The sequence below is a fragment of the Porphyrobacter sp. HT-58-2 genome (genome assembly GCF_002952215.1).
In the GTDB taxonomy this organism is placed as follows: Bacteria; Pseudomonadota; Alphaproteobacteria; order Sphingomonadales; family Sphingomonadaceae; genus Erythrobacter.
Genome location: NZ_CP022600.1, coordinates 616,922 through 672,442 on the forward strand (window position 1 = coordinate 616,922; position 55,521 = coordinate 672,442).

General features: G+C 65.3%; 56 protein-coding genes (2 of these 56 only partly in view). 19 read left to right on the forward strand and 37 right to left on the reverse strand.

Annotated elements, in window-relative coordinates; translation table 11 throughout:
- Positions 1-124 carry the 3' portion of a hypothetical protein gene (locus tag CHX26_RS03055; RefSeq protein ID WP_104941100.1) on the forward strand. 821 nt of this gene lie to the left of the window's left edge, so 124 of the gene's 945 nt are visible here — the last part of the coding sequence; the start codon falls outside the window, past its left edge; its stop codon occupies positions 122-124.
- 6 nt (positions 125-130) lie between these two features.
- Here CHX26_RS03055 and CHX26_RS03060 read toward each other — a convergent pair whose 3' ends face one another.
- From CHX26_RS03060 to CHX26_RS03120, 13 genes are all read right to left on the reverse strand, one after another.
- Positions 131-601, reverse strand: a complete 471-nt coding sequence (locus CHX26_RS03060) for a hypothetical protein (RefSeq protein ID WP_199797839.1) — start codon at positions 599-601, stop codon at positions 131-133.
- A gap of 4 nt (positions 602-605) precedes the next feature.
- Positions 606-971: a HesB/IscA family protein gene (locus tag CHX26_RS03065; protein WP_104941101.1), complete on the reverse strand. Its 366-nt coding sequence runs from the start codon at positions 969-971 to the stop codon at positions 606-608.
- The gene (locus CHX26_RS03070; protein ID WP_104941102.1) at positions 971-1,372 is read right to left on the reverse strand and encodes an SUF system Fe-S cluster assembly protein; all 402 of its coding nucleotides are present in this window, start codon (positions 1,370-1,372) and stop codon (positions 971-973) included. The genes CHX26_RS03065 and CHX26_RS03070 overlap by 1 nt, the downstream gene beginning before the upstream one ends.
- A 69-nt stretch (positions 1,373-1,441) precedes the next feature.
- Positions 1,442-2,668, reverse strand: coding sequence for an aminotransferase class V-fold PLP-dependent enzyme (locus CHX26_RS03075; RefSeq protein WP_104941103.1), 1,227 nt, complete (start codon positions 2,666-2,668; stop codon positions 1,442-1,444).
- Positions 2,665-3,435 carry a SufD family Fe-S cluster assembly protein gene (locus CHX26_RS03080; protein ID WP_104941104.1) on the reverse strand — a complete coding sequence of 257 codons (771 nt, stop codon included), beginning with the start codon at positions 3,433-3,435 and terminating at the stop codon, positions 2,665-2,667. The genes CHX26_RS03075 and CHX26_RS03080 overlap by 4 nt, the downstream gene beginning before the upstream one ends.
- On the reverse strand, positions 3,432-4,175 hold the full coding sequence (gene sufC / locus CHX26_RS03085; protein WP_104941105.1) for a Fe-S cluster assembly ATPase SufC: 744 nt from the start codon (positions 4,173-4,175) through the stop codon (positions 3,432-3,434). Before sufC ends, CHX26_RS03080 begins: the two co-directional genes overlap by 4 nt.
- A 3-nt stretch (positions 4,176-4,178) precedes the next feature.
- Positions 4,179-4,730 carry a DUF559 domain-containing protein gene (locus CHX26_RS03090; protein WP_104941106.1) on the reverse strand — a complete coding sequence of 184 codons (552 nt, stop codon included), beginning with the start codon at positions 4,728-4,730 and terminating at the stop codon, positions 4,179-4,181.
- Entirely contained in the window at positions 4,727-5,110 is a 384-nt protein-coding gene (locus CHX26_RS03095; protein ID WP_104941107.1) for a hypothetical protein, read from the reverse strand. The genes CHX26_RS03090 and CHX26_RS03095 overlap by 4 nt, the downstream gene beginning before the upstream one ends.
- Positions 5,107-6,588, reverse strand: a complete 1,482-nt coding sequence (gene sufB / locus CHX26_RS03100; protein WP_104941108.1) for a Fe-S cluster assembly protein SufB — start codon at positions 6,586-6,588, stop codon at positions 5,107-5,109. The genes CHX26_RS03095 and sufB overlap by 4 nt, the downstream gene beginning before the upstream one ends.
- Positions 6,585-7,019, reverse strand: a complete 435-nt coding sequence (locus CHX26_RS03105; protein WP_104941109.1) for an SUF system Fe-S cluster assembly regulator — start codon at positions 7,017-7,019, stop codon at positions 6,585-6,587. The genes sufB and CHX26_RS03105 overlap by 4 nt, the downstream gene beginning before the upstream one ends.
- A gap of 96 nt (positions 7,020-7,115) precedes the next feature.
- Complete coding sequence (locus CHX26_RS03110; protein ID WP_104941110.1) at positions 7,116-7,979, reverse strand: helix-turn-helix domain-containing protein; 864 nt, start codon at positions 7,977-7,979, stop codon at positions 7,116-7,118.
- Between the two features lie 48 nt (positions 7,980-8,027).
- Positions 8,028-9,842, reverse strand: coding sequence for a DUF885 domain-containing protein (locus CHX26_RS03115; protein ID WP_104943221.1), 1,815 nt, complete (start codon positions 9,840-9,842; stop codon positions 8,028-8,030).
- 91 nt (positions 9,843-9,933) lie between these two features.
- Positions 9,934-10,854, reverse strand: a complete 921-nt coding sequence (locus CHX26_RS03120; RefSeq protein WP_104941111.1) for a helix-turn-helix domain-containing protein — start codon at positions 10,852-10,854, stop codon at positions 9,934-9,936.
- A 306-nt stretch (positions 10,855-11,160) separates the two neighbouring features.
- On the opposite strand from CHX26_RS03120, the gene CHX26_RS03125 reads away from it, so the two are divergent.
- From CHX26_RS03125 to CHX26_RS03135, 3 genes are all read left to right on the forward strand, one after another.
- Entirely contained in the window at positions 11,161-12,201 is a 1,041-nt protein-coding gene (locus CHX26_RS03125) for a quinone-dependent dihydroorotate dehydrogenase (RefSeq protein WP_104941112.1), read from the forward strand.
- Positions 12,202-12,211: 10 nt separating this feature from the next.
- Complete coding sequence (gene ggt / locus CHX26_RS03130; protein ID WP_104941113.1) at positions 12,212-13,939, forward strand: gamma-glutamyltransferase; 1,728 nt, start codon at positions 12,212-12,214, stop codon at positions 13,937-13,939.
- Positions 13,940-14,181: 242 nt separating this feature from the next.
- Entirely contained in the window at positions 14,182-15,933 is a 1,752-nt protein-coding gene (locus CHX26_RS03135; protein WP_104943222.1) for an AMP-dependent synthetase/ligase, read from the forward strand.
- A gap of 21 nt (positions 15,934-15,954) precedes the next feature.
- Here CHX26_RS03135 and CHX26_RS15555 read toward each other — a convergent pair whose 3' ends face one another.
- Together CHX26_RS15555 and CHX26_RS03140 are read right to left on the reverse strand one after the other, a co-directional pair.
- Positions 15,955-16,137, reverse strand: a complete 183-nt coding sequence (locus CHX26_RS15555; RefSeq protein WP_146107635.1) for a hypothetical protein — start codon at positions 16,135-16,137, stop codon at positions 15,955-15,957.
- Positions 16,138-16,224: 87 nt separating this feature from the next.
- Positions 16,225-16,431 carry a hypothetical protein gene (locus CHX26_RS03140; RefSeq protein WP_104941114.1) on the reverse strand — a complete coding sequence of 69 codons (207 nt, stop codon included), beginning with the start codon at positions 16,429-16,431 and terminating at the stop codon, positions 16,225-16,227.
- A 330-nt stretch (positions 16,432-16,761) separates the two neighbouring features.
- Here CHX26_RS03140 and CHX26_RS03145 point away from each other — a divergent pair, with 330 nt between their 5' ends.
- On the forward strand, positions 16,762-17,874 hold the full coding sequence (locus tag CHX26_RS03145; RefSeq protein ID WP_172449663.1) for a phytanoyl-CoA dioxygenase family protein: 1,113 nt from the start codon (positions 16,762-16,764) through the stop codon (positions 17,872-17,874).
- 22 nt (positions 17,875-17,896) lie between these two features.
- Here the strand turns inward: CHX26_RS03145 and phbB are convergent, their stop codons facing one another.
- Both phbB and CHX26_RS03155 read right to left on the reverse strand, forming a co-directional pair.
- Entirely contained in the window at positions 17,897-18,619 is a 723-nt protein-coding gene (gene phbB / locus CHX26_RS03150; protein ID WP_104941116.1) for an acetoacetyl-CoA reductase, read from the reverse strand.
- Positions 18,620-18,869: 250 nt separating this feature from the next.
- The gene (locus CHX26_RS03155; RefSeq protein WP_104941117.1) at positions 18,870-19,634 is read right to left on the reverse strand and encodes a hypothetical protein; all 765 of its coding nucleotides are present in this window, start codon (positions 19,632-19,634) and stop codon (positions 18,870-18,872) included.
- 314 nt (positions 19,635-19,948) lie between these two features.
- Between CHX26_RS03155 and CHX26_RS03160 the strand changes: the two genes are divergently transcribed.
- The 5 genes from CHX26_RS03160 to CHX26_RS16030 all read left to right on the forward strand — a co-directional run bounded on the left by CHX26_RS03160 (position 19,949) and on the right by CHX26_RS16030 (position 26,109).
- The gene (locus tag CHX26_RS03160; RefSeq protein ID WP_104941118.1) at positions 19,949-20,458 is read left to right on the forward strand and encodes a DUF3576 domain-containing protein; all 510 of its coding nucleotides are present in this window, start codon (positions 19,949-19,951) and stop codon (positions 20,456-20,458) included.
- A 29-nt stretch (positions 20,459-20,487) separates the two neighbouring features.
- Positions 20,488-23,007, forward strand: coding sequence for a leucine--tRNA ligase (gene leuS, locus CHX26_RS03165; protein ID WP_104941119.1), 2,520 nt, complete (start codon positions 20,488-20,490; stop codon positions 23,005-23,007).
- Positions 23,007-23,507: an LPS assembly lipoprotein LptE gene (gene lptE, locus CHX26_RS03170; protein ID WP_104941120.1), complete on the forward strand. Its 501-nt coding sequence runs from the start codon at positions 23,007-23,009 to the stop codon at positions 23,505-23,507. The genes leuS and lptE overlap by 1 nt, the downstream gene beginning before the upstream one ends.
- A complete protein-coding gene (gene holA / locus CHX26_RS03175) occupies positions 23,504-24,574 on the forward strand; it encodes a DNA polymerase III subunit delta (RefSeq protein WP_172449664.1) in 1,071 nt (356 codons plus the stop codon). The genes lptE and holA overlap by 4 nt, the downstream gene beginning before the upstream one ends.
- Before the next feature lie 131 nt (positions 24,575-24,705).
- Positions 24,706-26,109, forward strand: coding sequence for a sugar transferase (locus tag CHX26_RS16030; protein WP_233997249.1), 1,404 nt, complete (start codon positions 24,706-24,708; stop codon positions 26,107-26,109).
- Here CHX26_RS16030 and CHX26_RS03185 read toward each other — a convergent pair.
- From CHX26_RS03185 to CHX26_RS03195, 3 genes are read right to left on the reverse strand one after another with little or no spacing between them, the layout of a single operon-like run.
- Positions 26,103-26,693 (reverse strand): LptA/OstA family protein, encoded by a 591-nt coding sequence (locus CHX26_RS03185; protein ID WP_104941121.1) that lies wholly within the window; start codon positions 26,691-26,693, stop codon positions 26,103-26,105. The genes CHX26_RS16030 and CHX26_RS03185 overlap by 7 nt on opposite strands.
- The gene (gene lptC / locus CHX26_RS03190) at positions 26,690-27,361 is read right to left on the reverse strand and encodes an LPS export ABC transporter periplasmic protein LptC (protein WP_104941122.1); all 672 of its coding nucleotides are present in this window, start codon (positions 27,359-27,361) and stop codon (positions 26,690-26,692) included. Before lptC ends, CHX26_RS03185 begins: the two co-directional genes overlap by 4 nt.
- Positions 27,362-27,386: 25 nt before the next feature.
- Complete coding sequence (locus tag CHX26_RS03195) at positions 27,387-28,007, reverse strand: ribonuclease D (RefSeq protein WP_104941123.1); 621 nt, start codon at positions 28,005-28,007, stop codon at positions 27,387-27,389.
- A gap of 79 nt (positions 28,008-28,086) precedes the next feature.
- Here CHX26_RS03195 and ung point away from each other — a divergent pair, with 79 nt between their 5' ends.
- Complete coding sequence (gene ung / locus CHX26_RS03200) at positions 28,087-28,770, forward strand: uracil-DNA glycosylase (RefSeq protein WP_104941124.1); 684 nt, start codon at positions 28,087-28,089, stop codon at positions 28,768-28,770.
- Positions 28,771-28,852: 82 nt separating this feature from the next.
- Here ung and CHX26_RS03205 read toward each other — a convergent pair whose 3' ends face one another.
- Positions 28,853-30,091, reverse strand: a complete 1,239-nt coding sequence (locus CHX26_RS03205) for a polyhydroxyalkanoate depolymerase (RefSeq protein ID WP_104941125.1) — start codon at positions 30,089-30,091, stop codon at positions 28,853-28,855.
- Positions 30,092-30,271: 180 nt separating this feature from the next.
- Between CHX26_RS03205 and CHX26_RS03210 the strand changes: the two genes are divergently transcribed.
- From CHX26_RS03210 to CHX26_RS03225, 4 genes are all read left to right on the forward strand, one after another.
- The gene (locus CHX26_RS03210) at positions 30,272-32,125 is read left to right on the forward strand and encodes an ABC transporter transmembrane domain-containing protein (protein WP_104941126.1); all 1,854 of its coding nucleotides are present in this window, start codon (positions 30,272-30,274) and stop codon (positions 32,123-32,125) included.
- Between the two features lie 143 nt (positions 32,126-32,268).
- Positions 32,269-34,458 carry a M13 family metallopeptidase gene (locus CHX26_RS03215; RefSeq protein WP_104941127.1) on the forward strand — a complete coding sequence of 730 codons (2,190 nt, stop codon included), beginning with the start codon at positions 32,269-32,271 and terminating at the stop codon, positions 34,456-34,458.
- An 81-nt stretch (positions 34,459-34,539) separates the two neighbouring features.
- On the forward strand, positions 34,540-35,343 hold the full coding sequence (locus tag CHX26_RS03220; RefSeq protein WP_104941128.1) for an undecaprenyl-diphosphate phosphatase: 804 nt from the start codon (positions 34,540-34,542) through the stop codon (positions 35,341-35,343).
- Between the two features lie 85 nt (positions 35,344-35,428).
- Positions 35,429-35,686 carry a hypothetical protein gene (locus tag CHX26_RS03225; protein WP_104941129.1) on the forward strand — a complete coding sequence of 86 codons (258 nt, stop codon included), beginning with the start codon at positions 35,429-35,431 and terminating at the stop codon, positions 35,684-35,686.
- 135 nt (positions 35,687-35,821) lie between these two features.
- Here CHX26_RS03225 and phhA read toward each other — a convergent pair whose 3' ends face one another.
- Complete coding sequence (gene phhA, locus CHX26_RS03230; RefSeq protein ID WP_104943225.1) at positions 35,822-36,712, reverse strand: phenylalanine 4-monooxygenase; 891 nt, start codon at positions 36,710-36,712, stop codon at positions 35,822-35,824.
- Between the two features lie 107 nt (positions 36,713-36,819).
- On the opposite strand from phhA, the gene ppk2 reads away from it, so the two are divergent.
- Entirely contained in the window at positions 36,820-37,593 is a 774-nt protein-coding gene (ppk2, locus tag CHX26_RS03235; protein ID WP_104941130.1) for a polyphosphate kinase 2, read from the forward strand.
- A gap of 106 nt (positions 37,594-37,699) precedes the next feature.
- Here the strand turns inward: ppk2 and CHX26_RS03240 are convergent, their stop codons facing one another.
- From CHX26_RS03240 to CHX26_RS03265, 6 genes are all read right to left on the reverse strand, one after another.
- Entirely contained in the window at positions 37,700-38,548 is an 849-nt protein-coding gene (locus tag CHX26_RS03240; protein WP_104941131.1) for an FAS1-like dehydratase domain-containing protein, read from the reverse strand.
- Entirely contained in the window at positions 38,545-39,771 is a 1,227-nt protein-coding gene (locus CHX26_RS03245; protein ID WP_104941132.1) for an acetyl-CoA C-acetyltransferase, read from the reverse strand. The genes CHX26_RS03240 and CHX26_RS03245 overlap by 4 nt, the downstream gene beginning before the upstream one ends.
- Before the next feature lie 92 nt (positions 39,772-39,863).
- A complete protein-coding gene (locus CHX26_RS03250; RefSeq protein WP_104941133.1) occupies positions 39,864-41,087 on the reverse strand; it encodes a CoA transferase in 1,224 nt (407 codons plus the stop codon).
- Positions 41,080-42,282 carry an acyl-CoA dehydrogenase family protein gene (locus tag CHX26_RS03255; RefSeq protein ID WP_104941134.1) on the reverse strand — a complete coding sequence of 401 codons (1,203 nt, stop codon included), beginning with the start codon at positions 42,280-42,282 and terminating at the stop codon, positions 41,080-41,082. The genes CHX26_RS03250 and CHX26_RS03255 overlap by 8 nt, the downstream gene beginning before the upstream one ends.
- A gap of 42 nt (positions 42,283-42,324) precedes the next feature.
- Positions 42,325-42,582: a hypothetical protein gene (locus tag CHX26_RS03260; protein ID WP_104941135.1), complete on the reverse strand. Its 258-nt coding sequence runs from the start codon at positions 42,580-42,582 to the stop codon at positions 42,325-42,327.
- 8 nt (positions 42,583-42,590) lie between these two features.
- Positions 42,591-42,869: a hypothetical protein gene (locus tag CHX26_RS03265; protein ID WP_104941136.1), complete on the reverse strand. Its 279-nt coding sequence runs from the start codon at positions 42,867-42,869 to the stop codon at positions 42,591-42,593.
- 110 nt (positions 42,870-42,979) lie between these two features.
- On the opposite strand from CHX26_RS03265, the gene CHX26_RS03270 reads away from it, so the two are divergent.
- Positions 42,980-43,933: a right-handed parallel beta-helix repeat-containing protein gene (locus tag CHX26_RS03270; RefSeq protein ID WP_104941137.1), complete on the forward strand. Its 954-nt coding sequence runs from the start codon at positions 42,980-42,982 to the stop codon at positions 43,931-43,933.
- Here CHX26_RS03270 and ribA read toward each other — a convergent pair.
- Entirely contained in the window at positions 43,930-44,961 is a 1,032-nt protein-coding gene (gene ribA, locus CHX26_RS03275) for a GTP cyclohydrolase II (RefSeq protein WP_104941138.1), read from the reverse strand. The two genes, CHX26_RS03270 and ribA, sit on opposite strands and share 4 nt — an antisense overlap.
- 35 nt (positions 44,962-44,996) lie before the next feature.
- Positions 44,997-45,785 carry an exodeoxyribonuclease III gene (locus tag CHX26_RS03280; protein WP_104941139.1) on the reverse strand — a complete coding sequence of 263 codons (789 nt, stop codon included), beginning with the start codon at positions 45,783-45,785 and terminating at the stop codon, positions 44,997-44,999.
- Positions 45,786-45,910: 125 nt separating this feature from the next.
- Here CHX26_RS03280 and CHX26_RS03285 point away from each other — a divergent pair, with 125 nt between their 5' ends.
- Positions 45,911-47,332, forward strand: coding sequence for an alkaline phosphatase (locus CHX26_RS03285; RefSeq protein ID WP_104941140.1), 1,422 nt, complete (start codon positions 45,911-45,913; stop codon positions 47,330-47,332).
- A gap of 360 nt (positions 47,333-47,692) precedes the next feature.
- Here CHX26_RS03285 and CHX26_RS03290 read toward each other — a convergent pair whose 3' ends face one another.
- The 5 genes from CHX26_RS03290 to pabB form a co-directional block, all read right to left on the reverse strand.
- Positions 47,693-48,364, reverse strand: coding sequence for a LolA family protein (locus CHX26_RS03290; RefSeq protein WP_233997251.1), 672 nt, complete (start codon positions 48,362-48,364; stop codon positions 47,693-47,695).
- 81 nt (positions 48,365-48,445) lie between these two features.
- On the reverse strand, positions 48,446-48,613 hold the full coding sequence (rpmG, locus tag CHX26_RS03295; RefSeq protein ID WP_017664380.1) for a 50S ribosomal protein L33: 168 nt from the start codon (positions 48,611-48,613) through the stop codon (positions 48,446-48,448).
- Between the two features lie 249 nt (positions 48,614-48,862).
- Entirely contained in the window at positions 48,863-49,285 is a 423-nt protein-coding gene (gene arfB, locus CHX26_RS03300; RefSeq protein ID WP_104941141.1) for an alternative ribosome rescue aminoacyl-tRNA hydrolase ArfB, read from the reverse strand.
- Positions 49,278-49,940: an RluA family pseudouridine synthase gene (locus CHX26_RS03305; RefSeq protein WP_104941142.1), complete on the reverse strand. Its 663-nt coding sequence runs from the start codon at positions 49,938-49,940 to the stop codon at positions 49,278-49,280. The genes arfB and CHX26_RS03305 overlap by 8 nt, the downstream gene beginning before the upstream one ends.
- 42 nt (positions 49,941-49,982) lie before the next feature.
- Positions 49,983-51,794 (reverse strand): aminodeoxychorismate synthase component I, encoded by a 1,812-nt coding sequence (gene pabB, locus CHX26_RS03310; protein ID WP_104941143.1) that lies wholly within the window; start codon positions 51,792-51,794, stop codon positions 49,983-49,985.
- Between the two features lie 99 nt (positions 51,795-51,893).
- Between pabB and CHX26_RS03315 the strand changes: the two genes are divergently transcribed.
- Entirely contained in the window at positions 51,894-53,432 is a 1,539-nt protein-coding gene (locus CHX26_RS03315) for a helicase HerA-like domain-containing protein (RefSeq protein ID WP_104941144.1), read from the forward strand.
- A gap of 112 nt (positions 53,433-53,544) precedes the next feature.
- Here the strand turns inward: CHX26_RS03315 and CHX26_RS03320 are convergent, their stop codons facing one another.
- Both CHX26_RS03320 and CHX26_RS03325 read right to left on the reverse strand, forming a co-directional pair.
- Positions 53,545-53,934 carry a VOC family protein gene (locus CHX26_RS03320; protein WP_104941145.1) on the reverse strand — a complete coding sequence of 130 codons (390 nt, stop codon included), beginning with the start codon at positions 53,932-53,934 and terminating at the stop codon, positions 53,545-53,547.
- 237 nt (positions 53,935-54,171) lie between these two features.
- On the reverse strand, positions 54,172-55,521 hold the 3' portion of the coding sequence (locus CHX26_RS03325) for an aminopeptidase P family protein (RefSeq protein ID WP_104941146.1). Its footprint extends 459 nt past the window's final position; 1,350 of the gene's 1,809 nt are visible here — the last part of the coding sequence; the start codon falls outside the window, past its right edge; the stop codon is at positions 54,172-54,174.

The following is a 55,521-nucleotide window of genomic DNA, read 5'->3' on the forward strand; positions in this document are numbered from 1 at the left end:
GGCTGCCGAGGGCGAGAAAATCACCGACCATGAGAGCGAATGGCTCGAAGCGATGATCGCTGCCGATGGCGAAGTTGACGAGCTGGAAAGTCGCCTGATCGCGCGGTTGGCGTCCGGGGACTGAGAGGCCTCAACCCTTCAGCGCGGCGAACCCGGTGCGGGCCAGCTTGCGCCAACGGCGTTGGCGATGGGCGTAGAATAGCCGCGCGAAACCGGCAATCAGCGGGGTGAGCGGTCCTGCCTCGATGGTGACACGATCAGTATAGGTGGTGGTGCTGTTTACGCCGGGAGAAATCTCGATCCAGTGGTCCCAGCGGCTGATCAGCGGGCCATAGCCATTGTCCCGGACGAAACGGGTGTCACCCTGCGGCTCAGGCGCGCTTATGACCACTGCCTGCCAGCCGATCGGAAGCACCCCGAACAGCCACATCCAAGCGCGATACTCGCCCGGTTCCCAGACCGCGGGGAAGGCCTTGCCGCCCTTGGGCGTGAAGCGGATCAGCGGCGCGGCGATGTGCTGCAGCAGGGCCGATGTCTTGACCTTTGCCCAGGCTTCATCAGGTGTGCAGGAGAGCGAAGTGGTCAGAACGACCTGTGCCACGCGCTCAGACCATGAAACTTTCGCCGCAGCCGCAAGCGCCCTTGGCATTGGGGTTCTCGAACACGAAACCGGCGGTGAAATCGTCCTCTACCCAATCCATCACCGACCCGATCAGATAGAGCACGCTCGCGCCGTCGATGTAGAACACGCCGCCGGGGGTCACGATCTTCTCGTCGAACTTCGCTTCGGTAGTGACGTAGTCGACCGAATAGGCGAGGCCCGAACAGCCCCGGCGCGGGGTCGACAGCTTGACGCCGATCGCATCGGCGGGGGCCTTGGCCATCAGTTCCGCGATGCGCGCTTCCGCGGCGGCTGTCAGGGTGACGGCGGCCTTTGGCGCGGGGCGGGTGGCGGTCGTGGTCTCGGTCATCACAGCATTCCCAACTCGAGCCGCGCTTCATCGGACATCTTGTGCGGCCCCCATGGCGGGTCCCATACCAGAACAACCTCGGCATCGCGAATCCCCGGCACCGAAGTGACGCGCAGCTCGACTTCGCCCGGCATGGTCTCGGCCACCGGACAATGCGGGGTGGTGAGAGTCATGGTGACGGTGGCATCGGCATTGTCATCCACCTCGACCCCGTAGATCAGGCCGAGATCGTAGATGTTGACCGGGATTTCCGGGTCATAGATCTCGCGCAGCGCCTCGATCACCGCGGCCTGCAAGTCGCTGCCGTCCCCGCCAACAGCATCGGACGCGGGTTTGGCGGCGAGGAAGCCGTCGAGATAATCGCGGGTGCGCCCTTGGTCCTGGGGCGCATCGGTGTCCACGGCGTCCTCGACGCGGGCGCGGGGGGCGGGGGCTTGCTGGCGGCTGTATCGGCTGAGCTGTCCATCATCTCATCCTTTTCCAAAAATCTTGCGGGTGCGGGCAATCCCGGCGAGCAGCGCGTCTACGTCAGCCTCGGTCGAATAGAGCCCGAAGCTGGCGCGTGCGGTGGCCGGAACGCCGAGGTGGTCCATCAGCGGCTGGGCGCAGTGGTGCCCGGCGCGGATCGCGACATTGCTCTCGTCGAGGATCGTGCCGAGGTCGTGGGGGTGAATGTCGTCAATGGCGAAGCTGACGATCCCGGCGCTGTCCTCGGGGCCGAACAGGGTCACATCATTCATGCTTCCGAGTTCGCGCCGTAGCCGGGCGACAAGTGCCTGTTCATGCGCATGGATGCGCTCCGGCCCGATGGCGCTGACATAGTCGGCGGCAGCTGCAAAGGCGATTGCCTCGGTGATCGCGGGCGTGCCGGCCTCGAACCGCTGCGGGCCGACGGCATAGGTGGTGCGTTCAAACGTCACGCGGTCGATCATCGCCCCGCCGCCCTGATAGGGGGGCATGTCGGCGAGCAGTTCCTTCCGCGCCCACAGCGCGCCGATCCCGGTCGGGCCGTAGAGCTTGTGGGCGCTGAACACGTAGAAATCGCAAGCCAGTGCGGCGACATTCACGCCCATGTGCGGCGCAGACTGGCACCCGTCGAGCAGCAGCTTCGCACCGTGCCTTTTCGCCATCGCAGCGGCGCGGGGCGCATCGAGCAAGGCGCCGGTGACATTGGAGACATGGCCCAGCGCGACCAGCTTGTGGGCCTCGGTCAGCATGGCTTCGGCGGCGTCCAAATCGATGCGGTGATCGTCGGTCAGCGGGCAGACGTCGATCTGCGCGCCAGTTTCGGCGGCGACCATCTGCCACGGCACGATGTTGGAATGGTGCTCGAGCTGCGAGAGCAGGATGCGGTCGCCCGCCTTCAGGTTCGCCCGCCCCCAGGTCTGCGCGACGAGATTGATCGCTTCCGTCGCGCCGCGGGTGAACACGACCTCGTCCTCGTGCCCGCCGATGAACCGGGCGATGGTCCGTCGCGCCGCCTCATAGGCGAGCGTCATCTCCGCCGAGCGGGCATAGACCCCGCGGTGGACGGTCGCGTAATCCTCGCCCAGCGCGCGGGCCATGGCCTCGATCACGGCGCGCGGCTTCTGGGCGGTGGCGGCGGTGTCGAGGTAGTGCCACGGCTTGCCGTCCGCCGTGACCATGCCGGGGAAATCGGCGCGAAGGTCGCGGGTGATGGTGGCAGGAGCGTTCACAGCCCCGCCCCCTCCAGCGCCGCCAGCGCGGCTTCGAGCAGGCGCTCGCGGGCCGCCTCGTCCTCCAGCGCGACAAAGGCATCGCCGATAAAGGCCTGCACCAGCAACCGCTGCGCGGTGGCCGGATCAACCCCGCGCGCCATCATGTAGAAGCGCGCGCCCTCGTCGAGTTCGCCCACCGTCGCGCCGTGAGCGCATTTCACGTCGTCGGCGAAGATTTCGAGCTGCGGGACGGCATTGGCGCTCGCCCCGGCCTCGAGCAGCAGGCCCTTGAAGTCCTGCGCGGCGTCGGTCTTCTGCGAATGGCGCGCGACCTTGATCTCGCCGAGGAAATTACCGGTTGCGCCCGCCCAGTGGACCGCGCGCACCGTCTGGTTGCTGGTCGTTTCGGGAACGTCGTGGAAGGTCGTCGTCACGAATTCGCGGACCGCCTTGCCGCCGCCAATTGTGATGCCTCCCAATTCGAAATGCGCGCCGCTGCCGAGAAGCGCCACTTCCACAGCCACGCGCGTATAGTCCGACCCGCGATTGACCACGAACAGCTCCGCCCGGCCGCCCTTGCCGACGGTGATCCGGATATTGTGCAATTCGGGTGCATCGCTGCCCACGACCAGACATTCCCGCCATGTCTCGCCGTCTCCGATCGTGACATCGCGCCACTGGTCAAGCGCCGCCACGCCAAGCCGCGCAACCGCGTCCATATCGGCATAGCGCCACGCCTCATCGCGGCGGGTGGGCAGGGTCAAGGTTGCGGCTTCACCCGTCATGCCATCACCGAGTCATAGCCCTCGGCCTCCAGCCGCAGCGCCAGTTCCGGCCCGCCGGTCTCGACGATCCGGCCGCCGGCGAGGATGCTGACCTTGTCGGGCGCGACCACATCGAGCAGGCGCTGGTAGTGGGTGATCAGCAGCACCGCCTTGTCGGGCGCGCGCATGATCGCGTTGATGCCGTTGCCGACGATCCGCAGCGCGTCGATATCGAGGCCGCTATCCGTCTCGTCCAGCACCGCGAAGGCCGGGTCGAGGATGCCCATCTGCACCATCTCGGCGCGCTTTTTCTCACCGCCCGAGAAGCCGACATTCACCTGCCGCTTGAGCATTTCCATGTCCATCTTGAGCAGCGCAGCCTTGTCCTTGGCGAGCTTCAGGAACTCGCCACCCGACAGCGGTTCTTCCCCACGCGCCTTGCGCTGCGCGTTCAGCGCCTCGCGCAGGAACTGGACGTTGGAGACGCCGGGGATCTCGACCGGATACTGGAAGCCGAGGAACAGCCCGGCGGCGGCGCGCTCGTGCGGTTCCAGCGCGAGCAGATCCTGCCCCCGGAAGGTCACGCTGCCCTCGGTGACCTCGTAGCCCGGCTTGCCGCCGAGCACGTGGGCGAGGGTCGATTTGCCCGCGCCGTTGGGGCCCATGATCGCGTGGACCTCGCCCGCGGGGATGGAGAGGGTCAGGCCCTTGAGGATCGGCTTCTCGCCGACGGAGGCGTGGAGGTTGGTGATTTCGAGCATCGTTCAGTCTTTCCTGGGGGCGCGCTTCGGCTTGTCACCGTCATTGCTGCGCTTGGGTCGGTCGTAGGTCTGTTTGGGATTGGCCGCCTTGTGCGCGCGGGCGGCCTCTTTCTTGCCGGCGATGCGCTCGCGCATCACCTGCGTGAGCTGCTTCAGCACCGCGTCGATGTTTTCGAGGATGTCCTTGGCCGCGATGCGCATCACCTTGATGCCGACGCTTTCGAGGCTCTTGTCGCGCCGTTTTGCGAGGGCATCGTTCTGCCCCTCCTCGTCAATCGCGAGCGCGAGGCCGAGGTTGTGACAGTTGAAATCGACAATCGCGCTGCCGACCACCGCGTGGCGCTTGAAGGTGTAGCGGCCCATGTCGGCGGCGGCGAACTTCGCGGCGAGCGCCTTGTGCGCCTCGGAAGAATGGCGGCGGAGTTCACGCGCCTGCTCGTGCAGCGCATCGAGCCGCTTCTCCGAAATCTCCCACCCGCGGCCCTTCTTCTTGAGCGCGGGGGCTTCGGCGGTGGCGGCCTCGGGGTTGAGGGCGAGGGTTTTCCGGGTGGTCATGCGGTCTTCACTTTCGTCATCGTGCGCCGTTGAGCCCGCTTGGACCAACCCAAGTCTTTCATGTCCTGAAGAAGGAATGCTCCCTCCCGATATTGTCCTGACTCTAATAGCCGTCTTGCTTCACAGCCCATTGCGTGAAGCCGATCGTGCATTTCATCGCCGATCTGTGGCTTGACGAGTTCAAGGCTACCGAACAAAATCTCAAACCGCCCTTCAAAGCTCCTGGTCAGGCGCTGCCAGTCTTCCATTTTTTTGAGTTCTTGCTCGTGCCATTCGGGGTCGGACAACTCGACCATCGCGAAAACATGGTCCTTGAGATGTGCAATCTCATGGAGAAAGTAAGTCTCAATACGCAAATGGCGCGGAGTTTCTTGACTCACCCCACGCTCCCCTCAAGCGAAATCGCCAGCAGCTTCTGCGCTTCGACCGCAAACTCCATCGGCAGCTCTTTCAGCACGTCCTTGGCAAAGCCGTTGACGATCAGCGCCACGGCTTCCTCTTCGCCGAGGCCGCGCTGCATCGCGTAGAACAGCTGTTCGTCGCTGATCTTGGAGGTGGTCGCCTCGTGCTCGATCTGTGCCGACGGGTTCTTCACCTCGATATAGGGCACGGTGTGCGCGCCGCATTGATCGCCCAGGAGCAGGCTGTCGCACTGGGTGAAGTTGCGCACGCCGCTCGCGGTCGGGCCGACGCGCACCAACCCGCGATAGGTGTTGTTCGACTTGCCCGCCGAAATCCCCTTGGAGATGATCGTCGAGCGGCTGTTCTTGCCGTTGTGGATCATCTTGGTGCCGGTGTCGGCCTGCTGGAAATTGTTGGTGACCGCGACCGAGTAGAACTCGCCCACAGAATCCTCGCCGTTGAGGACGCAGGAGGGATATTTCCACGTCACCGCCGAGCCGGTTTCGACCTGCGTCCACGAGACCTTCGAACGGTCCCCCTGGCACAGCGCGCGCTTGGTGACGAAGTTGTAGATGCCGCCCTTGCCCTCGGCATTGCCGGGATACCAGTTCTGCACCGTGGAATATTTGATCTCGGCATCGTCCAGCGCGACCAGTTCCACCACGGCGGCGTGGAGCTGGTTTTCATCGCGCATCGGCGCGGTGCAGCCTTCGAGGTAGCTGACGTAAGCGCCCTTGTCGGCCACGATCAGCGTGCGTTCGAACTGGCCGGTGTTTTCGGCGTTGATGCGGAAATAGGTCGACAGCTCCATCGGGCAGCGCACGCCTTCGGGCACATAGACAAAGGTGCCGTCGGAGAAGACCGCGCAGTTCAATGCCGCGAAGTAGTTGTCGCGCACCGGCACGACCTTGCCGAGCCACTGCTTGACCAGTTCCGGATATTCGCGGATCGCCTCGGAGATCGAGAGGAAGATCACGCCCGCGCGCTTCAATTCCTCGCGGAAAGTGGTGGCGACGGAGACGCTATCGAACACCGCGTCCACCGCGACCTTGCGCGCGCCTTCGACCCCGGCGAGCACTTCCTGCTCCGCCACGGGAATGCCGAGCTTGTCGTAGACCGCCTTGATCTCGGGATCGAGTTCATCGAGGCTGGCGATGGTCGCCTTCTTCTTGGGCGCGGCGTAGTAATAGGCGTCCTGATAGTCGATCGGCGGATAGCCGACCTTGGCCCAGTCGGGTTCCTCCATCGTCTGCCACAGGCGGAAGGCCTTCAGCCGCCATTCGAGCATCCATTCGGGCTCGTTCTTCTTGGCGCTGATGAAGCGGACGGTGTCTTCGGACAGGCCCTTGGGCGCGAATTCGGTGTCGATGTCCGCCGACCAGCCATGCTCGTAATCGGCGACCTTGGCGGCGGCTTCGCGGGCTTCGCGGTCCTGGATTTCGATCTCTTCGCTCATGCCAGATGGTCCTCAGCGGGGGTGGGGGCCACAATCGGCCCGCGCAATTGGGCAAGGGTGATGCCCGCCAGCGCGCCGCGTAGCGCGGTGTTGATGATCGGCCAGTGCGGCTTCATGTTGCACCCGGCCTCGTAATCGCACGGGGCATGGTCGATGCAGGCGGTAAGCGCGATGCGGCCTTCGATCGCCTCGACAATGTCCGCGACCGTGATCGCCGCCGCCGGACGGCCAAGCTGCAGGCCGCCATGCGCCCCGCGCACGCTCCGCAGCAGGCCAGCGGCGGTCAGTTTGGAGACCAGCTTCTGCACCGTCGGCACCGGCAGGCCCGTCTCGGTCGCCAGCTCCGCCGCACTCACCCGTCCGCTGCCGCAATGGAGCGCGGCTTGGCACATCGTGATGACGGCGTAATCGGCAAGGTTCGACAGGCGCATTGCGAACGGTTCTCAATTCGGACGGAATCAGTCCGATTTGCAATTAGGAGCAATCCATTCGGATTTCAACCGCAAAGGCGTTCGCTTCCCGCGCGCTCAATCCTCCGGCTGGTTCAGCACCACCCCGGCATCGCCGTGCGCGGACGGAAGCAGCAGCCCGGTCGCCAGTGATTGCTTGCGAAACTGGCTCGGCGTGCGCCCGGTGTAACGGCGAATGTCGCGGATCAAGTGCGCCTGATCGAAATAGGTCGCCATCAGCTGGTCATAGAACTCTTCGCTGAGACCGGGCTGCGTCAGCAGCATCGCCGCCCGGTGCGCGCGAAACCGCTTGAGCACCTGTGCCGGAGCGACGCCGAAAAAGCGCCGACAGATGCGCTGAAGTTGTCGCGGAGAGACGTCGACGCTGGCATAGAGATCACTCACAGCCGGATCGAAGCCGCTGGCGAGCCAGCGCAAGATCGCCTCGACCAGTTCGACATGATCATCCTTTGGGGTGAAAGGGCCTTCGGCGATCACAGCGCCGAGATAATGGCACAAATCCTCCGGCGCGATGTGGCCTCTCTCGCAGGCAGCCGCAGCGGCCTCCAGCGTGGCGAGCTGGTCGGGCGTGAGGATGGTTGCCGAAGGCACAAGCTGATCATGCACAACATCAGCTGGCAAGTTCGACAGTCTTTGCCATGCCACGTGCGTCAGCGAGGCCCCCACCTGCAGCGCCGGGCCTTCGATGACGCAACTTGCGCTGCGCATCTGTGGGGCGTTGATGAACACGGTGGAGGATTGCGCTGTGCTGCCCTCGGCAAAGGTGAAGGTCGCGCGGCCGCGAACCATGATCAAAAGCTGCGCCGAATAGGCCGGAACCGGCTCCTCGATCAGTCCTTCGCCTGTTTCAATGATGTAGAACGTGTTGACGATCCCGGCGTAGTCCGCCGCTGGTGCAATAGTCTTGCTGTGGAACTGCAACCAAACTTCCCCGGCACACGGGGCCCCCTGTTGTTTTTTGGCGCGACCCTATTGCTGGCGTCGGGCAGCGATCCATTGCCCGACATTCTCCTCCATGATCGACAGCGGCACCGGGCCGTTCTTCAGGATGACATCGTGAAATTCGCGGATATCGAATTTGGTTCCCAGTTCCGTGCGCGCCTTTTCACGCAGCTCCATGATCTTCAGCTTGCCGATCATGTAGGCGGTCGCCTGGCCGGGGTAGACGATGTAACGTTCGATCGCCTTTTCGATGTCGCCCGGCGGATTGGGGGTGTTGTCGGCGAGCCACTGCATCGCCTCCTCGCGGCTCCAGCGTTTGTGGTGGAGGCCGGTGTCGACCACCAGACGCCCGGCGCGCCACAGTTCCATGCCGAGCCGCCCGAAATCGGAATAGGGATCAGTATAGAAGCCCATGTCCTTGCCCAGTTCCTCGGTATAGAGGCCCCAGCCTTCGGAATAGGCCGTCACCCCGCCGAACCGCCGGAACGGGGGCAGATCGCCCAGCTGCGTCTGGATCGACAGCTGCAGGTGATGCCCCGGCACGCCTTCGTGATAGGCCAGCGCCTCAAGCTCGTTCTTGCTCATGTCGCGCAGGTTGTAGAGGTTGACGTAATAGGTACCGGGCCGCGAGCCATCGGGCGCGGGACGCTGGTAGAAGGCCTTCCCTGCACTCTTTTCGCGGAAGGCTTCGACCGGCTTGATCACCAGTGGATCGGTGGGCAGCGTGCTGAAGAAATCGGGCAGCCGCGCGGTCATCCGCGCAAGATGGGCATCCGCCTCGGCCAGATAATCCTCGCGGCTGGTGTGATAGAAGCGTGCATCGTCGCGGGTGAAGGCGAAGAATTCCTGCAAGGTGCCGGTGAAGCCGACCTTGGCCATGATCGCGCGCATCTCATCGTGAATGCGTGCGGTTTCCCTGAGACCGATTTCGTGGATTTCGTCCGCCGTCAGATCGGTGGTGGTGTAGTTCCTGAGCAGCGCGGCGTAATACTTGTCGCCGTCTTCGAAGCGCCACACACCGTCATCGGTCGGGGCGATGGCCTGCTGACGCTCCATCTCGGCGAGCAGGCGCTGATAGGCGGGGACGACGCTGTCCCACCACACGTCCCTCGCGCCGCCGTTGATCCCGGCCTTGGTATCCGCATCGAGATTGAGCTTTTCGACCTTTCCGGCAAGGTCGGCCAACACCGCATTGCCGTCTCCCGCCTCAAGCAGATTGCGGATGTCGGAAATGACATAGGGATAGACCCATTTCGGCGGCATCACGCCCTTGTCTGCCCGATCACGCGATTCCTGTGTCAACGCGTCGAGCACCGCGCCCAGCCCGGCGAGCCGCTCGACATAAGCCAGCGCGTCCGCTTCGCTGGCGACACGGTGGATGTTGATGAGGAAGGCCGGAAACTGGCTCTGCGCGCCGTTCATCTGGTCGAAGATGTAGCCATAGCCGCGATAGGGGTGGAGCGAGGCGCGGCGTTCCGCCATTGCCTCGAACAGCCGGAAGGACAGCGCCTGTTGCCCGGTCAGACTGGCTGGATCGTGCCGCTTGCGCATTTCCGCCAGCGTTTGCTGGAGCAGCGCGAACTGCCGCTCCTCGGCCGCGTCGGAGGGATCGTCCCACTTGCCGTAATCCTCATCGCGAATACCGCGATAGGCTTTGCCTTCGGGCGATTCGGCCAAGGTAGCCGCATCATAGGCGACGAACAGCGCGTCGATGTCGGCGGTCTGCGCTGGTTCGGCACGCGCAGGTGCGGCTGCACTCTCCTGCGCGGCAAGCGGCGCAGCGAACGTGGCGGCGAGCGCCAGAGCGGAGACCGGGGCAGCGAACAGGCGGGCAAGTTTCATCATGGTTCCAGTCCGGATGTGGGAGGCAGCGACCCACCCTTTCATGCAGCTTTGCCGCGCGCGGCGGGTTCTGACAACATAATGTCAGGCCTCAGGCTTCAAGCTCGCGCAGGTTCTTGGGGGCAATCATCTCCGAAAGGTAAGGAGTCACATCATCCGCCAGCCGCGCAGGGGTGCGGCCGACGAAATGGGTGATCTCGCGGATCATGTGGGATTGGTCGAAGAAGGCCTCGCCGATTTCCGCTTCGTCCTGCGGCGACAGGTGCGGCGCGGACAGCAGGGCCGCAGCCCGCAAGGCGCGATACTTGCGGGCGAGCGCGCGCGGCGGCAGGCCGAAATAGCGTTCAACGAGGCGTTGCACCTGCCGTGCCGAATAGCCTGCCGTACCGGCCAGCGTGCCGACTTCAGGATTGAAGGATCCAGCCAGCCAGCGTGCCGTGGCCATCACCAGTTCAAGATGGCGCGGGTTGAGCGGTCGTACATTGCTTTCGATGAAACCGCCGATCGCGAGGGCGCAGTCACGACCACTCATGCTGCCATTACGGTAGGCGGCGAGCAGACGCTCGCCCAGCGAGGCGATGCCGGGGCCAAGCACGCTGGTGGCGGGGAGCAGCCGGTCGCGGTGCAGGCCGGCATGGAGCCCGGTAAGCGCCGCCCAGCCTACCGGAGTGAGCGCAGCGCCAAAGGCATGGAACGGCCCGTTCACAAACATCGGCGTTGCGCGTGAAAGTGGGGTTAGCAGGCCGACTTCGTGATTGGGATCGCGATGCCCATTGGCAAAGTGCAGCTCGCCTTTGCCGTGCGGAAACAGGCAGACCTGCCCGATTGCGGCGGGCTGGATGTCGCGGATCACCGGCTCATCGCATCGAAAATGGTAAAGCGTGGTGACGAAGGGTGCGAGCGTGGCCGAGGGAGGAATGTAATCGACGCTGATCAGCGCGGCCGCCGTGAGGTTTTTCTGATCGTCCGGCAGGCCGGACGGCGGAGCGGATTTGGCTGAAATGACACTCATGGTTTGCGCGGAACACTATGCAACATTTACCGCGCCAGTCAAAACCACAAAAAAGGGCGGCGCCCCCGAAGGAACGCCGCCATCTGAGTTGAGGAACTCTTTGCATTGCTGCTCCGAGCCCTTCGGGTCGCAGAAACGCACATAAACACCGAATCACTTCCGGGATTGTATGCAAGCGACAAGGATGATCCCCTATTCAGGGGGGGTAAGGTCAAACCCTTGGGTGGCATAAGGTAATCCAGCCGCTCTTTGGCGGGGTTCTCGACAGGCTCGACATGCCGTGTTCGCTGCCATAGGCGCAAAGCCATGCTGTTCCGCCTGATCAAGCCTGCAATCTTCGCTCTCGATTCGGAAACTGGGCACCGCCTCGCGCTGCGCGCACTGGCCGCGCTGCCATCGCGTGCGCCTGTCGCAGCAGGGCCGCTGGCGGTGGAGGTGGCGGGGCTGACCTTCCCCAATCCGGTCGGGGTGGCCGCCGGCTTCGACAAGGATGCCGAGGTGCCTGATGCGCTGCTTGGCCTTGGCTTCGGCTTTACCGAAGTCGGTTCGATCACCCCCTTGCCTCAGGCGGGCAATCCCAGGCCGCGGCTGTTCCGCCTGGTCGAGGACGAGGCCGTCATCAACCGCATGGGGTTCAATAATGGTGGAGCCGACGCTGCGCTGGCGCGGCTGCGGGTGCGCAAGGGGCGTCCGGGCATCGTCGGGGTCAATATCGGTGCCAACAAGGATTCCGACGATCGTATCGCCGACTACGCTGTGATGGCCCGGAAGATGGCACCGTTTTCGAGCTATCTTTGCGTCAATGTGTCCTCGCCCAATACGCCGGGCCTGCGCGCCTTGCAGGATGAAGGTGCGTTGACCGCTCTGATCGACGCCGTGATCGCCGCCCGCGATGAGGCGGTGCGGGCTGCCCCGCCACCGGTATTCCTCAAGGTCGCCCCTGATCTCGAGCCCGCCGACATCGATGCCATTGCCCGGATTGCGATGGACAAGCAGCTAGGCGCGCTGGTGGTGTCGAACACCACGATCAGCCGCCCGGCGCTGCGTTCGCACCATGCGGGCGAGACAGGCGGGCTGTCGGGCGCGCCCTTGCGTCAGCTGGCCACCCAGCGCCTGCGCGATTTCCGCAAGGCTACCGGCGGCGCGCTGCCATTGGTCGGGGTGGGCGGGATCGCCAACGCCGAACACGCGTGGGAGCGCATCCGTGCCGGCGCTAGTCTGGTGCAGCTTTATTCCGCGATGGTCTATGAAGGCCCCGGTCTTGGCGCGCGGATCGCGCGGGGGCTTGAGGCGCTGATGAAGCGCGATGGCTTCGCGAGCATTGCCGAAGCGGTGGGAAGCGAATAGCACCTGCCCGATGCGTATTCTTGCTGCTCTGATCGCCCCGCTGGCGCTGGCCCTTTCAGGCTGTGCCGTCACGACCCAGAATGTCGCCCTCGAAGGCGTGGAGGACATCCGCTTCACTGGCAGCGGCGCGGTCAGCAGCGCCGATCCGCGCGCGACGGCGGCAGGCGAGACGATCCTTGCCCAGGGTGGCTCGGCGGTCGATGCGGCGATTGCGGTGATGCTGGCGTTGACCGTGGTCGAGCCGCAGAGCTCCGGCATCGGCGGCGGCGGGTTCATGCTGCGTGCCGATGCGGATGACGGCTCGCTGATCACCTATGACGGGCGCGAGACGGCCCCTGCCGCTGCCACGCCGAACCGCTTTCTTGATGCCGGGGGCAAGATCCTCCCCCGCGAAACGCGCGTCTTTTCGGGTCTCAGCGTCGGGGTGCCGGGCAACATCGCGCTCGCCGCCAAGGCGCATGGCGAACATGGCAGGCTGCCCTGGGCCAAGCTGTTCGAGCCCGCGATCGCGCTCGCTGAGGATGGCTTCGTGATGAACAGGAGGCTGTTTGAATCCTTGAAGGGCAACAAGGGCCGGGCGGACAAGAGCGCGGTGGCCAAGGCGGTATTCTTCGGTGCGGACGGTGAGCCGCTGCCGCTTGGCACCACGATCCGGGTGCCTGAACTTGCCGCCACGTTCCGCACCCTCGCCGCCGAAGGGCCTGAGGCGATGTATGGCAGCGTCGCAGCCGCTGCACTTGCCGCCTACGTGGCGGGCGAGACCCCGCAGGACGGGCGCATGACCGCCGATGATGTCACCGCCTATACCGCCAGGGAACGCGCGCCGGTCTGCGTGCGCTACCGGGTGTACAAGGTCTGCGGCATGGGGCCGCCGTCTTCGGGCGGGGTCGCGGTGGCGCAGATGCTCGGCCAGCTTGAGCGGTTCGATCTCGCTGCGCTCGGCCCTGACAGCCCGCAGTTCTGGCATCTGTTCATCGAAAGCCAGCGCCTCGCCTATGCCGACCGCGAGATGTATTCGGGCGATGCCGATTTCGTCGCGGTGCCGGTCGCCGGGATGGTCGATCCGGGATACCTCGCCCAGCGTTCGGCGCTGATTTCGCCCCATAGCGCTATCGCCAAGCCCGAGGCGGGTGTGCCGCCCGGCGCGCCGCTTGCACGCGGGGACGGGCCGGAGGAACCGGAGAACGGCACCACCCATTTTGCGGTCGTCGACGGGCGCGGCAATGCCGTCAGCTACACCTCGACCATCGAGGGCGCGTTCGGATCGGGGCTCTACTGGCGCGGGTTCTATCTCAACAACGAACTCACCGACTTCACCCTGACGCCCGAGGCTGACGGCAAGCCGGTCGCCAACCGGGTCGAGGGCGGCAAGCGCCCGCGTTCCTCGATGGCGCCGACTGTGGTTTATGACGCGCAAGGACGGATCGTGCTGGTAATCGGCGCAGCCGGAGGCCCGACCATTCCCGTTACCGTCACCCGTGCGATCATCGGCGTGCTCGATTTCGGCCTCGGTGCGCAGGACGCGCTGGCGCTGCCCTTCGCGATGGCGTTCGGCGACACCCTGCTGATCGAGGAGGGCAGCGCGCTCGAGATCATGAAGGACGAACTTACCGCGCGCGGCCACAAGTCCATCCGCATCGCGCCTGCGCCGATCAAGGCCAACGCGCTGGGGCGCCGGGCTGACGGCAGCTGGGAGGTGGCCACCGAGCCGCGCCTTGCCAGCGTTGTGACACCCTGACAGCAGCGCGCTGCGAGGACAGCCGCATCCGGACGCTTGCCGCTACGGTTTTCCGCCTCTAATCTGCCCGGCGCACGCGGGTCGCCGAAGAACCCCGCGAACCATAATCTCGAAGGGATCAGGAGCCTTTGCCAGTGCATTCCCCCACCGTGCCTTACGCTGCCCGCGCGGTCGTGAACCCCGCGGACCATCCGCTGTTGCAGGACATTGACCGCGCACAGAACCTCGTCGAGCTGTTCCTGATGCGCGCCGATGAGAAGGGCGACGCGCCCTTCCTCGGCCACAAGGAAGGCGGGCAATGGGTGACGCAGTCCTGGCGCTCGGCGGCTGAGCAGGTGTGCCTGCTGGCCGAGGCGCTGCGCGGCATGGGGCTGGAAGATGGCGACCGGGTTGCGCTGGTCAGCGAAAACCGCCCCGAATGGTGCATCGCCGACCTCGCGATCATGGCCGCCGGGTGCATCACCGTGCCGACCTACACCACCAACACCCGCCGCGATCATGCCCACATCCTCGACAATTCGGGCGCGCGGGCGGTGTTCGTCTCCAACGAGAAGCTGCTCGCCCCCGTGGTCGGCGCGATCGGGCAGACGGGTCTGGTCGAGCACGTGATCGGGATCGATGACCTCCACCGGAAACAATCGGGCAGCTTCGAATATCACGACTGGAAGGCGCTGATCTCCGGCGATGCCGCCGCCGCGCGCGCGGCGGTGGACGAACGGATCGCGCGCATCGAACGCTCCGAAACCGCTTGCCTCATCTACACCAGCGGCACCGGCGGCGCGCCGCGCGGCGTGATGCAGCACCACGGCGCAATCCTGTGCAATGTCTCGGGCGCGGCCGAAGTGCTGATCGAGGATTTCGGGATCAAGGACGAACGCTTCCTGTCGTTCCTGCCGCTCTCCCACGCTTACGAACATTCAGGCGGGCAGTATCTCCCCATCGGGGTGGGGGCGGAGATCTTCTATTCCGAGGGCCTCGAAAAGCTCGCCAGCAATATCGAGGAAACCCGCCCCACCATCATGGTCGTCGTCCCGCGCCTGTTCGAAGTGCTGCGCACCCGCATCATGAAGCAGGTCGAAAAGCAGGGCAAAGTCGCCAACTTCATGATGGATAGCGCGCTCAAGATCGCCGAGCATTCGAAGGAAGGCAAAAAACGCCTGCGCGACCGGCCGCTGGACTTCCTCGTCGAGAAGACCCTGCGCCCCAAGATCCGCCAGAAGTTCGGCGGGCGGATCAAGGCGATGGTTTCGGGCGGCGCGCCGCTCAATCCCGAAGTCGGCAATTTCTTCGACGCGATGGGGCTGACCATGCTGCAAGGCTATGGCCAGACAGAGGCCGGGCCGGTGATCAGCTGCAACCGCCCCAAGGTGGGCCTCAAGATGGATACGGTCGGCCCGGCGCTCAGGGGCGTCGAGGTGAAAATCGCCGAGGACGGCGAAATCCTCGTGCGCGGCGAGCTGGTGATGCACGGCTACTGGCGCAACGAGGCCGAGACGGCGCGCACGCTGAAAGAGGGCTGGCTCCACACCGGTGACATCGGGCATCTCGACCACAAGGGCCGGATCGTCATCACCGACCGCAAGAAGGACATGATCGTCAACGACAAGGGCGACAATATCGCGCCCCAGAAGGTTGAGGGCATGCTGACGCTCCAGCCCGAAATCGCGCAGGCGATGGTGAGCGGCGACAAGCGGCCCTATGTCGTGGGCCTGATCGTGCCGGACGCCGAGTGGGCGCTCGAATGGGCGAGGGCCAATGGCGAGAAGTTCGATCTCAAGGCGCTGCAGGACTTGCCCGCCTTCAGGAACGCGGTGCGCGCCGCGGTTGATCGCACCAACGCCGATCTGTCAGTGATCGAGAAGGTGAGGCAGTTCGCCTTCGCGGACGAGGCCTTCACCATCGAGAACGAGGAAATGACGCCAAGCATGAAGATCCGCCGCCACAAGATCCGCGAGCGGTATCAGGAGCGGATCGACGGGCTTTATCGGGGCTAGGACTTATCCGCCTCCCCTCCGTCACCCCGGACCTGATCCGGGGTTCGGCTTCTTCAGTTCCGTCAGCGCCGTGTTGTTCTGCAACAGGTTGCGGATTTGATCCGCGATCGAACGCCCGTCGTTGTTCGCGACCCTAAGCAATTCACGACATTCCTCTTCGGTCCAAAGCTTGTCCGGTGTCACGTCGTACCGGTCGAGGGGCAAGTGGCGTGTAATTATGAACCGATTGCCGGCACTGTCATGCACGACCAAGATTGATGCATGGGCAAGCAGATGACGTAACGGCCGGAATCAGCGCCAACGCTCGATCCGCTTGAGCAAAGTTTGGCATCTCTTGTCGCTGCTTCGTGCCAGTATGCCGCAAAGATTCTGCAGGTTCGACAGCGGGCCTTTCTCGACTGGCAATTCGAGCGCGATGCACAATTGCCCGATTGCACGCTCTGCTGTCGCAAAATGCGCAAGTACCCGGCCAAGCCAATCGAACGGCTCAATCGGCATTGGACCTGCGGGGGCTAAGGTTACCGGAAGTTGCTCAGACATAAGTCCTTTTTTAGAGACAAGCCCTTAAGCCTTCGTCACCGCCTCAAGCCGCCTCGAAATCATCGACATATTCGGGAGAGAACCCCGGCTCGCACTCTGACCCGCCGGGCGCGGTGGCGGCAGTTCCCATTAGGATTGCAGCAGCGGCTTGATGCCTTGCGCGCCGACCCCGGCGTTAACCTGATCGAGAAGTCTGTCTGTCATTGGAACGGGACGAACTCAAGGCTCCCGCCGCTGCCACGCATGCCTATGATGGGTAACGGCGGTTCCTCACGAGCACGCCGGGTGATGACGGGGCAGATTGGCATGAATGCGCTCAAGGTTTCCAACGATACATCCGCGTTTGAGGTGCCTGCGGCTCTTGATGAACGGGGCCGGCTGACGGCGCAATGCGTCCGGCAGGCTCTGGCGATGATGGACACCCACGGCTTGGTGATCCTGACCGGCCTGCTGTCCGACGAGGAAGCCGACCTCGGCCTTGCGCTGATCCGCCAGACCATCGCCGACCCCGATCGCAACCACTGCACCTTCGCCAGCGAGACCGATAATCGCTACGTCCGGCGCGATTTCTGCTCGTTGCCCGCGACCCCGGCGGTCACCAGTTTTGCCGGAATGTTCTGCAAGCGGCTCGAAGGGATCTATGCGGAGTATTGCGGCCGGTCGCGCTCGCTGCTCGAAGTCATCACGCTGACCAGCTATCGCGGCTCGTCGCATCAATATATCCACCGCGATCCGATGGGGGTGATCAGCCTGCTGGCAGCGGTGGAGGATGTCTCCGACCAGCAGGGCGGGACGGTGTTCGTCCCCGGCACCCATATGTATGCCGGGGCGGAAAACCGGCATGGCGGTCAGGCCTATGCCCTGATGGAGCTGTTCCGCATCAGGAGCAATTTCCGGATTTTCCTGCACAATCTGCAGAAGCTGATGGTCATGCGCAAAAGCGCCGAAGCGCCGCTGGCGCCGGGGGAATTCCGGGACCGGGTGTTTTCGACCAAGTGGGATCAGCACCAGCCCAACCTGCTGCGCTTCGTGCTGGGCAAGAATGCGCAGTTCAGCCTGCGCCACCTTGGCCCGCGCAATCTGTGGAAGCTCTACCGACAGGGCAAGGCGCTCGACCAGACGTTCCGACTGGTCCAGACTGCGCCGCGCAAGGGCAGCGTCATCCTCTATCGCAGCGATCTGCTCCATGCCGGGCCGGACAACCGCTCACCCCAACCCCGGCGCTTCTTCGGAATGAGCATCGCGCGGGACATGATCGAGACAAAGTACTGGCACGACGGCTATTCGCCCGACCCGACGCTCACCGCCAATCCGCTGACCTTGGGTGATCTGCTGGCGGCATCGCCTGCGCCCGTCGCGCAGCAGCCCGAACGTCAGCGCGAGCACGAACCGGCGGAGTAATTCCGCCGGCGCGTCCTGCGCCTCAATACATGTGCTGACCGCCGTTGATGCTCATGGTCGAGCCGGTCATGAAGCCGCCGTTCTCGGAGGTGAGGAACGCGACGCCGCGGGCGATTTCCTCGGCCATGCCGAGGCGGCCGACCGGGATCTTGGCGACGATCTTTTCCAGCACCGGGGCAGGCACGGCGGCGACCATGTCGGTGTCGATATAGCCCGGCGCGATGGCGTTCACGGTCACCCCGAACTTCGCGCCTTCCTGCGCCAGCGCCTTGGTGAAACCGTGGATGCCGGACTTGGCAGCAGCGTAATTGACCTGGCCGTATTGCCCCGCCTGCCCGTTGATCGAACCGATATTGACGATCCGCCCCCACCCGCGCTCGCGCATGCCGGGGAAGGTCGCCTTGGCCATGTTGAAGCACCCGCCGAGGTTGATGCGCAGCACCTCGTTCCAGTCCTCGAAGCTCATCTTGTGGAGCGTGCCGTCACGGGTGATCCCGGCATTGTTCACCACGATGTCGATGGGGCCGAACTCTGCCTCGACTGCGGCGCAGCCTGCCAGGCACGCCTCGTGATCGCCGACGTCCCAGCGCCTGGCGGGGATGCCGGTCGCTTCGGTGAAGGCCTTCGCCTTTTCGTCATTGCCGGCATAGTTGGCGATCACGGTATGGCCCTGCCGCTGGAGTCGTTTGCAGATCGCCTCCCCGATTCCGCGCGTTCCCCCGGTGACGATGGCAACCCGGCCCATGGCATTCCCCCTTTTTCAAACGACTGTGTAAGGCCTTGCAATCTAGCGATGCCGTAGGGTCAGGGAAAGCGGCGAATAGCTATGCTTTGGGCCCATGCGCGCCCGCTCGGCAAGGCGGGGTCTGGCGGGCGTCAAAGGGGAGCAAAGGGGAGGCAAGAGCCGGTCAAGCGCGCGCAAGACCGGAGCAAGCGCGGCCAAGAATACCCCTGAAAATCAAGAAATTACAGCAATTTCAGGAATTTAGCAGAGATCAGAACTTGATCTGCGTGCCGACATAGACCGCCTGGCTGTCCTTGACCGAGTTGGTCAGCGGATCAAGCCGTTCGCGCTCCTGCGAATAGCGCACGCCCGCCATCACATCGAGATTGGGCGAAAGCCGGAAGCTGCCGCCCACGCCCACCGTCTGCGCGCCGATGGAATCGAGCGTATTGGGCGAGCGTCCGGCGATTTCGCGATCTTCAAGCTCGATGCGGGGCTGCAGGCGGCTCGGCTTGTCATTGTCGCGCGGCTGCGAAAGCTTGAACTGCGCCAGATCAGGCATCGCAACATTGCTGTTGACCTTGGCCGACAGATCGACGGTGCGCGTGAAGCTCTGATAGCCGATTGCTGATCCGAGCTGGAACCGGCTCGCTTCGATCCCGATGGGAGCGATGCCGCGGCCCGGAAGCGCCTCGATCGACTTGCGCACGGAAATCGCCCGCGCCGAATCATCATCGACCCGGACAGCCACCGTCACCGTACGATTGCCGGACACCGGCGGGGCGCTGGCCGGGGTGAAGCGCAACCCGCGCGCCCGGGCCTTGTCGGCAACGCGCGCAGCAAGCGCAGGATCGACAGAGGCCGGGGTGAACATCCCGAGACCGACGGCATCGAGCGAGGCAGCAGCCCGTGCCGGAACCTTCGCGCCAGCCAGCGCCAGCCCGGCGCTCGGCAAGGCCAGCGTCAGCGCACCGCACAGCGCAACGAACGGCAGCGAACGCTGCGTCCTTGCTGTCCTGTCCGACCGTGCCGCCATTGCCCTGTTCGTTTCCCTGTCAATTCTTGTCCGGACTATCCAGCCAAGCATACCGAACCTTAACCACGCCTGAGTCGTGGCCTGAGTCGGTAATTGTGTACAATTGCTGTGATAGGCGCGGCACGCCAGCTTGCAATGACTCTGCCGCAGCCCAGCCGGATTCTCGCGCTACCTGTGGCACCATGCACACAGAATCCCGCGAGTCGTGCCAAATTCAGCCACCATAAAGCTCTCGGCCTGTCTTCCTGCGCGCATCCAGCCTGCAAACCTCGCGGATGATGCTTGCCGCGTGGGTGCTGGCAGTTATAGGGGGCATGACAGCGTCCCCGCTTAATGATGATGAGGATGAACCGGCAGTGACACGCGCCCAATCCGCCACCTTCCGTCCGGCGATTCGCCGCTTTTCCGCAGCCGCGCTGCTGGGTGTCGCGGGGCTTGCTCTGGCGGCGTGCGGCGGCGGGGATCGCCCGCGAACCGAATTGGCGGCGGCGCAGATCAACACCATCGGCGTTAACGCCTATCTGTGGCGCGCGGCGCTGGAGACGGTGAGCTTTGCCCCGCTGCTGCAGGCGGACAGCGCAGGCGGCGTGATCGTCACCGATTGGTACGCCAACCCCGCCAACCCCAATGAGCGTGTGAAGGTGACTGTCACGATCCTCGATCAGGATCTGCGCGCCGATGCCCTGCGGGTGGCCGCCAGCCGTCAGGTCAACGAGGCCGGCAACTGGGTTGAAGCCCCGGTGCAGGCGGCAACCGTGCAGAAGCTCGAGGACATTATTCTCACCAAGGCCCGTGATCTGCGTCGCCAGGCGCTCCAATCCTGAGTTTTCCGCCCTTCCACGGATAGGCCCCAATGACTGATACCCGATTCGATCCGTCCGTCGCTGACGGGCGCTGGCAGGCTGCGTGGGCCGAGGCGGGGACGTTTACCGCCGACAGCGATAGCCCCAAGCCCAAGAGCTACATCCTCGAGATGTTCCCCTATCCTTCGGGGCGCATCCACATGGGCCATGTGCGCAACTACACGATGGGCGATGTGCTGGCACGCTACCAGAAGATGCGCGGGTTCGAAGTGCTGCACCCGATGGGCTGGGACGCCTTCGGGATGCCGGCCGAAAACGCCGCGATGGAAAAGGGCGTGCATCCGGGTGGGTGGACGCGCCAGAACATCGCCCAGATGAAGGCGCAGTTGCAGCGCATCGGCTTCGCGCTCGACTGGACGCGCGAATTCGCCACCTGCGATCCCGAATATTACGGCCACGAACAGGCGCTGTTCCTCGACCTGTATGAGGCTGGGCTGGTCTATCGCAAGGAATCGACCGTCAACTGGGACCCGGTTGACATGACCGTGCTCGCCAACGAGCAGGTGATCGACGGCAAGGGCTGGCGCAGCGGCGCGGAGGTCGAGAAGCGCAAGCTGAACCAGTGGTTCCTCAAGATCACCGACTTTGCCGATGATCTGCTGGAGGGCTTGGGCAGCCTTGAGGACTGGCCCGAAAAGGTGCGCCTGATGCAGGAGAACTGGATCGGCAAGTCGCAGGGGCTGGAGTTCAGCTTCGATCTTTCTGACGGTGGGAAGCTGGCCGTCTATTCGACCCGCCCCGACACGATCTTCGGCGCGAGCTTCTGCGCCATCGCCGCCGATCACCCGATTGCCCAAGGTCTGGCGGGCGACGCGCAAGTCGCGGCCTTCATCGACCAGTGCAAGAAGGGAGCGACCACAGCGGCCGCGCTCGAAACGGCTGAAAAGCTGGGGTATCGCACACCGATCACCGCCAAGCACCCGTTCACCGGCGCCGACCTGCCGGTGTTCATCGCCAATTTCGTGCTGATGGAATACGGCACCGGCGCGGTGATGGGCGTGCCGGGGCATGACCAGCGCGACTTCGAATTCGCCACGAAATACGAACTGCCGATCCTGCGCGTGGTCGCTTCCGATCCCGCGAAGGCCGACGAGCCCTTCAAGGGCGAGGCCGAGGCGGGTGACGGGGTGATCGTCAACTCCGACTTCCTCAACGGCATGAGCGTCGAAGACGCCAAGCATGCCGTCATCGCCCGCGCCGAAAGCGGCGGCTGGGGCACGGGCAAGACCGTGTGGCGGCTGCGCGACTGGGGCGTGAGCCGCCAGCGCTATTGGGGCACGCCGATCCCGATCATCCACAGCCCCGATCACGGGCCGGTGCCGGTGCCGCGCGATCAGCTGCCTGTGGTGCTGCCCGAGGACATCGACTTCAGCGAACCGGGCAACCCGCTCGACCGTCACCCGACCTGGAAGCACACCACCTGCCCGATCAGCGGCAAGCCGGCACTGCGCGAGACCGATACGCTCGATACGTTTGTGGACTCCTCGTGGTACTTCCTGCGCTTCGCCAGCCAGCCCGCCGACCGGCCCTTCGACCCGGAAGAGGTCGCCAAGTGGATGCCTGTGCAGCACTATATCGGTGGCATCGAGCATGCGATTCTGCACCTGCTCTATGCGCGGTTCTGGACGCGGGCGCTGGCGCATATCGGCAAGATCGACGTGCAGGAGCCGTTTGCCGCGCTGTTCACGCAAGGCATGGTGACGCACGAGACCTATAGCCGCATCGACGAGGGCCGCGGGGTTCCGGTGTTCTTCGGCCCCGAGGAGGTCGAGCGCACCTCGGATGGCGCGACGCTGCTCGCCGATGGCGAACCGGTCGAAGTCGGCCGCGTCATCAAGATGTCGAAGTCGAAGAAGAACGTCGTCGACCCGGATGCGATCATCGCCCGCCACGGCGCGGATGCGGTGCGGTGGTTCATGCTGTCGGACTCGCCGCCGGAACGCGATCTACCGTGGTCGGATGCCGGGATCGAAGGCTGTGCGCGTTTCGTCCAGCGCTTGTGGCGGTTGTTCAGCGCCTATGATGCGGGCGCAACGGGCGAGGACAAGAGCCTCGAGCGCAAGACCCACCAGACCATCGCTGCGGTGGCTGCCGACATTGAAGCGTTGGGCTTCAACAAGGCCGTGGCGCGCATTTACGAGCTGACCGGCGCTGTCGAAAAGTCCGCGCCTTCGGCCAGCCGTTCGGCTGCGATCAAGGCGCTGGTGCATCTCGCCGCGCCGATGATGCCGCACCTTGCCGAAGAGGCGTGGGCGAAGATCGGTGAAGGCCTGATTGCCGACGCCGCATGGCCCGCTGTCGATCCCGCCCTGCTGGTCGATGACGAGGTCACCATCGCGATCCAGCACATGGGCAAGCTGCGCGACACCGTGACCGCGCCCAAGGGTGCCAGCAAGGACGCGCTTGAGGCGCTGGCGCTGGCGTCGGCCAATCTGCAACGCTCGGTCGATGGCGCGGCGATCCGCAAGATCATTGTCGTGCCCGACAGATTGGTGAATATCGTCACCTGATGCGCATGATCCTCGCCCTGCTTGCCCCTCTGGCCCTTGCCGCCTGCGGCCTCTCGCCGATGTACGCGGGCGGGACGAGCGCGGGGGTGGCGCAGGGGATCGCGGCGGTCGACATCCCGGCGATCCAGGGGCGCGGCGGCTGGCTGGTCAAGAACGCGCTGGAGGCCCGGCTGGGCGTAGCGGGCCAGACCACCCCGCAATACCGGCTCGATGTGCGGCTCGACGATTCGCTGGAGGCGCTCGGCGTGCTCAATGACGACACCATCAGCCGCGAACGCCGCATCCTGCGCGCGCGGTATCAGTTGGTCGATCTGGCGACGGGTTCGATCCTGCTTGATGCCACCGCCGGATCAGATGCCGGGATCGACGTGGTGAGCAGCGAATATGCCACCATCGCCGCCGAGCAGAAGGCGCTGGAAAACCTCGCGCTCGAAGTGGCCGACCGGATGGCGACGCAGGTCGCGGTGACGCTGCGCAACCGCGCGGCAGCAGGCCAGTGAAGGCCAAGAACAGCGATTTCGTGCGCGGACTGCCGCCCGGCGCGACCGCCTGCCGCATCTTCTTCTTCTGCGGCCCGGACGAAGCCGGTGCCAGTGCCGCCGCCGCCCGCTTGGCCGCTGCCCTGCCCGATGCAGGCGACCGGGTCGAACTGGCGGGCGCCGACCTGAAGCGCGATCCTGCCCTGCTGGGCGACGAGGCACGCTCAACTTCGCTGTTCGGAGGTTCGCGCCACATCTGGGTGCGCGCCAGCGGCGATGAAGCCCACGATGCGCTCGAAACCCTGATCGCCACGGGAGAGGCGGGGGCGGGCGAGGCTGCGCCGGTGATCGTCGTCGCAACCTCCGCCACCGACAAGTCGCGCACCGCCAAGCTGCTGGAAAAGCGCAAGGACGCGCTGGTGGCGATGTTCCACCCGCCTGATCTTTCCGCCGTGGCGCAGTCCGTGCGGGCGATGGCCGATGCCGCAGGTCTGCGGCTGGGCGGCGATCTGGCCGAGCGGATTGCCCGCGCCGCCGGGCTCGACGTGCGGCTCGCCCAGTCCGAAATCGACAAGCTCGCGCTCTATTGCGATGCCGATCCGCAAGCCCCCCGGCCCGCCACCCCGGAAGACCACGCCGCCATCGGCGCCGCGACCGAGGAAGACGGCTTTGCCCCGCTGGTCAATGCCGTGCTGGGGGGCGAGACCGGACGGATCGCGAATGAAGTGCGGCGGATGCGCGAGCTTGGGCTCAACCCGGTCGGCGTGGCGCTGGCGCTGGAACGGCGCGCGGCGCAACTGGCGCAGATCGCCGCCCATCTCGGCCCGGGAGGGCAATTCGACAGGATCGATAAGGGAGCGGAGATGCGGCTCGGTATCTTCTTCAAGGAGAAGCGGGATATCGGCAACCAGTACAAACGCTGGAGCCAGCCTGCATCGCGCGGCGCGCGTGAGACCCGGCTCGATCGCCTGATTCCCCGCCTGACCACGCTGCATCGCACCCTGCTCGCCAATAGTCAGGCCGCCGAGCTGCTGCTGGCGCAAGAGCTGACGGAAATTGCCCGTTTTGCCGCAAAGCGGTCATCCTAGAGCCGCCCGGAAGGGCCGAGTGGTTCTCATTATGTGACAAGCTGCATTTCGCAGTCGCACAATTTCCCCTTTTCTCTGTAACAAACCCTAGGTAGTTACCCTATGGGTCGCGCCTTGGGGGATTGTTCTGAGTGAACCGCGTCACGCCGAAACTGCTTGAAGCTGTCCGCCACGAAGCGGTCGACAGCAAGCTTGTCCCGTCGCTCGAGCGGCGGCGCCTGCGTGCCTATATCCTGATGCTGCTGACCGATGCGGCGCTGTTCAACATCGGCTTTGCGCTTGCCGGGCTGGTCTGGGAAGGCCGCTGGTGGGAACCGCGCACGATGCTGGCGGCGCAGGCGATGCTGCCGGCCTATTTCACCATTGCGCTGTACAATCGCACCTACAGCGTGCGCGCGCTGAGCGATTGGCTGTTCGCCGTTCGCAAGGCGCTGATCGCCATTCTGATTTCGGCTGCGCTGATCAATTTCGTGGCGTTCTACACCAAGTCGAATCAGGATTTCTCGCGCGCTTCGGTCACGCTTGGCCTGTTGTTCACGGCTGTCCTGCTCGCTTTCTTCCGACGCGTCATGGCCAGCGTGATCGCGCGGCGCTGGGGCGGGCGGGTCAAGAACCGTCTGGTGATCGACGATGGCGGATCGGATTTCCCGTTCGAGGGCGCCGCTTATATTAGCGCCGCTGATTACAACCTCGATCCCGGCAGCCATGATCCTTTCATGCTCGACCGGCTCGGCAAGCTGCTGCGCAATCAGGATCAGGTGGTGGTGAGCTGCCCGCGCGAACGGCGCGAGGACTGGGCTTTCCTGCTCAAGTCCGCGGGCGTCTATGGCGAGATCGTGAGCGAGCCGGCGCATAGCCTCGGTGCTGTCGGCGTGCATCGCTACGACGATCTTGACCGCACGACGTTGGTGGTTTCGACCGGGCCGCTGGGTCTGCGCGCCCGCATCCTGAAGCGGCTGTTCGATGTGGTGGTGGCAGGTGCGGCGCTGATTGCGCTCTCGCCGCTGCTGATCGCAGTGGCCATCGCGATCAAGCTGGAAGACGGCGGGCCGGTGCTGTTCGTGCAGCGCCGTCTGGGTCGTGGCAACCAGTTCTTCGACATGTTCAAGTTCCGCTCGATGCGTCACGACAAGCTCGATCACAATGGCGAGCGTTCGGCGGCGCGCGATGATGACCGGATCACCCGCATCGGTGCCTTCATCCGCCGCACCAGCATCGACGAACTACCGCAGATCATCAATGTGCTGAAGGGCGACATGTCGATTGTCGGCCCGCGCCCCCATGCGCTGGGGAGCCGCGCAAACAACAAGTATTTCTGGGATATCGATCGCAAGTACTGGCAGCGCCACTGCCTGAAGCCGGGGCTGACCGGGCTGGCGCAGGTGCGCGGCCATCGCGGTGCGACCGAGCTGGAGAAGGATCTGACCGACCGGCTCCAGTCCGATCTCGAATATATCGCGGGCTGGTCGCTGCGACGCGACATCGAAATCGTGCTGCGCACCGTGATGGTGCTGAAGCACGACAATGCTTACTGAGGCTTGTTGCGGTCCTGCGGGACAGTGAAGGTGCCTGTCACCCGGCCCTGACCTGTGGGTGAGGGGCTGGCGCTGCTGCTGGTGCCTGTCGCATTGCCGTCAACCGTCGACAGCCCGCTTTGCAGATCGATCACCAGTCGCCCGCCGTTCAGCGTGTCGGTGCCGCGGCGCAGGCGGACATTGCCCGCCATCGTGATGATGCGGCGGTTGAAATCGTAGATCGCATTGTCGCCGCTCGCGCGTTCGTCGCCGCGGGTGATGATGATGACCCCGCCGGTCGCGGTGATGCGCTGGATTTCCAGTTGGCCGTCGGCGTCGGTGAAGTTCACCAGCATCCGGTCAGACTGGACGCGAAGACCCGCCTGGGTGACGATCACCCCGCCCGAGGCAATGGCCTGATTGGCGCGGTCATCGAACACGAACTTGCCCGCGTCATAAGTCACTGGCGCGCGCGAATCATGGCTGGCAATGCCCTGAGCGGCGAGGTTCATCCCACCCCCGATCGCGGTGGTCAGCGCGAAGCCGCCAATGCCCCAGATCATGGCAAGCCGGACAAATGGGCGAGTGGCTTTGGCAGAGTTCATCGCGGCATCCTCAACTGGCCGGGAATCATGGTGAAGCGGGCATTGCCCTCAAGCGTCATGGTGCGTGCCGCAAGATCGGCGCGCATCGTGTCGGCAGAGAAGGTGCCGGCCGGCACCTCGCCGGAAACCCCGGCGTCGCCCCGCATGGTGCGCGCCCTGAGATCGACCGAGACCCCGCGAGCGATCATCGCATAGCCATCCGAAGCGTTGAGCCGCACCGCGCCGTCAACCGCGACGGTTTCGGCGTTGATATCATAGGTGCCGCCTTCCGCACTGAGCCGCGCGGGGCCTTCCGTCAGCAGCAATTGGGCGACCAGATCGCGCATCCGCACCAGTCCCTCCGCGCCCGAGCGTTGCACCGCCTCGCCCGCCAGCAGCGAGAAGGGGCGCCCCTGATCGTCTCGCCCGCGATACATCGCATTGTCGACCGAAAGCCGTTCGTCGATCAGCGCGACCTTGTTGCGATCAAGCAGGAAGCTGACCTCGCCCCGCGGTGACAGGGGTGTGATGATCATCAGCGCCGCGATCACGCCCACCCCCATCGGCAAGGCGCGGGCCAGAAAGCTCACCAGCTTGTCATGCGAGCCGCCGGGCGCAGCGAAGTGCTGCCGCCGCCCACGCAGGAGCCGCGCTTCACTGGTTTCGATGGTCGGTTCGGCGGGGGCCATGGCGGAGCGTGTGCCTCAGGCGTCCTTACATGTGGCTGAAGATGTCATTCTCGGCCCAGCCGGCGATGTCGAGCAGGGCGCGGGTAGGCAGGAAGGTGAAGCACGCCTGCGCCAGGTGCATCCGCCCTTCACGTTCCAGCCGCACCGTCAGTTCATCGCGCAGGCGGTGGAGGTAGCGCACATCGCTCGCGGCGTAATCGCGCTGCGCCTCGGACAGCACCGGCCCGCCCCAGTCGGAGGATTGCTGCTGCTTGGAGATGCTCTCGCCCAGCAGTTCCTCGACGAGGTTCTTGAGGCCGTGGCGGTCGGTGTAGGTGCGGGTCAGCTTGCTGGCGATCTTGGTGCAGAACACCGGCCCGGCCATGACGCCGAGATAGTGCTGGATCGCGGCGAGATCGAAGCGGGCGAAGTGGTAGATCTTCTGCCGCGCCGGATCGCCCAGCACCGCCTTGAGATTGGGCGCGTCATAGCTGCTGCCGGGGGCGAAGCGCACAAGGTGTTCGTCCCCGCTGCCATCGGAAAGCTGCACCACGCACAGCCGGTCACGCGCGGTGATCAGACCCATGGTTTCTGTATCGACCGCAATCGCTCCGGTGCCGGTGAGCACGCCTGCGGGGAGGTCTTCTTCGTGAAAATGCACTGCCATGCCGCTCGCCCTACGCCGATTGGGGAAAGAGGGGAAGGGCCGAGTGGCGCGCGGGTGCGCCCTGACCTAACCTTGCCCGATGTCAGAAGCCATTCCCCAAAGCTGGCGCCCGGTGCTGGAGCCGGTGCTCGCGACTCCCGAGGCGCGGAAGCTTGGCGGGTGGCTCAAGGCAGAAGAAGCGGCGGGCAAGCAGGTCTATCCTCCGCGCGGCACAAGGCTCGCTGCGCTGGCGCTGACCCCGCTGGAGGCGGTGCGTTGCGTCATCCTCGGCCAGGATCCCTACCATGGGCCGGGGCAGGCGCATGGGCTGGCCTTTTCGGTGCAGGCAGGGGTGAAGGTGCCGCCCTCGTTGGTCAACATCTACAAGGAGCTTGAGGCCGATCTTGGCCTGCCCCGCCCGCAAACCGGCGATCTGTCGCGCTGGGCGCAGCAGGGCGTGCTGCTGCTCAACAACACGCTGACGGTTGAGGCCGGGCAGGCCGGGAGCCATGCCGGGCGCGGCTGGGATGCGGTGACCGATGCCTGCGTGGCGGCCGTGGCGGCGAGCGCACTGCCAACGGTGTTCATCCTGTGGGGCTCTCATGCGAAGAAGAAGGCAAGCCGGGTGCCAGCCCTCTCCCGCGCGGGACACCATCTGGTGCTGACCTCAGCCCACCCCAGCCCGCTGTCAGCCCACAACGGCTTTTTCGGTTCCCGCCCCTTCAGCCAGACCAACGCCTTTCTGGAACAGGCCGGACGCGGGACAATCGACTGGCGCGTGTGACGACGGGGGGGAGGCGGCGCGCTATACCCGAACGGCCGCTTCTGGCGAAAATGTCGCGAAAGCTGCCTTTCGCCGCAGGGCTTCACCCGGCGTGGGCGGCGATCCAATCCTCCACCACCGGCGCGACCTTGGTGCGCCAGCGTGAGCCGTTGAAGATGCCGTAATGCCCGGCGCCTTCGGCCATGTAGTACCGCTTCTTCGCGTCGGGCAGGTTTGGCGTCAGCTTGAGCGCCGCGCGGGTCTGGCCGAGGCCTGAGATGTCGTCACGCTCGCCCTCGACTGCCAGCAATGCGGTGTCGGTGATCGCGGTGAGATCGACCACCTCGCCCTTGTGGCGGAACTCGCCCTTGGGAATCGAGTGCTTCTGGAACACCTCCTCCACCGTCTGGAGATAGAACTCCGCCGTCATGTCGCACACCGCGCGGTATTCGTCGTAGAAGGTCTTGGTCGCCTGCGCGCTGGCCTCGTCGCCGATGGTGAGATGCTTGAACATCTCGTAATGGCTCATCATGTGGCTGGAGAGGTTCATGCTCATGAACGCCGAAAGCTGCATGAAGCCAGGATAGACGCGCCGCCCGCTGCCGGGATACTTCATCGGGACGGTCGCGATCACCGACTGGCGGAACCATTCGATCGGACGTTGCATCGCCATGTTGTTGACGACCGTGGGGCATTCACGCGTGTCGATCGGGCCGCCCATCATGGTCAGGGTGGCGGGCGTTGCAGGTGACTTGTGGAGATTGAGCAGCGCGGTGGCGGCGAAGGCAGGCACCGAAGGCTGGCACACGGCCATCATGTGGATGCGCTGGCCGCCCGCCTCACCATAAACGTGCTCGGCGAAGTCCATCAGGTAGTCGATGTAATCGTCGAGATCGAACTTGCCTGCGCTGGCCGGCACCATCTTCGCATCGGCCCAGTCGGTGATGAACACCTCGGCGCTTTCCAGCATCCGCTCGACCGTGCCGCGCAGCAGGGTGGCGTAGTGGCCGCTCATCGGGGCAACGATCAGCAGGCGCGGGCGATCGGCGGGGGTGCCTTCGACCCGGAAGCGGACGAGATCGCCGAAGGGACGCGTCAGCACGGTTTCCTGCACCACCGCATGGGGCGCGCCGCCAATCTCCACGCTGTCGATGCCGAATTCGGGCTTGCCATAATGCGCCGTTGCATGGGCGAAGACGTCAAGCGCGCTCGCGGCAAGCGGGCCGAGCCCGGTGTAGCCAAAGGGATTTGCGGGGTTGGACAGCATCCCGGCGCTGATCGATGCGAGCGCGCTGGCGCTGTTCATCCAGCTGCGCTGAAGCTCATAGGCGTGATAAAGCATTGAATTACCTCAGGCGACGAACGATCTGGCGTCTTATCCCCTGACGCCTTGCCGTTACAGATGCGCCTTTGCCGGGCGTTGTGCAACGCACAATTGCATAAGTGGCAAAACCGGCAGCGCGGCGCGCCCCCGTTTTTTGCACGTGAAATTCGTGGGCCATGCGGCTAGAGCCCAGCCATCATGCACGGTGAACACCCCACGCGCGAACCTGACGTCGCGGCCGATGATGCGCCCGAAACGGCGGCAGCCACTCAGTCCGAGACTGCCGAGCCTGCGCCCCGGTCGCGCTCGCTCGCGCCTTTGCGGATGGTGTTTGGTGCAGCGGTGCAATACCCGCGCGAGATCGGGCTTGCCCTGCTGGCGCTGGTGATCACGTCAGCGGCGACGCTGGCGATCCCCTACCGCTTCAAGGTCATCATCGACGAGGCGTTTTCGGGCGCGGCGACCAGCGCGGATATCGGCCACGCGTTCCAGTATCTGCTGATGATCGTGGTGATCCTCGGCATCGGCACCGCGCTCCGGTTCTATTTCGTGAGCTGGCTGGGTGAACGGGTGGTGGCCGATATCCGCCTGATGGTGCAGCAGAACCTGCTGCGCCTTTCGCCCGGTTTCTACGAGGTCAACAGCCCCAAGGAAATCTCCAGCCGCATGACCAGCGACACGGCGATCATCGAAAACGTGGTCGGCACCACGGTCTCGGTCGCGCTGCGCAACACGCTGACGGCGGTGGGCGGGATCGGGCTGCTGATCTACCTCGCGCCTTCGCTGACGCTGGGTCTGCTGATCGGCATTCCGCTGGTGATTGCGCCGATTGTGTACTTCGGGCGCAAGATCCGCGCGGTCTCGCGCACCAGCCAGGATCGGATCGCGGACGTGGGCGCCTATGTCACCGAGGTGCTCTCGGCGATGAAGATCGTGCAAAGCTTCGGGCAAGAGCGCCGCGAGGGGGAACGCTTTGCAGGCGTGGTCGAAGGCACGTTTGAAACCGCGCGGCGGCGCATCATGCTGCGCGCGGCGATGACGTCGGTCGTGATCCTGCTGGTGTTCGGCGGAGTGGTGCTGGTGATGTGGCGCGGCGCACTGGCCGTGGCCGAAGGCGTGATCAGCGGCGGCACCATCGCCGCTTTCGTGCTGACCGGCGGGCTGGTGGCGGGCGCGCTGGGATCCCTTACCGAAGTCTATGGCGATTTGCTGCGCGGCGCTGGCGCGGCGAGCCGTCTGGCGGAACTGCTTGATGCCAAGCCCGAAATCGCAGCCCCGGCCCGGCCCGAACGCCTGCCTGAACCGGCGCGCGGCAGCCTGTCGTTCCGCAATGTCACCTTCCGCTATCCGGCCCGGCCCGAAGTGGCGGCCCTGCGCGACTTCACGCTCGAAATCGAGCCGGGCGAGACCATCGCCATTGTCGGGCCCTCGGGGGCGGGCAAATCGACGATCTTCCAACTGGTCGAGCGGTTCTATGACCCGCAGGCCGGTACCATCCGCCTTGACGGCGTGCCGCTGACCAGCGCCGATCCCGCCGATATCCGCGCGCGGCTTGCCCTGGTGCCGCAGGACGGGGTGCTGTTCAGCGCCAATGCCCGCGACAACCTGCGCTATGGCAAGTGGGACGCCACCGACGAAGAGATCTGGCAAGCTGCGCGAGCGGCCAATGCCGAAACCTTCCTGCGCGCCCTGCCGCAAGGGCTCGACACCTATCTGGGGGAGGGCGGAACGCAGCTTTCGGGCGGTCAGCAGCAGCGCGTTGCCATCGCCCGCGCTCTGCTGCGCGATGCGCCGATCCTGTTGCTTGATGAAGCGACCAGCGCGCTGGATGCGGAAAGCGAGCAATTGGTGCAGCAGGCATTGGAAGGGCTGATGCAGAACCGCACCACGCTGGTGATCGCACACCGGCTGGCCACGGTGCGCGCGGCTGACCGGATCGTGGTGCTGGACGAAGGCCGGATCGTCGAACAGGGCAGCCATGACGTGCTGACCAAGGCCGGGGGGCTCTATGCCCGCCTCGCCCGCCTGCAATTCGCTGCCGACGCCGCGTGAATTGAAGGTCGCGCCGAGCGCAGGTCGCAGATCTCTCGCCAACAAAATCGACGAATGGTGACCTGCGCCTGACAAAGCGCAACCCTTTGCGGTGCGCGACGTTAATGTGGCGCACCTCAGATTCTCAGGGACACGTATCTTCCATGATCAACAAAGCCGCAGCTCTGCTCGGTGCCAGCCTGTTTGCGCTGGCCACTCCCGCGCTTGCCGAAGACGCCGCCCATGCGCATGACGCCCACGCCCATGGTGAAGGCATTGACCTGCTGCTCGCCGAAGGTGAGGCTGGCCAGGCGTCCCCACTGCCGACCATCAGCTATGGCACCTGGGGTGTGGACCCGGCTTCGCTTGCCAGCGACATCAAGCCGGGCGATGATTTCTTCGCCTATGTCAACAAGCGCTGGATCGATGCCAACCCTCTGCCGCCCGAATTCAGCCGGCTCGGCGCGTTCAACCTGCTCGCCGAAAAGAGCACTGCGGACATCAAGGCGCTGATTGACGAACTGGCCACCAGGGACGCCGCCAGCCTGTCGGGCGATGAGCGCCGCATCCTCGATACCTACCGCTCGTTCCTGGATGTTGATGCGATTGAAGCGGCGGGCCTTGCCCCGGTGCAGCCGCATCTCGCCCGGGTGAAAGCCGCGCGCACGCTGGAAGATCTGGCGAAGCTGTGGGCCGAGCCGGTGTTCGCCAGCCCGCTCAGCGGCGGGGTCAGCATCGATGCCAAGCAGCCTGATCGCTATATCGCCGCAGTCGGCTTTGGCGGGCTGGGCATGCCTGACCGTGATTACTACCTCGATACCTCGGACAAGGGCCGGGCGTTGCAGGCCAAGTACAAGGCCTATCTCGCCTTCCTGCTGGCGGAAGCGGGTTATGACGATGCCGAGGTGCAGGCCGAGGCGGTCTATGCCTTCGAGGACACCATCGCCCGCAATGTCGCATGGGACCGCACCGTGCGCCGCAACCGCGATCTGACCTACAATCTGCTGACCGCCGAAGAACTGGTGGCGATCGGTGGCAAGGTGCCGGTCGCCGCGATGCTCGAAGACCTCGGGGTTGCCAACAGCCCCGGCTTCGTCGTCAGCCTGATGCCGCCCAGCGCCGAGAAGGTCGCCGAACTCAAGCTTGACGAGGCAACCCGCGCCAAGATCGGCTCCGGCCTTCCGGGGATGTTCGCGCTGCTGTCGGAAACCCCGGTCGAAACCCTCAAGGCGTGGGTGATCAAGGAATTCCTGTCAGATCATGCGGCGGTGCTGCCCAAGCGGTTCGACGATGCCAGCTTCGCATTCTTCGGCAAGGCCCTGCGCGGCACCCCCGAACAGCGTCCGCGCTGGAAGCGTGCCATCGGTGAGACTGAAGGCCTGCTCGGCGAGCTGATCGGCAAGGAATATGTCGCGCGCAATTTCCCGCCCGAAAACAAGGCGGCGATGGATGAGCTGGTGGCCAACCTGCGGCTCGCTCTGGCCGAATCGATCACCGAAATCACCTGGATGGGTGAGGCGACCAAGACCGAGGCCCGCGCCAAGCTCGCCAGTTTCGATCCCAAGATCGGTTATCGCCCCAATCTCGAAACCTATGAAGGTCTGGCCATCACGGCGGGCGATCCGGTGGCCAACCGTCTGGCCACCGCGCGCTGGCGCCGGGCGGACAACATCGCCAAGCTGGGCCAGCCGATCGACCGCACCGAATGGTCGATGCTGCCGCAGACGGTGAACGCCTATTACAACTCGGTGAAGAACGAGATCGTCTTCCCCGCGGGCATCCTCCAGCGCCCGTTCTTCGCGCTCGGCAACGACATTGCGGTGAATTACGGCGCGATCGGCGGGGTGATCGGCCATGAAATCGGCCACGGCTTTGACGATCAGGGCTCCAAGTCGGATTCCACCGGGATGCTGCGCAACTGGTGGAGCGATGCTGACCGTGCGGCTTTCGACAAGCTGGGTGATGCGCTGGTGGCGCAGTACAACGCCTTCTGCCCGCTCGACGAGGGCAAGACCTGCGTCAACGGCCGTCTGACGCTGGGCGAGAATATCGGCGATGTCGGCGGGCTTTCGATGGCCTACCGCGCCTACAAGATCGCGACCAAGGACAAGGACGTGCCGGTGATCGACGGGCTGACCGGCGACCAGCGCTTCTTCCTCGCTTGGGCGCAGGTGTGGCGTGCGTCGCAGCGGGAAGAAAACTACCGCACCCGCCTGCGCACCGACAGCCACAGCCCCGAGGAATACCGGGTCAACGGCGTCGTGCGGAACCTTGATGAATGGTACCTCGCATTCGGCGTGAAGCCGGGCGATGCGCTCTACCTGCCGCCGGAACAGCGCGTGCGCATCTGGTAAGTAAGGCCAAGGCCCGCTCCCCCGAAAGGAGCGGGCCTTTTGGTTTGACACCCCGCGCACACTCGTCGAAGCCCTGCGGCCATGAACGACACCATTGCTGCGATCCTGCTCGGCATCCTCGAAGGGTTGACCGAGTTCCTGCCCGTATCGTCAACCGGCCACCTGATCCTTGCCACGGAACTGCTCGGCTTTGACCAGCGCGAGTGGGAGGTGTTCAATATCGCCATCCAGCCCGCCGCGATCCTGGCCATCGTGGTGCTGTACTGGCGCACCTTCTGGGACGTGGCCAAGGGGCTGTTCGGCCTTGAAAAAGGCGCGCTTGCCTTTGTGCGCAACCTGACTGTCGCCTTCTTCCCGGCGGTGCTGCTGGGCCTTGCCTTTGGCGACATCATCGAAACCATGCTCGGCAATGCGGTGCTGGTGTGCTGGGCGCTGATCATCGGCGGCATCGCGATCCTTGCGGTCGAACGCTGGGCCAACCCGCCGGCCGAGGGTGCGGGCGTGGCAGGCGTGCCGCTGCGCACGTCGGTGCTGGTCGGCCTGGTGCAGTGCCTTGCGATGATCCCGGGCGTGAGCCGTTCGGGCGCGACCATCCTTGGCGCGATGGCCTTTGGGGTCGATCGCAAGACCGCAGCCGAATTCAGCTTCTTTCTCGCCGTGCCGACCCTTTCCGGCGCAACTGTCTATCAGCTGGCCAAATACGGCGCGGACCTCGCCCCGCGCGATTTCGAGCTGATCGCAATCGGTTCGGGCGTGGGCTTCGTCACCGCGCTGGTGGTGGTGAAACTGTTCGTGACGATCATCACCAGGATCGGCTTTGCCCCCTTCGCCTGGTACCGCATCCTTGCCGGGACTATCGGTCTCGTCTGGCTGACGCTCCGTTAAACGCAACTTTCCGGAACCGTCTGCCCTGCTGCTGGTTTGGGAGTCGAACCGCCATGCGGCGGCATAGACGGAGACTTGCGGTAAAATGGCGTTGCTGGTGCTGATCGTGTTGGGGGCAACTCTGGGCTGGCTGGCCTCGATCCTCGCGCGGACCGAGGCGCCGGGTGCGATCCTGCGTCAGGTGGCGCTGGGCATGGTGGTGGCCGTGGTCGCCGGCGAGATTGCCAATGATGGCACGATCATCGGCAGCCTCTCGTTCCTCAGCCTCGGCGTGGCACTGGCGGCGACAGGTGTCGCGCTGGTGCTGTATCACGCGATCGGTCGCAGGCGGGTGAAGGCGTAGTTTGTTGCGCCCTCAGACGCCGGGCGGCGGACATCCGTCCGGTTGCCCTCGCTTCGCTCGTTCAGCTTCGCTTCGGCTTTCGCGGCATAAGCCGGGGCGGCCAGTTGGCCTCGCGATGCCTCCGGCATCGATACCCTAGACCGGCACTGCCCCGCTGCCGCGACCGCCGCGCAGGTGATATTCCTGCGTCCCGCGGTGCAGCACATTGTCGACATCGATCACCGCCGAATTGGCATAGGTGAACCCCGCCGGCAGGCTGCGATAGAGCCGGTCGAAATCACGCTCCACCGTCTGGCGGTAGAGATCGGCAAAGCTCTCGATCACGAAGTATGTCGGTTGCAGATCGCTGATGACGTAATCGGTGCGCATCACCCGGTCGACATTGAGCATGATGCGATTGGGGCTTTCCGCCTCGACCGCGAACCGCGCCTCGGTCGGCCCTGACAGGATGCCTGCACCATAGGCGCGCACGGAGCCCGCCTCCTCGATCAGCCCGAACTCCACCGTGTACCAGTAAAGCGCGCCCAAGGCTTTGAGGCGATTATACCGCATCGCCTTCCACCCGGCGCGGCCATATTCCTGCATGTAATCGGCATAGACCGGATCGGTCAGCATCGGGACATGGCCGAACACATCGTGGAACACGTCGGGTTCCTGAATGTAATCGAAGGTTGCGCGCGTGCGGATGAAGTTGCCCGCCGGAAAGCGCCGGTTGGCGAGGTGCCAGAAGAACACATGATCAGGGATCAGCATCGGCACTGGCACCACGCTCCACCCGGTCAGCGCACCGAGTTCTTCGGACAGCGCGCCGAATTCGGGGATGCCCCCGCGTCCCAGATCGAGCTTTTCCAGCCCTGCCATGAAAGCCGAGCACGCGCGCCCCGGCAGCACCTCCATCTGGCGCGCGAACAGATCGTTCCAGACGGCATGGTCTTCGGCAGAGTAATCGGTCTGTGCCGGTTCCAGCCAATCCTCGCCCACATGCGCGGGGCGGGCGAGCGGGGCGGTAAAGACATCTGCCGACATTTCGGGCAGGGTGGCGAAATCGGGGGTGGGGTCTGCAAGCGTAGCCATATCGTTGCAGATGATACTACCTTTGCGGGCCAAGGACAAACGCAACAGGAGGGACGCGAATGGGCATGAAGCGCAAGGATTACGAGGAGGCGCTGGCGCCGCTCACCCTCGAATTGGTCAGCATGGCGCGCTGGGTCAAGGCGACAGGCGCGCGCGTGGTGGTGCTGTTCGAGGGGCGCGACACGGCGGGCAAGGGCGGGGCGATCACTGCCGTGCGCGACCGGCTCAATCCGCGCCAGTGCCGCACCGTGGCGCTTGCCAAGCCGACCGAGGCGGAAATGGGGCAGTGGTATTTCCAGCGTTATGTCGCGCACCTGCCCACAGCGGGCGAAATCGTGCTGTTCGACCGCAGCTGGTACAACCGCGCCGGGGTGGAGCGGGTGATGGGCTATGCTTCGCCGGAGCAGGTCGATGCCTTTCTGAAGGCCGTGCCGACCTTTGAAAAGCTGCTGGTGGATGATGGCATCCTGCTGTTCAAATACTGGCTGGCGACCGATCAGGCCAATCAGGAAGAACGCCTGCGCGAACGGCTGGAGGATCCGCTGAAGCGCTGGAAGCTGTCCCCCATCGACCTTGCTGCGCGTGAGAAGTATGATGATTACACCGCTGCGCGCGAGGCGATGCTGGCGGCGACCCACACGGCCCACGCGCCGTGGACGCTGGTGGATTTCAACGATCAGCGCCGCGGGCGGCTGACACTGGTGCGTGATCTGCTCGACCGGATTCCCGATACGCATGAAGACCCGCCCGCCATCGACTTTCCCGATCTCGGGCGGGATCCGGTGGCGGAGACCTATGGCGTGCTGAAGCCGATTGCGGAGTGGGACGGATAGGCTGAGCATTCCCCCTCCCGCTTGCGGGAGGGGTCAGGGGAGGGTGCGAGCGCAGCGAGCCTTGTCACAGGCCCACCCCCAGCCCCTCCCGCAAGCGGGAGGGGAGTTAGACGCTTGCGCTCGCCGCCGTCACCTGCCGCCCGTCATCGGCGAAGGCGGCCAGATCGTAGCCCGCCTCGCTCTTGCGCATCACCAGATGCAGCGGCTCGCCCGCGATGGCGGGGGAAAGGCCGCGGAAGCTGAAGGTGCGCAGGCGGTTTGCGCCCAGTTCGGCGGCGGCGAGTTGCAGCAGCAGGCTGGCGGTGAGCGGGCCATGGACCACGAGGCCGCGATAGCGCTCGATATCTTCCGCATAGGGTGCATCGTAATGAATGCGGTGGGTGTTGAAGGTCAGCGCCGAATAGCGCAGCAGCAGCCGTGCATCGGGGGTCAGGCTGCGGTGCGCGTCCCAGCCTGTCGGCGAAAAGCTTGCCTCTCCCAGAGGCGGCGGAGACAGGTCTTGCCCCCCGCCAGCCGCCTCCCGGTAGACGATAGACTGGGTCTCGACCACCGCCAGAGAGCCGTTGGCGAATGTTTCATGTGAAACATCGACAAAGGCGAGCGGGCCTGAGGAACCCTGCTTCTGCCTGATCGCGGCAACCTTGCTGCGCCGCTCGATCACTGCTCCGATGGCGATCGGCATCTGGAACCGGATGGTCGAGGAAGCCCACATCCGGCGCGGCAGAGGGAACGGCGGGAGAAAGCTGTCGGCGCTGTCGTCGCGCGCGGGGTGGCCGTCATCGCCCAGCGATGCGGTGGGCGCGTCAGGGGTGCAGAGGGCGAAGTGGATGCCCTGCGGCATGATCGGCGGATGGGGGCGCGGCAGGTCGAATGTGGCGAGCCAGCGGGCGGCCAGTCCCTCGTCCAGCCGGTCTTCAGCGCGCTGTTCGCGCCCGATCCACGCCTCGTAGTTCATACCGCGCGCTCGAACACAGCGGCGATCCCTTGTCCGCCACCAATGCACATGGTTTCAAGGCCATAGCGCACCCCGCGCCGGTGCATTTCATGCGCCATGTCGGCAAGGATTCGCCCGCCCGTCGCGCCGATGGGGTGGCCGAGGCTGATGCCCGAGCCGTTGACGTTGAGGATCTCGTGGCGACTGTCGTCGTCCGACCAGCCCCAGCCCTTGAGCACCGCGAGCACCTGCGGGGCGAAGGCTTCGTTCAGTTCGACAAGGCCGATATCGTCCCACGTGTAACCGCGCCGTTCGAACAGGCGCTCCACCGCCGGAACCGGGCCGATCCCCATGCGCGAGGGATCGCAGCCCGCCGCCGCCCAGCCACCGAACCACAGCATCGGAGTGAGGCCGAGTTCCTCCAGCTTGTCCTCCGCGACCACCAGACAGGCCGCCGCCGCATCGTTCTGCTGGCTGGCATTGCCGGCGGTGACAATGGCTTGCGGATCGCGCTTGATGTCGATGGGGGCAAGCTTGCCAAGCGTCTCCATGCTGGCATCGGTGCGGTAGCCCTCATCATGAATGAACACCATCGGATCACCGCGCCGCTGCGGGATTTCGACGGGGACGAGTTGTTCGGCGAAGCGGTTTTCCGCCCATGCCTTGGTCGCATTCTGATGCGATCGGACCGCGAAGGCATCGGCCTCTTCGCGGGTGATGCCGTAATCCTTGGCGAGGTTCTCGGCGGTCTCGATCATCCCGGTGATCACCCCGAAGCGTTCGACCGGCTGGCTCATCACCCGGCCTCGGCTGAGGCGATCATGCAGCACCATGTCACCCATCCGCACCCCGCCGCGCGCGGCGAGGGTGTAGTGTTCGACGTTGGACATGGACTCGACGCCGCCCGCAACCACGACGTCGGCCATTCCGGTCTCGACCATCATCGCCGCCGTCGCCACCGCCTGAACGCCCGATCCGCAGCGCCGGTCGAGCTGGAAGCCGGGCACTTCGATGGGAAGCCCCGCCGCGAGCCACGACCAGTGGCCAATCGCGGGTGCCTCGCCATTGCCGTAGCCTTGGGAGAACACCACGTCGTCAACCCGCGTCGGATCAATGCCGGAACGCTCCATCAGTGCCTTCAGGATCACCGCGCCCAATTGGCCCGCGTTGAGGCTCGACAGCCCGCCGAGGAACTTGCCCACCGGGGTGCGCAGGGGGGTGCAGATGGCGGCGCGTCTGGTCATTCTTCAGTCCTTACAAACGTCCGTTCGCCTCGAGCGAAGTCGAGAGGCCGGGCGAGGTGTCTCGACTTCGCTCGACACGAACGGGTGTGGTGTCACTTGTCGCTCAAAGCCACAGTCCCCGCATCGACCAGCTTGCCGATCGCGCCCGAGGAGAGGCCGAGCTTGTCTGCCAGAACTTCTTCGGAATGTTCGCCAAGGTAAGGCGCGGGGCGCGGATCGCCGACCTCGCGGCCTGCGAAATTCGCGAAGCTGCGGGTGGCGGGATAGGCGAAGCCCGAGGGGTTGGCGGGCGAGGGGCCGAATAGCGGGTTGCCCGCGACCAGCACCGGATCATGGGCTGCTTCGTAAGCCGTGCGGTAGCGCTCGAAGGTGCAGGTCTCGGCGGCCATGCGCGCTTCGAGCGTGGCGTAATCCATCCCGTCCGCCGCGCTCTGGAACAGGTCGAACAGCGCGGCGCGGTGCTGGAAGCGCGGGGTGTCGCCGTCGGCAAAGCGGACGCCGTGCTCGGCCTCCAAAGCGGCGATGCCTGTCTCGACCCCGAAGGCCTTGACGAGGCCGCTCCACTGCTTGGGCGTGAGGGCGGCGACCATGAACCTGACGCCGTCCCGGCTGCGGAAATCGCGTCCGAACGCACCCCAGATCGCATTGCCGAGCCGTTCGCGGTCGCCGCCGCGATAGAGCACTTCGGCCATCAGACCCGCGTTGGCCATGGTGCCAATGGCGACATCCCCCAGCGGCAGGCGCACCTCGCTGCCCTCGCCGGTCTTGTCGCGGTGGCGCAGCGCGGCGAGCATGGCGAAGGCGCCATAGGCCCCGGTGATGAAATCCCACGCCGGGAGCACCTGGTTGACAGGGGGCGCGGTCGCCGGGTCCCAGTCCTCGGGGCCGCACATAAGCGGGTATCCGGCGGCGGCGTTGACCGTGAAGTCCATCGCCTGCCGCCCGTCATGCCAGCCCATGATGCGCAGGGAGATCATGTCCGCGCGCTTCGCCTGCATGGCGGCATGGGAGAGAAAGCTCTGCTCCGGCAGGTTGGTGATGCACTGGCCGACCTTGGCCGCCAGCTCGACCAGCAGCTCGCGCCCCTCGCCCGATTGCAGATCGAGCGCGACCGATTTCTTGGTGCGGTTCAAGTTCTCCCAGCTCAGCGAGCGCCCCTCGCGGGTCAGCATGTAGCGGTTGTAATCGAGCCCGCCGGCCTTGTGATCGACGCGGATCACCTCCGCACCCATCTGCGCGCAGTACAGCCCGGCGGTGGGCGAAGCGACGAAGCTGGAGACCTCGATGATGCTCAGGTCATTGAGAAGGTTATACATTCTCTTTCCACTCGCGCAGCATATGCTTGGCGATCTGGAGTTGCAGGATCTGGGTGGTGCCTTCGTAGATGCGGTAGATGCGGGCATCGCGGAAAAAGCGTTCGGCGTCGTATTCGGCGAGGTAGCCCGCGCCGCCATAGATCTGCACCACGCGGTCGACCACGCGGCCGCACATTTCCGAGGCGAAGACCTTGAAGGCGGCGGCCTTCACAAGGATGTTCTCGCCCCGGTCGGCGCGGGCGGTGACATCCTTCATCATCGCCTCGGCGGCGTAGATCTCGATCTCGCTGTCGGCGAGCATCTGCTGGATCAGCTGGAAATTGGCGATGGGCTCGCCAAAGGCCTTGCGTTCATTGGCATAACGCAGCGCCGAATCCAGCGCGCGGCGGGCATAGCCGGTCGCCGCCGCGCCCACGCTGATGCGGCCATTATCGAGGCTCTTCATCGCAAAGACGAAGCCCTTGCCGGTCTCCCCGCCGAGCAAGGCGTCACCCGGCACGCGCACATCATCGAGCATGATGTCGCAGATGTGCGAGCCGCTCTGGCCCATCTTCTTGTCCGGGCTGCCGCGCGAGATGCCGGGGCTGTCCATCGGCACGAGAAACGCGCTGACGTGGGCGTTCTTGGGCAGCGCCTCCTTGCTGGTGCGCGCCATGATCAGGGCGACATCGGCGTAAGGCGCGTTGGTGATGTAACGCTTGGTGCCGTTGAGGATCCAGCCATTGCCATCCGGGTCGGGGACAGCGGTGGTCGCCATGGCGGCGCTATCGCTGCCCGATCCCGGTTCGGTGAGGCCAAAGCAGGCGATCCGCCCCTCAGCGATCTTCGGATACCATTCGGCCTTCTGGGCTTCGGTCGCGCCGTTCTTCAGCGCACTCGCAAACATGCCCACGTTGATCGAGAAGATCGAGCGGTAGGCGGGCGCGGCATAGGCCATGATGTTCACCACGCGCGCATATTGGGTCATGTTCAGCCCCGCGCCGCCATATTCCTCCGGCACCGAAAGGCCGAACAGGCCCATTTCGCGCATTTCATTGAGGATGTCCTCCGGCACGCGGTCTTCGGCGATCACCTGCGGTTCGGCGGGAATCAGGCGCTCGCGGACGAACCGCTGGAGCTGTTCGGCGAACTGTTCGAAAGTGTCCTCGTCCATCCCCGCGTTGGAGGGGGCGGCAAGATTGGCAGGGGCATTCATGGTGGCAATCGTCCTTGCAGGGGAGCGTGCTGGCCGGAGCGCCTAGCGCGCGGCGTCTTTGTCGTCGCCTGTCATTTCGGCGGGCGCAGCAGCGGGGCTGGCTTCGGGCGGAAGCGCCTCGGGGGGAAGCCGGCGTTCATCAAGCATGGCCGCGGCTTCTTCCAGCGCCTCCGCCTCGCCGGGGCTGACCCCGCCGGGCGCGCCCGCCCCCTCGTCTCCGCACGCCGCAAGGGCGAGTGACAGGGCAAAAGCCAGAACCGGGGCCAGTGCAGGGGGGCGCGCAATCGGCGGGCGCTTCATGGCCGAGGTTACTCGGCAGCGGCTTCGGCAGCAGCTGCGGCTTCGGCCGCGACCGTGGCGGCGGCATCGCCGGCCTCGGTGGCCGTCGCGGCTTCGGTTTCGGCCGCGTCGGTGGCGCTCGCTGAAGGATCGGCGACCGGCTCATCGGTGATCGCGGACAGCGCCTCGTCCGCCGGCATTTCCACGGTATCGGCGCTGGCTTCGGTCGAAGCATCGTCGGCACTGCCGCAGGCAGCCAGCGACAGCGTGGCGGCGGACAGAGCGGCAAGGGTCGCAAGTTTGCGCATCGGGGTTCTCCTCTCGTCGATGACTCTATGGCGAGGGGGTTTAGCCAAGGCTTGGGGGATACGCCAAGCGGCAAATGGAGCTTTAACCTTTGCCTGATAGGCTCCCGGCCATGGCCCGCAAACCCTCCTTCGCGCTCAACGCACTCGCTGCTGCCGTGATGCTGCCTGCCGCCGTCCTGTTGGCGCAGCCTTCGTCCGGTGCGTTCACTGTGACCGAAAGCGGACGCTCTTATGCCAGCCTTCAGGCGGCGGTCGACGCGGTCGGCAATGCCCGCGCCACCATCCGCATCGCGCCCGGCACCTATCGCCAATGCGCGGTGCAGGAACGCGGCGTGATCATCTACGAGGCGGCTGAACCCGGCAGCGTCACGCTGGAAGGCCGCGCCTGCGAGGGCAAGGCGGCGCTGGTGCTGCGCGGTACCGGGGCGGAGATCCGCGGGCTGACCTTCAGCGGCATCAACGTCGCCGACGGCAACGGCGCGGGCATCCGGCTGGAGAACGGCAGCCTCAACATCGCCTATGCCCGCTTCCAGAACAGCCAGCAGGGCATCCTGACAGGCGCCATCGCAGGCAGCCGCATCTATATCACCCGCTCCACCTTCAGCGGGCTCGGCACCTGCGAGAACGACGCGGGCTGCGCGCATTCGCTCTATATCGGCGATATCGCCTCGCTCACCGTGCGCGAAAGCCGGTTCGAGCGCGGGACGGGGGGGCACTATCTGAAAGCCCGTGCCGCCGAGGTCACAATTGAGGGCAACAGCTTCGACGACGCCAATGGGCGCGGCACCAATTACATGATCGACCTGCCCGCCGGATCGCGGGGCCGGATTGCCGACAACTGGTTCGTGCAGGGGCGCGACAAGGAGAACTATTCGGCCTTCATCGCGCTGGGGGCGGAAGACCTGCTCCATCCTTCGGCAGGCCTCAGGGTCGAGAACAACGAAGCGCGCTTCGTCCCGGGCCTCAAGCGCAGCAGCGCCTTCCTCGCCGACTGGACGGGCGAGCGGGTGGTCATGCAGGGCAACCGGTTGGCGGCAGGGATCCCGGAATACGAGGCGCGCTAAATCAGCAGATGCCCTGACCGATCCCGCTTGGTCGCCAGATAGCGGGCATTGTGCGGGTTGTCGGGGAGCTGGTGGGGCACCCGCTCGCTCACCGTGATGCCTGCCGCTTGCAGCGCGGCGACCTTGGCCGGGTTGTTCGTCAGCAGGCGGATATCGCGCGCGCCCAGCAATTCCAGCATCCGCGCAGCGACCGGAAAATCGCGCGCTTCATCCGGCAGGCCGAGGCGCTGGTTGGCCTCGACCGTATCGAACCCCTGATCCTGCAAGCGATAGGCGCGCAGCTTGTTGACGAGGCCGATCCCGCGCCCCTCCTGCCGCATGTAGAGCAGCACGCCCCAGCCGGAGTCCCCGTTTCGCGCCTCGTGGGCCATGGCGTGGAGCGCGGCATCGAGTTGCGGGCCGCAATCACATTTGAGGCTGCCGAGGATGTCGCCCGTCAGGCATTCCGAATGGAGCCGCACTAGCGGCTGGCGGTCGCCCGATTGCTTGCCGATGATGAGCGCGACATGCTCGCGCAGGTCTGCCGCCGAGCGGAAGGCGACGATCTCGGCGTCCTCACAGGCGCTGACGGGCAGGCGTGCGCGGGTGACGATCCGCAAGTTCCCCGCGTCAGCATAGGCGGCCAGATCGGACGCGGCGACCGACACCGCCTCGCCCGCGTCCACCGGATCGACGAGGAAGGCAGGCAAAATCCCCGCAATCCGCGCCAGCTCCAGCGCGGCAGCGGCCGTCTCGGCCCAGTCGAGCGTCACCGCCTTGAACGGGCCTTTCAGCGGGTTGCCGAGGTCGAGCGCCGGGTCGGCGATGGGGAGGGCATCGCGCAGGGTGAAATCCTCGCCCCCGGCGATCAGCACTGGTGCGTGGGGGACAGCCGCCTCGCGCTGGTTGGCGAGTTTCAGGGTGGCGGCGCGCGCGGCGGAGATCAGCATCCTTGGGGCGGATGCGCCCTGCGCAATGGCAGTCTCCACTGGCAGCAGCACCCGGCCTCCATCAAACGCCAGCGGCCAGCCGTGACGCAGGGCGTCCACGGCCTGCGCGGCGCGGCGGGAAGGCGAGGGCGAACTCAGAGATCGAACTCCGTGATCAAAGGCACGTGATCCGACGGCTGCTCCCACGCGCGGGCCTCCTCCAGCACGCGGTGCGCGCGCGATTGCTTGGCCAGATCGGGCGAGGCCCACATGTGATCGAGGCGGCGGCCCTTGTCGTTCTCCTGCCAGCCGGGATTGCGATAGCTCCACCACGAGTAATAGCGTGCCGGCGCCGGGATATGCTGGCGGCCGAGATCAACCCAGCCGTGCGCGTCCTGAAAGCGGCCCAGCGTCTCGACCTCTACGGGCGTGTGGCTGACGACCTTGAGGAGCTGCTTGTGGCTCCACACATCGCTTTCCAGCGGGGCGATGTTGAAATCACCCACGATCAGCGTGGGGCGGTCGAGCTTGTCCGCCCACGCCGTCATCCGCCCCAGAAAATCGAGCTTCTGGCCGAACTTGGGGTTCACCTCGCGGTCCGCCACATCGCCGCCGGCGGGGACATAGACGTTCTCGACCAGCAGATCGCGGCCCAACACCTCGACCCCGATATGCCGCGCCTCGCCATTGGCCTGCCAATCGTGGCGGGTGACCTCGCGGATCGGGACGCGGCTGACCGTGGCGACGCCGTGATAGCCTTTCTGCCCGCTCACCGCCTGATGGGTGTAGCCCAAGGCTGCCAGCGCCTCAGAGGGGAACAGGTGGCTCTCGCACTTGATCTCCTGCAGGCACAGGATGTCGGGCGCGGCCTCGGTGAGCAGCTTTTCGATCAGCCCCACGCGCAGGCGGGCCGAGTTGATGTTCCAGGTGGCGACAGACAGCATGGGGGCGGACTTAAGCGCCATTCCCCATGCCCTCAAGTAGCGAAGCCGGTAGGGCAACAAAGACTCTTTCACTTTATCGACGCATGACGGCGCGATAGGGACGATGGATCTAACCGGAGCCTCCCATGACCCGCACCATTGTCGCCGCCCTGCTGCTTTCGAGCGTCGCCATGCCCGCCCTGGCCGAAGACGCGCCGACAGAACCGCGTGCGAAGAACGTCATCCTGTTCATCGGCGATGGCATGGGCATTTCCACCATCACCGCCGCGCGCATCTATGACGGGCAGAAGCGCGGCGAGACGGGGGAGGAGAACCAGCTCAGCTTCGAGCGTTTCCCCAATGTCGCCCTGGTGAAGACCTACAATACCAATGCCCAGGTGCCCGATTCGGCCGGCACCGCCACCGCGATGCATTCGGGGCTGAAGACCCGCATCGGCGTGCTGGGGATCGGGCCGGAAGCGGAAAAAGGGGTGTGCCGCGACGCGCTCGCCCACCCGCTACCGCTTCTGGGCGAGGAAGTGAAACAGCGCGGATTGGCGCTTGGTATCGTCACCACCACGCGCATCACGCACGCGACCCCGGCGAGCGTCTATTCCCGCAGCGCCGACCGCGACTGGGAAAAGGACAATGATATCCCCGAAGAACAGCGCGGCGACGGGTGCAAGGATATTGCGCTCCAGCTGGCCGAGGCCGAATTCGATGTGGCGCTCGGCGGGGGGAGCGAGATGTTCTACGGCAGGGACAAGGGCGGAAGGCGCAGCGATGCTGCGGCGGACCTGCCCGCCCAATGGGCGGCGCGCAGCGGTGGGGTGGTCGTCAGGGACGCCGCCGGGCTCGCCGCCGCGCCGCAGGACAAACCGGTGCTGGGGCTGTTCAACCCCAGTCACCTAGGCTTCATGGCGGATCGCAAGCCGGATTCTTCCGAACCGACTCTGACTGACATGACCGCGCAGGCCATCGCGCGACTCAAAACCGATCCCGATGGCTTCTACCTGATGGTCGAGGGCGGGCGGATCGACCATGCGCACCATGCCGGCCAAGCCGGCTATGCGCTGGAGGAGGCCGTCGAATTCGCCCGTGCAGTGCAGTGGGCGGTCGAGAACACCGATCCGTCCGAGACGCTGATCATGGTCACCGCCGATCACAGCCATGTCTTCACCATCGCGGGCTATCCGCAGCGCGGGAACGACATTCTTGGGCTGGTGGTGCCGCCCAAGGGCAATGGTGAGGATGGCGGCGATGGGGTTTCACCTCTGCTGGCGGCGGACGGGAAGCCCTATACCACGCTCGGCTATGCCAACGGGCCGGGCGGGCTGTTGGTCAAGGCGCATGACGATGATGATGACGATCACGATCATGGCCGCCCGATGCCGCAGACCGGGATAAAGGCCCGTCAGCAGGCGCTGGTGCCGCTCGGCAGTGAGACCCACGGCGGCGAGGATGTCGCTCTGTTCGCCACCGGCCCCGGCGCAGACCGTGCGCGGGGGGTGATCGAGCAGAACGTGATCTATGCCATCATCCGCAAGGCGCTTGGCTGGGCGGAGTAGGTTTTAACCAGACCTGTCCCGGCGGTTTAGGCATCGCCGAAAAGTGCTTCGGCCGAGAACCGGAGCGGAGCGCACTTAATGTGCGTGAGCACCGGAAGCGCAGGGCGGAGCGCTTTGCAGGCCTGCATAAACCGTCGGGACAACAAAAAACCCCTGACCCGGGGGCGATGGGTCAGGGGTTCCATGGAGCGTTCGTCACGCTTTGTACAAGGCGCAGCCCTTGGTGAAGGGTGGGCAACAGGGGGGAAACCTCCCTTCGGCGCGCCTTGTTGAGAATGATTAGCTGTTCTTGGCTTTCATTCTCATGAACGAATGTAAGATTCTGTCGCTTTCCTACAACCGTTCGTCGTTCCGCGCAGGTTAGCCGGGCCGTCGCTGGGTGCGGCGCGGATCACGGAAGGTGAAGGTGCTTTCCGCCACCGACAGGCCGTACTGTTGATTGGTCAGCTGCACCCGCGTGCGGTTGTTCTGCGCATCGAGCGCGACCCAGTGGGTGAGCTGCCAGCCGCCCGGCGCGGCAGGCTGGCGCACGAAGATCAGATTGATCATTCCGAATTCGGGTTTCTTGGGATCGCGCACTTCGACACTCAGCACGTCCGGATTGCCGGTCGGGATCATCTTGCCGAACCGCTTCACGTCCTTGTCGGGATCGAACAATGCGCCCAGTGGCGAATTGCCGATCGGCCAGCGTTCGACCTGAGCGACCTCGTAGTCGATCATGTAGAGCGACTTGCCGTTCGAAATGACGAGGAAATCGGCGTCCTTGCCATAGTCGAAGCGGATCTTGCCGGGGCGTTTCAGCGTCATCACCCCGCGGGTGGTGTTGCCCAGCCGATCGGTCTGAGTGAAGTCTGCCCGCATGGTGCTGATCGCGCGCAGGGCGCTCACCACCTTGTCGAGATCGCTCGCACTGGCCTGAGCTGCCGCTGGTGTGATCACTCCAGCCGTATTGATGGGGGCAAGGCCAAACGCAAGAACCCCGGCACCAAGGCCGAGGATCATCGCGCGGGCGGGAATGAAGAGCTGTTTCATGCCTTGCCGGTTAGGGCCGCAGGCTTGAACTGTCGATGAATTATCGCGCCCGCAGAACTTCCACGGGCGCTGGAGCCGATCTTACTTGATCTTGGCTTCCTTGAATTCAACGTGCTTGCGCGCCACCGGGTCGTACTTGCGGAAGCTCATCTTCTCGGTGATGTTGCGCGGGTTCTTCTTGGTCACGTAGAAGAAGCCGGTGCCTTCGCTCGAGACGAGGCGGATCTTGACGGTGGTGGGCTTCGCCATGGCGGTTTCCTGTCAACTGGGTCGGCCCGGAGGGATGCACACGGGCTTGAAAAGCAAATAGCGGCGCGCCCGGAAGGCCCGGCACACCGCCACACGGGCGCGCCATTCGCCGATTCACGGGGAAAAGTCAAGGAGCCTGCTTTGCCAGCGCGCCAAGATGCTGACGCATCACGCGCTGGCGATGCTCAGGCGCCGCACGGGCTTGGCCCAAGGGCGATGAGCTGTTGCTCGTTGCCCTTGGGCAGCCGCTTACCAGTCCGAGGCGCGCGGCTTGCCGCGATTGGCCTTGACCGCGCCGCGCACCTTCTTGACCTTCAGCCGCTCGGTCTTGCCCACGCGGTTGAGGCGGGTCCGGGCGCGGCGCTTGGGCTCGGTCTGGGCCTCCTCCAGCAGCGCGGTCAGCTTGACGCGGGCGTCCTGGCGGTTGGCCTCCTGCGTCCGGTGCGCCTTGGAGGTGACGATCAGATCACCGTTCCCCGCCAGCTTTGCCCCCGCCAACTGTCGCAGCCGTGCGAACACCGGAGGGCTGAGCCGCAGAGCATAGATATTCACGCGCAGCTCCACTTCGGTGGCGACCTTGTTGGCGTTCTGCCCGCCAGGGCCGGAACCGGCGAGAAAGCTCTCGCTGGCGAGCCGCAGCGCGCGGGCGGTCAGCGGCTCTGCGTCATCCATCCTTTGCCCCGAGCGCCAGGAAATCGCGTGGCAGAGGCGCGCGCGCTTCGATCGGAGTCTTGCCCGGGCGGGTGACGGTCAGGCTCTCGGCGTGGAGCATCGTGCGCTTGGCGCCGGGAGCATTGCCTGCACCATAGACCGGATCGCCCAGCAAGGGCGCGCCGAGGCCCTTCAGCGCATGCACGCGCAGTTGATGCGTGCGCCCCGTCTCCGGGCGAAAGCGGATCAGGCTGTGCGGCCCAAGTTCCTCCACCAGTTCCCAGTGCGAGACGGCGGGCTTGCCCTTCTTCGCGGGGATCATCCGCCAGCCTTTCTCGGCCGAGCTGATCTTCGACAGCGCCAGTTCGATCGTCCCTGCGCTGCCTGGCGGACGACCTGCGAGGATCGCCAGATAGGTCTTGCCCACCAGCCGCTCTTCGAAGGCCTTGTTGAACCGCGCCAGCGCTTTGGGGTTGCGGGCCAGCAGCAGGCAGCCGCTGGTGTCGGTATCCAGCCGATGCACCGCCACCGGCGCGCGCTGGAAGCCAAGCTTCAGCCGGTCGAGGTGGTCTTCCAGGCAGATGCCGCCCTTCCTCGGACGGTCGACTGCCATGCCCGAAGGCTTGTCGATCACCAGCGCTTCGCCGTCTTCGTAAAGGATTTGGATATCAGCCATGCGCCCCGTTACCCGCTTGGGCCGGTCTTGTCGAAGGGTGCTTCAGACAAGCACCGCGCGCATCAAGCCGCGCAGCGCGTTGCCGATCCAGAACCCGCCGGCCAGATCATCGAGGGTAAGCGCCGCCTCCCGCGCGCGGCCCTCGGCCATAAGGCTCTCGCGCAGCACGCCGGGCAGCAGGCCGAGGGTCAGGGGCGGGGTCAGCACGCCGTCCGGGCCGTCCACGAAGACGCTGGTCCAGCTGCCCTCGGTCACCAGACCATCGCTGCGCACCAGCACGGCCTCGTCCGCGCCCAGCAGCCGGGCGGCCGCCAACGCATCGTCATAGAAGCCGCGATCCGAGGTCTTGTGCCGCAGTCGCCAGTCGGTCGGATCAAGCGGATGGGGCAGGGCGGCGACCTTGACCGGCTCAGCCAGTGCCTCGGGCAAAGACGCGGATTCCAGCGCGCTCGCACCGCTGCGCGCGACCAGCAGACGGACGCGGGCGGGGGCATCGAGTTCGAAGCACAGCGCCTGAATCTGGTTCCTCAGGGCATGGCGATCAAAGACGAAGCCGAGTTCGCCCGCGCTCGCCTTCATCCGCGCAAGGTGCGCTTCAAGCAGCGCAATCCCGCTATCGGGTTCGAATCGCATGGTCTCGATGAGGTCGAAGGCCGGCGCGGTCAGCCCCGGCGCGGCGCGGCGCAGGAAGCCAGCCTTGACCTCGCACTCGCGCCTTTCGGCCAGAGCATCACTATCCGCCACGATCGCCGAACCGATGCCAAGGACGGCATTGCCCTGACCATTCTCGATCGGGGTCAGGCGCAGGGTGCGGATCGCGACGTTGAAGGCGGCATTGCCGTCGGCATCAATCCGCCCGATCGCGCCGCAGTAAGGCCCGCGCGCATCGCGCTCCACCTCGGCCAGCAATTCCATCGCCCGGATCTTGGGTGCGCCGGTGATCGAGCCGCAGGGGAACAGCGCCCGCACCAGATCCATTGCACCCTTGCCGTCGGCCAGCCGCGCCCGCACGGTGGAGACCATCTGATGCACCGTCGGGTAACTCTCGACCGCGAAGGGCGCATCGACATGAACGCTGCCCGGCGCTGCCACGCGCGACAGATCGTTGCGCATCAGATCGACGATCATCAGGTTTTCGGCGCGGTCTTTTGGCGAATTGGCAAGCTCTTCTGCCGCTGCGCGATCTGCTTCGGGAGAGATGGCGCGCGGACGCGTCCCCTTCATCGGCTTGACCTTCGCCTCGGTGCCATTGCGTGCGACGAACAGCTCGGGCGAGAAGCTCAGCAGCCAGTGTGACCCGTCGAAGATCAGCCCGCCATAACCTGCCGCCGCCGCTCCGCGCAGGGCGGCGTAGAGCCCGACCGGATCGCCGCGAAACGATCCCGCGAGCGGATAGGTGAGATTGGCCTGATAGATGTCGCCCGCGTGGATCGCTTCACGCAGAGCGGCGAAAGCTGCGGCATAACCGCCGGGGGAAAGCTGCGGTTCCAGCGGGCCGAGAGTGCCGCTGCCTTGCGCCTTGTCAGCGAGGAAGGCCGGCACCTCGGCTGCCGCAATCCGGCGCGGGGCATCGAACAGGCCGAGCCAGATCAGCGGCCCCGCCGCGCCCGCGCGCGCCGTGGCAAGGCCCTTCAATTTCGGTTCGAGCGCAAGCCCGGCCTCATAGGCGAGGTAGCCTGCCAGCGCGCCGCCATGCTCAACGCGCGCCGCCTCGGCGGCGGCCAGCACAGCCTCGACCTCCTCCGAACGCTGCGCCACGAACAGCGCCTGCGGCGCTTCATAGAGCAGCGCATCGGCCGCGCCTGTTCCGGCGCGGGCATCATCGAGCAGGACAAATGGCAGCGGCGAACCCATGCCGCGCACCCTTGGCCCAAACCTGCGCCGCTGTCGAGAACTTGACCGCTGCGGCGCCGCCCTGCACATCAACAGCTCAACGGTTAACGGGGACGCAAGATGGCGGAAGTGGCGGGCGAAATCTATCTCGGGCTGGGTGCGGACGGATCGCGGCAGGCGCTGCTGCTGGGCCGGTCGAACCGCCACGGCTTGATCGCAGGCGCGACCGGCACCGGGAAGACCGTCACGCTGCAAGGCATCGCCGAGAGCTTTTCGAAGGCCGGGGTGCCGGTCTTCGTCGCCGACGTGAAGGGTGATCTGTCGGGCATCGCCATGCCCGGGTCGCCCACCTTCAAGCACGCCGCGCGGCTGGAATCGCGCGCTGCCGAACTCGGCATCACCGACTATGGCTATGAAGACAATCCGGTGATTTTCTGGGATCTTTACGGCGAACAGGGCCACCCGATCCGCACGACCGTTTCGGAGATGGGCCCGCTGCTGCTGTCGCGCCTGCTTGATCTCAACGAGACGCAGGAAGGCGTGCTCCAGATCATCTTCCGTTATGCCGACGAGAACGGCCTGCTGCTGCTCGATTTTGCAGATCTGCAGGCACTGCTGGCCTGGGCGAACGAGAATTCGGGCGAATTGTCAGGAAAATACGGCAATGTCACGAAGCCCTCGGTCGGGTCGATCCAGCGGCAATTGCTCTCGTTCGAGGCGCAGGGGGCGGACAATTTCTTTGGCGAACCGGCGCTGGAAATCGCTGATTTCCTGAAGGTTGACGAATCCGGGCGCGGTTATGTCAATGTGCTGGCCGCCGACAAGCTGATGCGCAGTCCCAAGCTCTATGCCACTTTCCTCCTGTGGCTGCTGGCGGAACTGTTCGAGAGCCTGCCCGAAGTCGGCGATCCGGAGAAGCCCAAGCTCGTCTTCTTCTTCGACGAGGCGCACCTGTTGTTCGACGATGCACCCAAGGCCTTGCAGGACACGATCGAGCAGGTCGTGCGGCTGATCCGTTCCAAGGGCGTCGGGGTCTTCTTCGTTACCCAGAATCCGATTGATATTCCTGAAGAAGTGGCAGGCCAGCTGGGCAATCGCGTGCAACACGCCCTGCGCGCCTTCACCCCGCGCGATCAGCGCGCGATCCGGGCTGCGGCCGAGACCTTCCGGATCAATCCCAAGCTTGATGTCGAGGCCGCGATTACCGAATTGAAGGTGGGTGAGGCGCTGGTCTCGACGCTTGATGACGACGGCGCACCGACGGTGGTGGAGCGCACCCTGATCAAGCCGCCGCGATCCCGGCTCGGCCCGGTGACGCCCAAGGAGCGGGCGATCATCCAGTCGATCAGCCCGCTCGAGGGCAAGTACGACACGCGCGTTGACCGTGACAGTGCTGCCGAAGTCCTCGCCGCCAAGGCTGCCGATGCCGCCGCCACCGCTGAGGAAGTGGCGCAAAAAGGCCGCGATGAAGTCGCCAAGCGCGAACGCAAGACGCCTTCGGTCTGGGAGAAGGCCGGCAAGAGCGCGCTGACCGCAGCGAGCGGTTCGATCGCCTCGATCGCGGTGGCTGCGGTGCTCGGCAAGAAATCGAGCGCCAATCCGGTGAAAACCGGTGCGACCGCTTTTGTGCGCAATCTCATCGGCGGGTTGATGCGCTGACCCCCGCTGCGCCAGTGTTTCACGTGAAACACCCTCGCAAGCGGGGGTCTGACTGGGGTCTAGAGGGGGCCTAAGCCAGGCCAAGCATCCGCTGGAGCCCTGCAAATAGCCATCAAGCCTCGGCTGGCGGCACCATGCAGAACGCGTTCAATTTGTTGCCGTCCGGGTCGCGGAAATAGCCCGCGTAGAAGCCGTCATCCCCGCGCGGACCCGGCGCGCCTTCGTCGCTGCCGCCGTGGGCCATGGCGATATCATAGACCGCGTGGACATCTTCCGGCGACTTCACTTCGAGCGCCACCATCACCCCGTTGCCGACCGTTGCCGGCTGCCCGTCGAACGGCAAGGTCGCCGCGAGGCCCGCGCCCGGTGCCCCGAAATCGCCCCAGGCGATGAAGGTTTCGAACTCCATCATCCGCCCGACGCCGAAATGCGCGGCAATCGCGTCATAGAACGCCGCCGCGCGCGGCAGGTCGTTGGTGCCAAGGGTAACGTAGCCGATCATCGTGTTTCCTCCCATGCGATGCGAATCGATGAAGGAACATTACATGAACATTTGCCTTCCAACAAGTGGAGGCCAAGCTGTGACCCCGGCCCGCCACCGGACGGGCCGCAAGGGCAAACGCCCGCCCGCAGGCGCCCGTAGCGTAGCGAAGGAACAGCGCCGAGGACGAACGCGCGGAGGCGCGTTCGCAACCAAAGAAGCCTAGCTCCGTGTCAAGCACGGGGTGACGATAGGCAGTTAGAGCGGAGCCGTTTCCCGCTCCACCCATGCCCAGTCATCGCCCGTCAGGCGGGGGCGCAGCACCTCGCGCACCTGTGCGTGATAGGCATCCACCCACGCCACTTCCTCCGCCGTCAGCAGGCTTTTGTCGATCAGGCGGCGATCCAGCGGCACGAAGGTCAGCGTCTCGAAGCCGAGATACCGCCCCTCCATGCCTGCAATTGCGCGTTCCTCGACCAGCACGAGGTTCTCGATCCGGATGCCGTATTCACCCGCCTTGTAATAGCCCGGCTCGTTGGAAAGGATCATCCCGGCGTGCAACTCCTGCCCTGTGCCGGCCTGTCCGCCCGAAGGCTTGGCGATGCGTTGCGGGCCTTCGTGGACGGCCAGCACGCTGCCGACCCCGTGGCCGGTGCCGTGGGCATAATCGACCCCTGCTTCCCACAGATATTGCCGCGCCAGCACATCGAGCTGGCCTCCGCACGTCCCTTGCGGAAACACCGCGCGGGCAAGCTGGATGTGGCCCTTCAGCACCCGCGTGTTGCGATCACGCATTTCCGCCGAGGGTTCTCCCGGCCCGACCCAGACGGTGCGGGTGATGTCGGTGGTGCCACCGGGATATTGCCCGCCTGAATCGACCAGATAGATCGACGAGGGCGGAATGGGGATATTGCTGTCTGCGTCCACCTTGTAATGCGGCAGCGCGGCATGGCCCGCGGCGGCGGAGATGGTGTCGAAGCTGAGGTCGCTTAGCCCTGCGTCCTCCTCGCGGAAGGCCTGAAGCGTCGCCGCCGCCGAAAGCTCGTCAACCCCGCCTTTGGGGGCTTCGATTTCCAGCCAGCGCAGGAATTTGGAAACTGCCGCCCCGTCGCGCGCCTGCGCGTCGCGGTGGCCGGCCTGTTCCGCCGGGTTCTTGATCGCCTTGGCAAGGATCGTCGGGTCCTGCTTGAAGGCGAATGTCGCCCCCCCGGCGCGCAAGGCCTGCGCGATGCCGACCACCGCGAAATCGGGATCGAGCGCGATGCTCTGGCCGGCATAATCGCTCGCCAGCGCGGCCTCGAACGCAGCGCGATCCCGCACTGTCACCGCGTTGCCAAGATGCCGGGTGAGTTCGGGCGTGACCTTGTCAGGCGCGATGAACAGTTCCGCGCTGCCGTCCTTGCGGGCGATCACATAGCTGAGCGTGACGGGCGTATGCGGCACGTCCGCGCCGCGAATATTGAGCAGCCACGCGACCGAATCGAGCGCCGGGATCACCACCGCATCATGGCCGTGGCGTACCAGCCAATCGGCCACGGCCGCGCGCTTGTCCGCCGAGGAGCGCCCGGCCTGCGCCTCGTCATGCACGATGGCGAGCGCCGCCGAGGG

Bases quoted from the DNA above. Each gene is read 5' to 3' on its own strand.
- CHX26_RS03065 (WP_104941101.1), bottom strand. From the start codon at position 971: ATGACCGAGACCACGACCGCCACCCGCCCCGCGCCAAAGGCCGCCGTC.
- CHX26_RS03080 (WP_104941104.1), bottom strand. From the start codon at position 3,435: ATGACGGGTGAAGCCGCAACCTTGACCCTGCCCACCCGCCGCGATGAG.
- sufC (WP_104941105.1), bottom strand. From the start codon at position 4,175: ATGCTCGAAATCACCAACCTCCACGCCTCCGTCGGCGAGAAGCCGATC.
- CHX26_RS03090 (WP_104941106.1), bottom strand. From the start codon at position 4,730: ATGACCACCCGGAAAACCCTCGCCCTCAACCCCGAGGCCGCCACCGCC.
- sufB (WP_104941108.1), bottom strand. From the start codon at position 6,588: ATGAGCGAAGAGATCGAAATCCAGGACCGCGAAGCCCGCGAAGCCGCC.
- CHX26_RS03105 (WP_104941109.1), bottom strand. From the start codon at position 7,019: ATGCGCCTGTCGAACCTTGCCGATTACGCCGTCATCACGATGTGCCAA.
- CHX26_RS03115 (WP_104943221.1), bottom strand. From the start codon at position 9,842: ATGAAACTTGCCCGCCTGTTCGCTGCCCCGGTCTCCGCTCTGGCGCTC.
- CHX26_RS03120 (WP_104941111.1), bottom strand. From the start codon at position 10,854: ATGAGTGTCATTTCAGCCAAATCCGCTCCGCCGTCCGGCCTGCCGGAC.
- CHX26_RS03125 (WP_104941112.1), top strand. From the start codon at position 11,161: ATGCTGTTCCGCCTGATCAAGCCTGCAATCTTCGCTCTCGATTCGGAA.
- ggt (WP_104941113.1), top strand. From the start codon at position 12,212: ATGCGTATTCTTGCTGCTCTGATCGCCCCGCTGGCGCTGGCCCTTTCA.
- CHX26_RS03135 (WP_104943222.1), top strand. From the start codon at position 14,182: ATGCGCGCCGATGAGAAGGGCGACGCGCCCTTCCTCGGCCACAAGGAA.
- CHX26_RS03140 (WP_104941114.1), bottom strand. From the start codon at position 16,431: ATGCCGATTGAGCCGTTCGATTGGCTTGGCCGGGTACTTGCGCATTTT.
- CHX26_RS03145 (WP_172449663.1), top strand. From the start codon at position 16,762: ATGACGGGGCAGATTGGCATGAATGCGCTCAAGGTTTCCAACGATACA.
- phbB (WP_104941116.1), bottom strand. From the start codon at position 18,619: ATGGGCCGGGTTGCCATCGTCACCGGGGGAACGCGCGGAATCGGGGAG.
- CHX26_RS03155 (WP_104941117.1), bottom strand. From the start codon at position 19,634: ATGGCGGCACGGTCGGACAGGACAGCAAGGACGCAGCGTTCGCTGCCG.
- CHX26_RS03160 (WP_104941118.1), top strand. From the start codon at position 19,949: ATGACAGCGTCCCCGCTTAATGATGATGAGGATGAACCGGCAGTGACA.
- leuS (WP_104941119.1), top strand. From the start codon at position 20,488: ATGACTGATACCCGATTCGATCCGTCCGTCGCTGACGGGCGCTGGCAG.
- lptE (WP_104941120.1), top strand. From the start codon at position 23,007: ATGCGCATGATCCTCGCCCTGCTTGCCCCTCTGGCCCTTGCCGCCTGC.
- CHX26_RS03185 (WP_104941121.1), bottom strand. From the start codon at position 26,693: ATGAACTCTGCCAAAGCCACTCGCCCATTTGTCCGGCTTGCCATGATC.
- lptC (WP_104941122.1), bottom strand. From the start codon at position 27,361: ATGGCCCCCGCCGAACCGACCATCGAAACCAGTGAAGCGCGGCTCCTG.
- CHX26_RS03195 (WP_104941123.1), bottom strand. From the start codon at position 28,007: ATGGCAGTGCATTTTCACGAAGAAGACCTCCCCGCAGGCGTGCTCACC.
- ung (WP_104941124.1), top strand. From the start codon at position 28,087: ATGTCAGAAGCCATTCCCCAAAGCTGGCGCCCGGTGCTGGAGCCGGTG.
- CHX26_RS03205 (WP_104941125.1), bottom strand. From the start codon at position 30,091: ATGCTTTATCACGCCTATGAGCTTCAGCGCAGCTGGATGAACAGCGCC.
- CHX26_RS03210 (WP_104941126.1), top strand. From the start codon at position 30,272: ATGCACGGTGAACACCCCACGCGCGAACCTGACGTCGCGGCCGATGAT.
- CHX26_RS03215 (WP_104941127.1), top strand. From the start codon at position 32,269: ATGATCAACAAAGCCGCAGCTCTGCTCGGTGCCAGCCTGTTTGCGCTG.
- CHX26_RS03220 (WP_104941128.1), top strand. From the start codon at position 34,540: ATGAACGACACCATTGCTGCGATCCTGCTCGGCATCCTCGAAGGGTTG.
- CHX26_RS03225 (WP_104941129.1), top strand. From the start codon at position 35,429: ATGGCGTTGCTGGTGCTGATCGTGTTGGGGGCAACTCTGGGCTGGCTG.
- phhA (WP_104943225.1), bottom strand. From the start codon at position 36,712: ATGTCGGCAGATGTCTTTACCGCCCCGCTCGCCCGCCCCGCGCATGTG.
- ppk2 (WP_104941130.1), top strand. From the start codon at position 36,820: ATGGGCATGAAGCGCAAGGATTACGAGGAGGCGCTGGCGCCGCTCACC.
- CHX26_RS03240 (WP_104941131.1), bottom strand. From the start codon at position 38,548: ATGAACTACGAGGCGTGGATCGGGCGCGAACAGCGCGCTGAAGACCGG.
- CHX26_RS03245 (WP_104941132.1), bottom strand. From the start codon at position 39,771: ATGACCAGACGCGCCGCCATCTGCACCCCCCTGCGCACCCCGGTGGGC.
- CHX26_RS03250 (WP_104941133.1), bottom strand. From the start codon at position 41,087: ATGTATAACCTTCTCAATGACCTGAGCATCATCGAGGTCTCCAGCTTC.
- CHX26_RS03255 (WP_104941134.1), bottom strand. From the start codon at position 42,282: ATGAATGCCCCTGCCAATCTTGCCGCCCCCTCCAACGCGGGGATGGAC.
- CHX26_RS03260 (WP_104941135.1), bottom strand. From the start codon at position 42,582: ATGAAGCGCCCGCCGATTGCGCGCCCCCCTGCACTGGCCCCGGTTCTG.
- CHX26_RS03265 (WP_104941136.1), bottom strand. From the start codon at position 42,869: ATGCGCAAACTTGCGACCCTTGCCGCTCTGTCCGCCGCCACGCTGTCG.
- CHX26_RS03270 (WP_104941137.1), top strand. From the start codon at position 42,980: ATGGCCCGCAAACCCTCCTTCGCGCTCAACGCACTCGCTGCTGCCGTG.
- CHX26_RS03280 (WP_104941139.1), bottom strand. From the start codon at position 45,785: ATGCTGTCTGTCGCCACCTGGAACATCAACTCGGCCCGCCTGCGCGTG.
- CHX26_RS03285 (WP_104941140.1), top strand. From the start codon at position 45,911: ATGACCCGCACCATTGTCGCCGCCCTGCTGCTTTCGAGCGTCGCCATG.
- CHX26_RS03290 (WP_233997251.1), bottom strand. From the start codon at position 48,364: ATGAAACAGCTCTTCATTCCCGCCCGCGCGATGATCCTCGGCCTTGGT.
- rpmG (WP_017664380.1), bottom strand. From the start codon at position 48,613: ATGGCGAAGCCCACCACCGTCAAGATCCGCCTCGTCTCGAGCGAAGGC.
- arfB (WP_104941141.1), bottom strand. From the start codon at position 49,285: ATGGATGACGCAGAGCCGCTGACCGCCCGCGCGCTGCGGCTCGCCAGC.
- CHX26_RS03305 (WP_104941142.1), bottom strand. From the start codon at position 49,940: ATGGCTGATATCCAAATCCTTTACGAAGACGGCGAAGCGCTGGTGATC.
- pabB (WP_104941143.1), bottom strand. From the start codon at position 51,794: ATGGGTTCGCCGCTGCCATTTGTCCTGCTCGATGATGCCCGCGCCGGA.
- CHX26_RS03315 (WP_104941144.1), top strand. From the start codon at position 51,894: ATGGCGGAAGTGGCGGGCGAAATCTATCTCGGGCTGGGTGCGGACGGA.
- CHX26_RS03320 (WP_104941145.1), bottom strand. From the start codon at position 53,934: ATGATCGGCTACGTTACCCTTGGCACCAACGACCTGCCGCGCGCGGCG.